Here is a 57,671-nt window from a genome sequence, read left to right as displayed (position 1 = left end):
GTCACCGAGTTGCTTGGTCAGCTTCGGATCCTTGACCTGGGCCATCACTTCCACTCGCCGGTCGAGGTTTCGGTGCATCATGTCGGCGCTGCCGATCCAGAATTCGTCCGCACCCTGGAAGTGCAGAACCCGTGAGTGTTCGAGGAATCGGCCGAGAATGGACCGAACTTCGATGTTCTCCGACAGGCCCGGTACGCCCGGCTTGAGTGCGCAGATCCCGCGAACGACCACCTTGACGGGGACCCCCGCGACCGATGCGCGGTACAGAGCGTCGATCACCTGCTCGTCGACAAGAGCGTTGGCCTTGAGGCGAATTCCGGCTGTGCGGCCCGCCTTGAGGTGCTCGACTTCCGCTTCGATGCGCTCGACGATGCCGCGTCGCACGCCGTACGGGGCGACGAGGAGATTGCGGTACTTGGACTTTCGCGAATATCCGGTGAGGGAGTTGAACAGGTCGGTGAGGTCGGCACCGATTTCGGGCGACGACGTGAGCAACCCGACGTCCTCGTAGATACGCGCCGTCTTGGGGTTGTAGTTGCCCGTGCCGATATGGCAGTACCGGCGGATGACCGAACCTTCTCGGCGGACGACGAGGCAGGTCTTGCAGTGAGTCTTCAACCCGACGAGGCCGTAGACCACGTGCACCCCGGCCTTTTCGAGCTTGCGTGCCCACTCGATGTTCGCCTGCTCGTCGAATCGTGCCTTGATCTCGACGAGGGCGACCACCTGCTTGCCGGCCCCGGCCGCGTCGACGAGTGCGTTGACGATCGGCGAGTCACCCGAGGTGCGGTACAGAGTTTGCTTGATCGCGAGGACTTGCGGATCGGCTGCGGCTTGTTCGATGAATCGCTGCACGCTGGTGGAGAACGAATCGTACGGGTGATGCACCAGAACGTCGCCGTCGCGAAGCGTCGAGAACACGCTCTTCGGGGTTTCGCGCTCACCGAACGCGGGGTGTGTTGCCGGGACGAAGGGAGCGTCCTTGAGATTGGGGCGGTCGACACTGTAGACCTGCCACAGGCAGGACAGATCGAGCAGACCGGGAACCTGAATGACGTCGCCCGGATCGACGTCGAGTTCGCGCAGCAACAATTCGAGCATGTGCTCGGTCATGTCGTCGGCGATCTCGAGGCGGACGGGAGAACCGAAACGCCTACGGGCCAGCTCACGTTCGAGTGCCTGCAGGAGATCCTCGTCGCGGTCCTCTTCGACCTCGAAATCGGCGTTGCGAGTAATGCGGAACGCGTGGCTCTCGACCACCTCCATGCCGGGGAACAGCACGTCGAGGTGCGCCGAGATCAATTCCTCCATCGACAGGAAGGCGTCGATGCGATGGCTTCCCTCGCCGCGCTTGACGCGCACGAATCGGTCGACGTTGTCGGGTACCTTCACGCGGGCGAAGTGCTCGCCGGTTGTGGAGTAATCCTTCACCGTCACAGCGAGATTCAGGCTCAGGCCGCTGATGTACGGGAAGGGGTGCGCCGGGTCGACGGCCAGCGGGGTGAGGACCGGGAAGACCTGTTCGGTGAAATAGTCGGACAGACGCGCACGCTCGTCGCTGTCGAGATCGGACCACCGGATGATCGCGATGCCCTCGGCCGTGAGCTCGGGCAGGATCGCATCGAGCAGTACTCGGGCGTGTTTGAGTGCGAGCTCCTGAGTGCGCTGTCCGATGACCGCGAGCTGCTCACGCGGGGTCATGCCATCGGCGGATCGAACCGACAGGCCGGTCTCGTCGCGGCGTTTGAGCCCTGCGACGCGAACCATGTAGAACTCGTCCAGATTGGACGCGTAGATGGCCAGGAACTTGGCGCGCTCGAGCAGCGGCAGAGACGAGTCCTCTGCGAGCGCGAGAACGCGGGAGTTGAAATCGAGCCAGCTCAATTCCCGGTTCAGGTAGCGATTTTCGGGAAGCACCATGGTGGCATCCACCGATTCCGGAGTGGCGGCAGGAAGGGCGGAGGGAATGCTCGGCATCGTTGCGGTCACCGGGGCGCTCCACACCGGCTCCGCACCGTTGCTGTCGGCACCGTTGCTCTCCGCGGTCTCGATCGCCGGATCTTCGGTCGCTGGCTGTGCGTCGTCTGTGCTCACAGCACGATCATCCCCCATACCCGCCGCCGGTGAAACTCCGATGACCGAACTTGTTCGCACGTTCACCGAATCACGCGGTGGTTGCAGATTCCTCGTCGCTCCAACCGAGTGAGCGAAGAACGGCTGTCGTCTCCGGTCCGACCCCGAGTCGATGAGCCCGACGTACGTCGTCGACGGTGTCGACGTCCAGTCGCAGTCCCGGCCACATGCCGTCCAGCGGTCGCGCTCCCGACAAGGTGTGGCGGCGTGCGGAATCCGACCCGAACAGCGGTGCGAGCTCGTCGGCTGAATTTTTCAGGATCAGCGCCGCGGTTCCGGTGCCGTGATGGTCGACCACGACCGACCTGCCGCCGGAGACCGCCGTTGCATACGCCTGCGCGAGTTCGGCAGGACGCAGCGCAGGCAGATCCGCTTGCAGCGCAACGATGTCGACCCGATCGGACGGGACGGCGCCGGGGTTCTCGTGACGATCGCGTGGTGCGTGATCGACTCGTAGCGCGGCCGCAGCAGCGGAGAATGCGGCATTGAGGCGAGCCTCGGGATCTCGAGCGCCGGAAGCCGGTGGTTCGTCCAGCACCCGGGCACCGATTCTTCGAGCGGTGTCGGCGACGACCGGGTCGGGTGTGACGACGGTGACGGAGTCGACCATCGACACCGACCCGGCCGCGGTGACCGTGTCGACGAACATGGCGAGCACCAATCGGGTCCGGTCGGCACCGGAGAACTCGGACGCCAGACGGGACTTCGCTGCTGTCAGGTCCTTGACCGCGATGACGACTCCCACCACGCGGCGCAGCGCATCGGACGGCCGACCCTCACGGTCGTCGTCGCTGCTTCGAATTGCGCCCATGGTGTTCGATCCTGCCAGCGTCACCGATGTCTGCCGACTCCGACCGCCCGGGCCCGTCTGCGCGTTAGGGTGATGCGCGCGTAGGCAGGGCATCGGCGAGCAGGTGAGAGGTTGGCGGCATGAGCAGAGCAGCGGTACTGGGGTCAGGGTCGTGGGGTACCGCATTCGCCAAGGTGTTGGCCGATGCCGGAACCGATGTCACCATGTGGGCGCGCCGAGAGGAACTCGCTGCCTCGATCAGCGAACGGCACGAGAACGCGGACTACCTCCCCGGAATCGAACTGCCGTCGTCGATCCGCGCCACGAGCGATCCGGCGAGCGCCCTCGACGGTGCGGACATCGTGGTGCTCGCGGTACCGTCGCAGAGTCTGCGCGCGAACCTGGGGGAGTGGACGGATGCGATCGCACCGCACGCGACACTGCTGTCTCTGGCAAAGGGAATAGAGACCGGAACGCTCATGCGCATGAGCCAGGTGATTTCACAGGTGACCGGGGCCGATCCCAGCCGGGTGGCCTGCCTGTCCGGGCCGAATCTGGCGCGCCCGATCGCCGAGGGGCAGCCGGCCGCGACCGTCATCGCGTGTTCCGACTCGCAGCGAGCACTTGAAGTCCAAAAAGCTTGCGCGACAGGTTATTTCAGGCCGTACACCAATTCCGACGTCATCGGTGCCGAGATCGGTGGCGCATGCAAGAACGTCATCGCCCTCGCCTGTGGAATGGCCAGCGGTGTCGGCTACGGCGAGAACACCCTCGCGTCGATCATGACACGAGGCCTGGCCGAGATCATCCGGCTCGGTGTCGCACTCGGAGCCACACCGTCGACGCTCTCCGGGCTCGCGGGCGTGGGGGATCTGGTCGCCACCTGCTCGTCGCCGCTCTCGCGCAACCGTACGTTCGGTGAGCGTCTCGGTTCGGGAGGCTCCCTCGAGAGCGCTCAGGAAGCAGCGCACGGGCAGGTTGCCGAGGGCGTGAAGTCCTGTACGTCGGTACGCGCGCTCGCCGAGAGCTACGACGTCGAGATGCCGTTGACCGATGCGGTGCACCGTGTGTGTCACGGGGGAATGTCGGTTCCGGATGCGGTGGGTCACCTGCTGGGGCGTCGAATCAAGCCAGAGTGAGGTCACGTTCTCGACGTGTTCACGAACAGGGCGAATCCGCGTTCGCGGGGAGACGGCGGTACGGTTTGTCACCGTGAGTACTCCCCGAATCAAAGTTGCTGTCGTCTTCGGTGGCCGCAGCAGTGAGCACGCGGTGTCCTGTGTCTCGGCGGGTAGCGTGCTCGCAAATCTGGACCCCGATACCTACGAGGTCGTCCCGGTGGGGATCACCCCCGACGGTGCCTGGGTGCTCGGCTCCAGCGATCCGGATGCGCTGACGATTCGCGATCGAGTACTACCGACGGTGGACAAGTCCGGGGCCGCAGTCTCGTTGAGCACCGATCCGGGACGCGCGGGCGCGCTGATCGCTCTGGGCGAGGGTGACGCCGGTCAGGTCCTGGCTGCTGTCGACGTGGTGTTTCCGGTGCTGCACGGGCCTTACGGCGAGGACGGGACCCTGCAGGGAATGCTCGAACTCGCCGGTGTCCCGTACGTGGGTCCTGGAGTGTTGGCCAGTGCCGCAGGCATGGACAAGGAGTTCACCAAGAAGCTTCTGGGAGCCGACGGACTACCGATCGGCAGGCAGGTCGTGCTGCGACGCGGCACCGATGACCTGACCGAAGCCGAACGCGACCATATCGGGCTACCTGCCTTCGTCAAGCCTGCGCGAGGCGGATCGTCGATCGGAATTTCGCGCATCACCTCGTGGGATCACCTGCATTCGGCGATCGGCGTTGCCCGCGAGCACGACCCCAAGGTGATCGTCGAAGGAATGATCCACGGCCGCGAGGTCGAATGCGGCGTCCTCGAATTCCCCGACGGCAGCGTGCGCGCCAGCGCGATCGCCGAGATTCGGCTCCCCGACGCGGACAGCGACGATCACGCTTTCTACGACTTCGACACCAAATACCTCGACGATGTCAGCGAATTCGACATCCCGGCCGCACTCGACGACGACATCAGCGATCGTATTCGCGAACTCGCAGTCGCAGCCTTCCGCGCACTGGACTGCCAAGGTCTGGCGCGGGTCGACTTCTTCGTCACCGAGGAAGGCCCGGTGATCAACGAGATCAACACGATGCCAGGTTTCACCTCGATCTCGATGTACCCCAAGATGTGGGCCGAGAGCGGAGTCGACTACCCGACACTGATCAGCACCCTGATCGACACCGCTCTCGCTCGCGGCACCGGCCTGCGCTAGAGCTCGGCGCTACTGCAGCGGTGCCGGGTCGAGGGGCTGCTGGGGTAGTGCTGCCGACACTGCCGACGAGGCATCCTGCAGAGGAGTCGGGCCGGAGTCGCCGGGAATGGTGAGAGCGATGTACGTGCCGCGATCGACGACGAACCATGTGCTGGCGTCGATGCGGTCGTTCTCGCCGGACACCTCGAACCACTGGACGTCGTCGATCACCTGAAGTGGTGCGGCCACATCGAAACCGATCGGTCGAGGCAGTCCGCAGCGAAGCACGACCGGCTCGGCGTTCTCCTCGGCCGATACCCAGGCACGGACTCCGACAGGTGCCGGGCCGGCCAAGTCGGCGCGGCTGTAATCGCCCAACTCGTCCGGCAGCGCATCGAGGAGGGTCGAGCACTGTGCGCTCGCGGCATCGGGTGCGTCGACCGGTCCCAGCGCTACCGGATCGTGGGCGGGGGAGCTGTTCACCGCTATCGCGGCCACGAGAACTCCCACCACCAACGCGACCGGCAGAGCGATCGCAGTGGCTATGACCGCAGGGTGGCGCTGCTCGCCGGTCTCGTCGGCTGCTGGCGCATTTTCGGACCGAGTGCCGGCGTCTTCGCCGATGTTGTTGTCGTTGTCGTTGTCGGCAGAATTCATGCGGTACCGACCGCCGAGGTCGACTGCGGGGCGACGGGACAGGTGAGGGTGCGCGTGATGGCATCGACCTTCTGAATTCGGGAGACGATGTCCGCGATCTCGGTGTCGGATGCGCCGTCGGCCCTGGCGATGACGTCGTAGGGTCCGACCACAGCTTCTGCGGATACGACGCCGTCGACCGACTCGATCTGCCGCGCAACGGTCGTGGCACGACCGACCTCGGTCTGAACGAGAACGAAGGCTTGCACCATCGGTGGTCCCTTTCCTTGCTGGGACGATCGACTGTAAGTTGAGTCGACTGTACGTTGAGTCGGTTGCGTACTCACAGCACGAAACCGGCTGCGCCGGACCGGGCCCGGGCACCGCTAAAGGTACCGCAGGCGTGGTGCCGGTTTCGCGGGAGACCGACGTCCGAATTGCGCTCTCAGGGAGGAACATCATCGACGACACCGGCCCCTCGGGGACCACCGCCGCCGAACCGACGGTGGCCCAGATCGGCGAGTTCGAAGTCATCGCCCGGGCCGTCGCCGATCGAGTGCAACCGATGTCGACCATCGTCGGCCCCGGCGACGACGCTGCCGTCGTCAGTGCATCCGACGGCAGGGTGGCCGCCACGACCGATATGTTGGTGCACGGCAGGCACTTTCGGCTCGATTGGTCGACTCCGGTGGAGATCGGTCGGAAGGCGATCGCGCAGAACGGGGCAGACATCGCCGCGATGGGTGGGCAGTGCTCGGCATTCCTGGTGGCTCTCGGCTGCCCGGCAGACACACCGGTGAGCGTGACGGACGGTCTGAACGAGGGCATGTGGCGCGAGGCGTCGGCTGCCGGTTCGGCGATCGTGGGCGGCGATGTGGTGCAATCGGCTCAACTGGTGATCTCGATCACCGCGCTCGGTGACCTCGAGGGCAGGGCGCCCGTACTGCGATCGGGTGCGCAGGTCGGTGATGTGATCGCGTTCGCGGGCCGGCTCGGGTGGTCCGCGGCCGGACTCGCTCTGTTGCTCGCGGGCGTCGATCGCTCCGGGCACGACGCGGTTCTCGATGCGCACCGCGTGCCCGCCCCGCCGTACCGTGCCGGAATCGAGGCCGCCGAAGCGGGCGCGACGTCACTGACCGATGTGTCCGACGGATTGTCGGCCGACCTGGGGCATATCGCCGACGCATCCGGCGTATCGATGGTTCTGGAACCCGAGCGTCTTCCGATCGCCGACGAAGTCCGTTCGGCCGCACAGCTGTTGGGGGCAGATCCGCTCGAGTGGGTACTCACCGGCGGCGAGGACCATGCTCTCGTCGGCACGTTCCCCGGTCTCGATACCGTTCCGACGGGGTGGATCGTGATCGGCCGCGTCGAGCCGGCGTCGAGCGCGACCGACGGTGGCGTCACCGTCGCCGGGCACCACCGCGTGGGCAGATCCGGTTGGTCGAGCTTCGACGGAGAGTGAGCTCCGACCGCGTCGATGGAGTCGGCTAAGTTGCAAGGATGGCTATCTACGCGCTCGGCGACCGCGAACCCGATATTCACCCGGACGCCTATGTCCATCCCGATGCTGTCGTCATCGGAGCGGTGACCCTGGCGGCCGGCTCGTCGGTGTGGCCGACGGCCGTGCTCCGAGCCGATTACGGCACGATCTCCGTCGGTGCGGGCACCAACATCCAGGACGGGACCGTCATCCACTGCACCCCCATCGACGCGACCGTGATCGGTGCCGGATGCGTTCTCGGTCACAACGCACATGTCGAGGGTGCGACCATCGGAGACAACTGCCTCATTGCATCGGGTTCCGTGGTGCTCAACGGCTCGAAGATCGGGGCCGGCTCCATCGTGGGTGCGGGTGCGGTGGTGCCGTTCAAGTTCGTCGTTCCCGAACGCAGCATGGCGCTCGGTGTTCCCGCGAAAATCCGTGAGGGCTTCGAGGTTCCGGAGGGGCACGTCGACATCAACGTGCAGATGTACTCCGCGAACGCCGCGTACTACCGCGACGCGCTGCGCCGGATCGACCGGTGACGGCCCGCTCGCTCGCCGAGAGCGTAGATCCGGGTTGGGCCCGTGCCTTGGCTCCGGTCGAGACGAATGTTGCTGCGATGGGCGACTTTCTGCGAGCCGAGCTCGCCGCCGGAAAGCACTACCTCCCGGCCGGTGAGAACGTTCTGCGTGCTTTTCGGTACCCGTTCGACCGGGTTCGGGTGCTGATCGTCGGCCAGGACCCGTACCCGACCCCGGGTCATGCAGTGGGGCTGAGCTTCTCGGTCGCCCCCGACGTGCGTCCCGTTCCACGCAGTCTGGCCAACATCTTCAAGGAATACTCGGACGATCTCGGTCTGCCGACACCCAGCAACGGTGATCTCACGCCGTGGGCGGAGCAGGGTGTGATGCTGCTCAACCGAGTGCTCACGGTCGAACCGTCCGCAGCGGCGTCGCACCGCAAAAAAGGCTGGGAAGCGGTGACGGAGCAGGCAATTCGTGCTCTTGTCGCCAGAGCCGAGGATCCCCGGGCTCCTGGCCTGGTGGCGATTCTCTGGGGCCGTGACGCGGCGACGCTTGAACCCATGCTGGGATCGGTGCCGTACATCGAGTCGGCCCATCCGTCACCGCTGTCCGCGTCACGGGGATTCTTCGGATCCAAGCCCTTCAGTCGCGCCAACGAATTGCTGGTCGAGGGCGGGGACGAACCGATCGACTGGACGTTGCCGTGACCGGCTCAGGAAAAATCGGGACGACGCTTCTCGACGAATGCGTCGACGCCTTCTACTCCTGCAGGTGAGACTGCGGCCGCCGAGATCGAGGCGGCCTCGGCATCCAATTGCTCTGCCAGAGTAGCGGTGTCGGACGCCGCGAGTAGCTTCTTGATTCCCTGATACGCCGAGGTGGGTCCGACGGCGAGGGTTCGGGCCAATCGTTCGGCCTCGCTGTCGACGAAGTCGTCGCCCACGAGGCGGCTGAGTATTCCGAGGCGCACCGCATCCTCGCCGTTGAGAATCGAATCGTTCAACAGGATGTCCATTGCGTGGCCGGACCCGACGATGCGGGGCAGGGTCCAGGACATGCCACCGTCCGGCGTGAAGCCGATGGCGGGGTAGGCCGGTCGAAGCTTGGTCGACGGGCCACCGATCGCGATGTCGGTGAGGCAGACCAGGCTCATGCCGGCACCGGCCGCCCAGCCGTGTACCCCGGCGACGATCGGAACCGTCACTGCTGCCAGTTCGCGAACGAAGGCGTGGAACGCATCGGCAACCGACCCGACGAAGGCACCGCGATCGTCGGCACCGGCGAAGTCCCGTACGTTGCCGCCGGCGCAGAAGTTCGGCCCCCGGCCGATGAGCAGGACGCTTCCGATAGACGTGGCACCGGTGTTCACCTCGTGCAGCGCCTGCGTTCCCGAGGTGATGCCGTCCAGGTCGAGCGAGGAACCGCCCGCCTCGGTGGCGACGACGATGCGGAGCACCCCGTCCTCGATGCTGACCTTGCTCGAGCTTTCGCTGTCCGAATGAGTCACGTTCGGCACTCTATCGGACGTCCAACTGTTTGCCCGAATGCGCTGCCGGATGGACAGACAACTGTGCCCCGCATCCGAGTGGATGCGGGGCACAGTTCTCGCACGCGGTCGAGGCCGTGGAGGAAATCGAAGAGCGGGGCCGAAATCAGCCCCGAACCACCTTGCCTGCCTTCAAGCAGGAGGTGCACACGTTCATGCGCTTGGAGTTGCCAGGCGCAACCTGAGCGTGAACGGTCTGAATGTTCGGGTTCCAACGACGGTTGGTCCGTCGGTGCGAGTGCGAGACCGACTTACCGAAGCCGGGCCCCTTGGCGCATACGTCGCAGACGGCAGCCATAGTCGCGAACTCCTTGTTAGATGTTGAGCGTTACATGTGGTCGAAGACATCGAAACGAACTACGAGCAGATGCAAGGATTGCAATGCGTGAAGATCGCCTCGAGGCAACCCTGCAAGAATAGCGGCGTCCCACCCAATCACCAAACCGCCACCGCAGACGAGGTGTACCGGCTCACGCGCGCCGCGCTGACGATTCTGCCCGACTAAGCTTCGGGCACTGTCCGCGGCCGGCATCATCGGGCCCGGGCGCAGGTACGGACGGAACGCAGGGGAGGCGCTCGAGGTGGTCGACGTACTCGAATCCATCGATGCCTCGGGCCTGCGCCGGTGGGCCTATCGCTGCGTGGATTCCCTCACTGCTCGATGTGACGAGATCGACGCACTGAACGTCTTTCCCATTCCGGACTCCGATACCGGCACCAACCTGATGTTCACGTTCCGGGCTGCGGTCGAGTCCATGCGCAGTGCCGGGCCGGCCGCAGGCGCGGGCGCGATCGGACGGGCTCTGGCGGTGGGAGCCGTATCGGGTGCGCGAGGAAATTCCGGGGTCATCGTCTCTCAGCTCCTGCGCGCGGTGGGTGAGGCCGCAGCCGACGGTCCGCTCGACACCGTGTCGATCCAGGCCATGTTGCGGCGTGCACGAGTTCTGGTGGCGGGCGCGGTCAGTGTCCCCGCCGAAGGAACCATGCTCACGGTGCTCGAAGCCGCTGCCCACGAGGCCGCTGCCCACGACGCGAACGTCGATCTGGCCACGCTGGTGGTCGATATCGCCGAGGCCACCGCTCGCGCTCTCGATCGCACGACGGACCAACTCGCACCGTTGCGAGAGGCGGGCGTCGTGGATGCGGGGGCGCTGGGGTTGTCGGTGATCTTCGACGCGTTGGTCGAGGTCGTGACCGGTCGCACCCCGCCGAGGCGGCGCTATCGCCGTCCTCAGGACCACGAACGGGTGATCGAGGACGGTGTATCGAACGCACCCGGAGCCTCCGACGGGGCGACGACTCACTCGCAGTCCCGGCCGCTCGGCTACGAGGTTCTCTACGTCGTCCCCGGCATCGACGACACCCGCGCGGCGGCGCTGAGTGCAGCGCTGTCGGACCTCGGCGATTCGGTCGTGGTCGCCGGAGACGGCTCCGGGGCGTACTCCGCTCATGTGCACACCACCGACCCCGGCGGTGCCGTCGAGTGCGGGATCGCGGCGGGAAGTATTCGAGGAGTGCGCATCTCGTGTTTCGGACTGGCCGAGTACGCCGTCGACGCCAACGTCGGTGAGCACGAGCCCGAGGCGATGTCGGTGGGTCGCGATATTTTGGCCCTGGTCGCCGGTGACGGTGCCGCGGCCCTCTACGTACAGGAAGGTGCGACGGTGGTGCGATGCGACGAGCCCATCGATTCGTCGGTGTTGCATCGCGCCATCGTGGGCATGAAGCATCGTGAGGTTCTTGTGCTGCCGAACGGGGCGCTGTCCGCTCAGGAGCTCGTTGCCGTCGGTGCCGCGGCCAGGGCAGACGGCAAGGACGTGTCCATGTTGCCGTGCTCGGCGATGGTGCAGGGGTTGGCTGCGCTCGCGGTGCACGACGCCGCCAGAGCCGCCGTCGACGACGCGTTCGCGATGTCCGAGGCTGCGGCGGGGACGAGGTGGGGTTCGCTGCGCATCGCCGAGCAACGCTCGCTTACCTGGGTTGGCATGTGCGAGCCGGGTGACTGTCTCGGTCTGGCCGGGCAGGAAGTGGTGATCGTTGCCGAGTATTCGCTCGATGCCGGGTGCCGATTGCTGGACCAGCTGTTGGCCACCGGCGGGGAGATGGTGACGGCGCTGCTCGGGGCGCTGGCTCCCGCGGATCTCGGAGTTCGGCTCGCCGACTATGTGGCGGGAGCGCATCCCGGTGTCGAGGTGGTGGTCTACCCGGGCGGACAGCCCGGGGATCTCGTGCAATTCGGAGTGGAATAGGGAATCTCGGAACTATGGCAACGCTGGTGGATCGACTCGACGATGTGCTCGGAGCGGCGGCTGCGGCACCGCTGGCCGACGTGTTCGGCATCCATACCGTCGAAGACCTGCTGCGGCACTACCCGCATCGCTACATGACACACGGTTCCGAGCTCGGTGAGAAGGAACCCCCCGAGGGGGAACACATCACCATCGTCGCCACCGTGGAATCGGCCACCCTGCGTTCGATGAAGAACCGCAACGGCCAGTTCCTTGCCGTCACCCTTGCGGCCGACGGGCAGCGGATCGAAGCCACGTTCTTCAGCCCGCACAAGCTCAAACACGTGGTCGTGCCCGGGCGGCGGGGCATGTTCTCGGGCAAGGTCAAGTATTTCGGTCGGCGGTGGAACCTCACACACCCCAGCTACGTGATCCTCGGGGGCGACGACAACGACGGGGCGATCGTCCCCGCGGGTCGCATCGTCGGCGGTGGCACGCTGGCCGGTCTGGCGCGCGGCTCGGTCGATTCGTCGGGAGCCGTCGACATGTCGGTGTTCGACCGCGCCTTCGTACCTATCTATCCCGCGGCGAAGGATGTCGAGAGCTGGACATTCATGCGCTGCGTTCGGCAGGTACTCGACCAGCTGGACGACGTGGTCGATCCGCTGCCGGAATCGGTGCGCCGCGAGCGTGGCCTCATCGACATCGACGCCGCGCTGCGTTCGGTCCACTTTCCCGATACTGCGGCGGACAAGGACGCTGCCCGGGAACGATTGAAGTTCGACGAGGCATTGGCTGTCCAATTGGTACTCGCGGACCGACGACGCGACGCGTCCGACCGGGTAGCCGCACGGTGCCCACCGATCACCGACGGCATCGCGGCGGAGTTCGATCGCCGGCTGCCGTTCGAGTTGACAGCCGGTCAGCACCAGGTTGCTGCAGAGATCGCCAACGACCTGTCGGGTCCGCATCCGATGTCGCGACTGTTGCAGGGCGAGGTCGGCTCGGGTAAGACCATCGTCGCGTTGCGGGCCATGCTGCAGGTGATCGACGCCGGACACCAGTGCGCACTGTTGGCACCGACGGAAGTGCTTGCCTCCCAACACGCCCGATCGATTCGATCGATGCTCGGCACGCTGGCCGCCGGTGGCGAGCTGGGATCGCACGAGCTGGCCACCAAGGTGGCTCTACTGACGGGTTCGATGTCCACTGCGGCCAAGCGATCTGCCCTGCTCGATGCCGTGACAGGTGATGCCGGGATCGTCATCGGCACCCATGCTCTCATCGAGGATCGGGTCGAGTTCCTCGACCTCGCCATGGTTGTCGTGGACGAGCAGCACAGATTCGGTGTGGAGCAGCGAGATGCCCTGCGCGCGAAGGCTCGTGGAAACACCAGTCCGCACCTCCTGGTCATGACGGCGACACCGATTCCGCGCACGATCGCGATGTCGACACTGGGAGACCTGGAAACGTCCGTACTGACGGAGCTTCCGCGCGGCAGGTCGCCGATCGTCAGCAACGTCGTTCCGGCCAGAACCAAACCGGGATGGGTGGATCGAGCCTGGCAGCGGATACGCGAGGAGGTCGCAGCGGGCCGGCAGGCTTACGTGGTCTGCTCTCGTATCGGTGACGGCGAGGATGCGGACACGGGCAAGAAGGGCGGAGCGGCGAAGAAGGCTGCGCCGAAAGTGGAGGACGGGCCGGAGACCACGGCCGCAGTGGATCTCTACGAGACGCTCTCCTCCGGAGCGATGGCAGATCTGCGGGTGGGGCTGCTGCACGGTCGACTGTCCGGTGACGACAAAGACATCACCATGTCGGAATTCAACGCGGGTGAGATCGACGTGCTCGTCTGCACGACGGTGGTCGAGGTGGGCGTGGATGTACCCAACGCCACGGTGATGGTGATCATGGATGCAGACCGCTTCGGCGTCAGCCAGCTCCACCAGCTGCGTGGGCGAATCGGCCGTGGCGGGCATCAGGGGCTGTGCATCATGATCAGCTGGCTCAGCCCGGGCGGCGGGTCGTTCGCTCGGCTCGAGGCTGTGGCCGCCACCAACGACGGGTTCGAGCTCGCCAAACTGGACCTGGCGACCCGCCGAGAAGGTGACGTGTTGGGAGCCGCACAGTCGGGCACCGTGACCGGACTGCGGTTGCTCTCGTTCATCGACGACGAGGACATCATTTCCGACGCCCAGGATTGTGCGCGGTCGTTGTTCGCGCTGGACCCGTCTCTGGCCGACAATCCCGGCATCGCGTCGATGATGCGTTCGGCGTGGCGATCCGACAGAATCGACTACCTCGACAAGTCCTGACACCGTCGCAGTGCGCACTGCACCGTTTCAGTAGCCGAAATTGAACAAAAGTTCCCGCATCGTGAGATCAGTACACCTCCGGGGCTCCCGCTGCCGGGTAAGTTGAGCCAATGTTCTCCAAAGTTTTGGTTGCCAACCGCGGCGAGATCGCTATCCGTGCCTTCCGTGCGTCCTACGAACTCGGTGCCTCGACGGTGGCGGTGTTCCCGTTCGAGGATCGAAACTCGGTGCACCGAACGAAGGCCGACGAGGCTTACCAGATCGGGGAGAAGGGTCATCCCGTTCGGGCGTATCTCTCGGTCGACGAGATCGTCGCCGCCGCCAAGCGCAGCGGTGCCGATGCTGTGTACCCCGGCTACGGATTCCTTTCCGAGAACCCGGATCTCGCCGCTGCGTGTGTGGAGGCGGGCATCACGTTCGTCGGCCCCTCCGCCGATGTCCTCGAGCTGACCGGCAACAAGGCGCGTGCGATCGCCGCTGCCAAGGCCGCGGGGCTACCGGTTCTGGCGTCCTCTGAGCCCTCCGCCGATATCGACGAATTGGTCGCGGCATCCGAATCCATGACATTCCCGCTGTTCGTCAAGGCCGTTGCAGGTGGCGGTGGTCGCGGAATGCGTCGCGTGGCCGAGCCTGCGCAACTACGCGAGTCCATCGAAGCTGCTGCGCGCGAAGCGGAGTCGGCCTTCGGCGATGCGACAGTGTTCCTCGAGCAGGCAGTGATCGATCCCCGTCATATCGAGGTACAGATCCTTGCGGACGGCCAAGGCAACGTCGTCCATCTCTTCGAGCGCGATTGCAGTGTGCAGCGTCGACACCAGAAGGTGATCGAGTTGGCACCGGCGCCCAACCTGCCGCAGGAACTGCGCGAGAAGATCTGCGCCGACGCCGTGGCGTTCGCCAAGCAGATCGGCTATTCCTGCGCCGGTACCGTCGAGTTCCTGCTCGATACCCGTGGCAATCACGTCTTCATCGAGATGAATCCGCGAATTCAGGTGGAGCACACGGTCACCGAAGAGGTGACCGATGTGGACCTGGTGCAGTCGCAGTTGCGCATCGCCTCCGGCGAGACGTTGGCGGACCTGGGATTGCAGCAGGAGAACATCGTGTTGCGCGGCGCGGCGTTGCAGTGCCGCATCACCACCGAGGATCCCGCCAACGGATTCCGGCCCGACGTCGGCCGCATCACTGCCTACCGCACCCCGGGCGGTGCCGGAGTACGCCTCGACGGTGGCACGACGTTGGGTGCCGAGGTCGGTGCCTACTTCGACTCGATGCTCGTCAAGCTCACCTGTCGTGGCCGCGACTTCGACACTGCCGTGGCGCGAGCCCGACGTGCGGTGGCGGAGTTCAGAATTCGCGGTGTCGCGACGAACATCCCGTTCCTGCAAGCGGTTCTGGTCGACCCCGATTTCACCGCAGGACGCGTCACCACCTCCTTCATCGAGGAACGTCCGGAACTGCTGACGTCGCGTTCCTCGGGTGACCGTGGCACCAAGATCCTCACTTACCTGGCCGACGTGACGGTCAACAAGCCGCACGGGGAACGTCCCTCGCCGGTGTACCCGCACGACAAGCTGCCCGACATAGACTTCTCGGCTCCCATTCCCGACGGCTCCCGGCAACGGCTGCTGGCGCTCGGGCCGGAGGGGTTCGCCCGCGATCTGCGCAATCAGAAGGCGCTCGGTGTCACCGACACCACGTTCCGTGATGCCCATCAGTCGTTGTTGGCAACGCGCGTGCGCACCAGTGGTCTGCTCGGCGTTGCGCCGTACGTGGCGCGAACGACGCCGCAGTTGCTCTCGATCGAGGCCTGGGGTGGGGCGACGTACGATGTGGCGTTGCGCTTCCTGCACGAGGATCCGTGGGAGCGGTTGGCGAGCCTGCGAGAAGCCGTGCCCAACATCGCGATTCAGATGTTGCTGCGTGGTAGGAACACCGTCGGATACACCCCGTACCCGGAGAAGGTCACTCGTAGCTTCGTTGCCGAGGCCACCGACACCGGAATCGACATCTTCCGTATCTTCGATGCGCTCAACAACGTCGATCAGATGCGTCCGGCGATCGATGCAGTGCGCGAAACCGGTACGGCCATCGCCGAAGTGGCCTTGAGTTACACCGGCGATCTGTCGAATCCGAACGAGAACCTGTACACGCTCGACTACTACCTGAAGTTGGCCGAGCAGATCGTCGAGGCCGGCGCGCACGTGCTGGCCATCAAGGACATGGCAGGTCTGCTGCGTGCCCCCGCGGCCAAGACCTTGGTGACGGCGTTGCGGTCCAACTTCGACCTGCCGGTACACGTGCACACCCACGACACTCCCGGCGGACAGCTCGCGACGTATCTCGCAGCCTGGGAAGCCGGAGCCGACGCGGTCGACGGTGCCTGTGCTGCGATGGCGGGAACCACCAGTCAGCCCGCGCTGTCGGCGATCGTCGCTGCGGCGGCGCACACCGAGCGTGACACCGGTCTCGATCTGCAGGCCGTCTGCGACCTGGAGCCGTACTGGGAGGCCGTACGAAAGGTGTACGCGCCCTTCGAGTCCGGACTGCCGGCACCGACGGGTCGCGTGTACACCCACGAAATTCCGGGCGGTCAATTGTCGAACCTACGGCAACAGGCTATTTCGCTCGGTCTCGGTGATCGCTTCGAGACGGTCGAAGCCAATTACGCTGCGGCCGATCGTATGTTGGGTCGGTTGACCAAGGTGACGCCGAGCTCGAAGGTCGTCGGCGATCTGGCTCTTGCGCTCGTGGGTGCGAATGCGTCCGCCGAGGAATTCGCCGAGGACCCCAGCCGGTACGACATCCCCGATTCCGTTGTCGGGTTCCTACGCGGCGATCTGGGAACACCCGCCGGTGGCTGGCCCGAGCCGTTGCGCACCAAGGCGCTCGAAGGCCGAGGTGCGGGCAAGCCGGTGACGCCGCTGACCGACGAGGACGAAAAGAACCTCGACGGGACGTCGGCGCAACGCCGTACCACTCTCAATCGATTGCTCTTTCCTGGCCCGACAGCAGAACTCGAAGCTCATCGCGAAAAGTACGGCGACACGACCCGACTGTCAGCCAACCAGTTCTTCTACGGCCTGCGTCAGGGCGAGGAGCATCGAGTCACGCTCGAGAAGGGCGTCGAACTGCTCATCGGACTCGAAGCGATCTCCGACCCGGACGAACGCGGTATGCGCACCGTCATGTGCATTCTCAACGGGCAGCTACGTCCGGTGTCGGTGCGCGATCGGTCCATCGCGAGCGAAGCACCCACGGTCGAGAAAGCAGACCGCTCCAACTCCGGACACATTCCGGCTCCGTTCGCCGGCGTGGTCACCCTGGCGGTCGAGGAGGGCCAGAAGATCTCGGCCGGCGACACCATTGCCACGATCGAAGCGATGAAGATGGAGGCAGCGATCACCGCACCGCGGGGCGGCTCGGTCACTCGTCTGGCGATCTCGGGCGTTCAGCAGGTGGAGGGCGGCGATCTGCTCGTCGTCATCGGTGGGGGGTCGACGGGCGAAGAGGCCGGGAGCGAATGACCCGGATCGTCGCGGGCGTTGCCGGTGGTCGCCGACTGGCGGTCCCCGGCCAAGGCACCCGGCCCACGTCGGAGCGGGTTCGAGAGGCACTGTTCAGTGCGCTCGAAAGTCGGATGGAGCTCGACGGGGCCGTGGTGTTGGATCTGTTCGCAGGGTCGGGTGCGCTCGGACTCGAAGCACTCTCACGTGGGGCCGCGTCGGCGGTGCTGGTCGAATCCGACGCACGGGCGGCCGCGGTGGTGCGCAAGAACATCGAGTCGGTCGGCCTGACCGGAGCTTCGGTCAAGTGCGCGCCGGTGGCCTCGGTCCTGGCCGGTGCCGCCGACGCGGCCTACGACCTGGTGTTGGCAGATCCTCCGTACGCCGTCACGGACACCGCCGTGGCCGGCCTCCTGGAGCGGCTCGTGAGCGGGGGATGGCTCTCGGTCGATGCGGTGGTGGTGCTGGAACGGTCGTCGCGTTCGCCGGAGACCGTGTGGCCGACCGGGCTCGTGCCGGAGAAGTCGAAGAAGTACGGCGAGAGCCGAATCGAGATCGCAATCCGGTCAGGAGTGGAGCCTGCGGAATGGCCGAAGTGGTCAGGAGTGGAGCCTGCGGAATGGCCTGGCTGAGCTGATAGGTTCGCGGGCATGACTGGCGCACTGTGTCCTGGATCCTTCGACCCGGTGACCGTCGGCCACCTGGATATTTTCGAGCGCGCGGCGGCCGCCTTCGACGAGGTGGTGGTGACGGTGATGGTGAACAAGAGCAAGAAGGGCATGTTCAGCGTCGAGGAGCGGATAGAGATGCTCGAGGTCGCGACGGAGCATCTGCCCAATGTTCGGGTCGGTTCGTGGTACGGCCTGCTGGTCGATTACGCACGGCAAGAGGGCTTTTCGGCGATCGTGAAAGGTCTTCGTAGTGCTGTCGACTTCGATTACGAGTTGCAGATGGCGCAGATGAACCGGACGCTGACCGGAGTGGACACGGTGTTCCTGCCTGCGAATCCGGCGCACAGTTTTCTGTCGAGCTCGTTGGTCAAGGAGGTGGCCACGTTCGGGGGAGACGTCACCGGTATGTTGCCGCCGTTCGTGCAGGACCGGTTGATGTCGCGTATCGCCGAGCGTGCCGCCCAGTAGTTCGATGGCGCAGTGGTTCGAAAGGGCGACACACCGGGTGGGTATAGCGCAGACCGGCGTTTCGGCAGGCAGACTGAGCAGCGAAGAGCTGTGGGTGTCGTCTGCGGAGCAGATGCGTTCACGGTGGCAGATTCGACGATTGGGGTAACCGGTGTACCGCGTATTCGAGGCGCTCGACGAGCTCGTCGCCATTGTCGAGGAGGCGCGCGGCGTTCCGATGACTGCCGGGTGCGTCGTCCCTCGCGGCGATGTCCTGGAACTGCTCGACGACGTCCGAGACGCCATCCCCGGCGAGCTCGACGACGCGCAGGACGTTCTGGACCATCGCGACAAGCTGGTGGGTGATGCGCGGGCGACGGCGGAGAAGACCGTCACCAGTGCGAACGCCGAAGCCCAGGACACGGTGGAGAACGCACGCGACTCGGCGGACCGAATTCTTGCCGACGCCAAAGCTCAGGCCGATCGCATGGTGTCCGAAGCGTCGGCGCACGCCGATCAGCTGGTGGCCGATGCCGAAGCGGAGGCCGAGCGAACCGTTCTCGAGGGTCAGCGTGAGTACGAGGCACTGACCGTTCGCGCTCGCACCGAGGCCGATCGGATGATCGAGTCCGGTACGGCATCGTACGAGCGGTCGGTCGCAGACGGCACCGCCGAACAGAACCGGCTCGTCTCGGAGACCGAGGTCGTTCAGGCGGCCCGCGCCGAGTCGGCTCGGGTGATCGACAGCGCGCATGCCGAATCCGATCGGATGCGGAGCGAATGCGACGTCTACGTCGACACCAAGCTTGCAGAGTTCGAGGAGTTCCTCAGCGGCACCATTCGGTCGGTGGGTCGCGGTCGGCAGCAGCTGCGCACCGGCTCGGGCGTCCCGGACTACGGCAACGAGCCGTATGGCGACGCCGCGTACGGAAGTGCAGACCAGGGACGGCGTAGCAGGCACTGACCCGTCAGGATTTGCTCACATATGCGCAGATGCGTATCGTTGTGTGGTTGCTTACCGACAGTAGGCACACCGACAGTAAGGAAGATCAGCCGTGCCCCCGCCCAAGAGAACGACGCGTCCTGAGCTGGACGCAGGATTCGTTCTGGACATTCTCAACCTCGGTCGTCGACCCGGGTCGACGAAGACCATCGAGCGGACGGTTCCGGCTCCTTCCCGAATCGGCCTCGATGCCATAGCCATCGAAGCCGGTGTCCCGGTCTCGCTCGATCTGCAGTTGCAGGCGGTCTCGGAGGGCGTACTCGTCACCGGTTCCGTGCGAGCTGCCACGGCCGGTGAGTGCACGCGCTGCCTCGATCCGGTCACTGGCAATGTCGACGTCTACCTGACCGAGCTGTTCGCGTACCCGAACAGCATCACCGAGGAGACGACGGATGCGGACGAGATTCACCGCATCGTCGACGACCTGATAGATCTCGAACCCGTCATCGTCGACGCGGTCGGTTTGGAGCTTCCACTCCACCCCGTCTGCAGTGACGAGTGCGAGGGATTGTGCCCAGAATGCGGCGTTCGCCTGGCGATTGCTGAATCCGGCCACAGTCACGATACAATTGATCCTCGCTGGGCTGGACTTGCAGCCAAATTTGGCGTGGATCCAGAACCGAGCACAGAACTTGTGAACAACGAAGCCGAGGAGAAGTAAGTGGCTGTCCCGAAGCGCAAAATGTCGCGTTCCAACACGAGGTCGCGTCGTGCACAGTGGAAAACCACTGCGCCCACCCTCGTGACGTGCCCCAACCGTGGTTGCGGCGAGAAGACGCTGCCCCACATCGCGTGCCCTTCGTGCGGTACCTACAAGGGCCGCCAGGTCGTCGCAGCGGTCTGATTCCCGCTCAGGTGACAAACGAAGTAGTGGACCGACACAACGGCGGGCCACAGAACAATAGCTCCACTGCCGTCAGCGGCGGGGACGACCGAGAGTCGCTCCTCGCCGCTATCGGTGTTTCTCTGTCCGAACCCTTGTTGACGCTCGCTCTGACGCACCGGTCGTTCGCCTACGAGCACGGTGGTCTGCCGACCAACGAGCGGCTCGAGTTCCTGGGCGACTCCGTGCTCGGCTTGGCGGTCACCGAGCACCTCTACGCGGTGCACCCCACCAAGTCCGAAGGTCAGCTGGCCAAGATCAGGGCCAGCGTGGTCAACATGCATGCGCTCGCCGAGGTGGCTCGCGATCTCGGTGACGGCGGCCTCGGTCGTCATCTGTTGCTGGGTAAGGGCGAAGAGCAGACCGGCGGGCGCGACAAGCCCAGCATTCTGGCCGACGGCATGGAGTCCTTGCTGGGTGCCATCCACCTGCAACACGGAATCGACGTTGCCCGCACCGTGGTTCTGACGCTGTTCGCCGGTCTGCTCGACCGGGCTCCCAAGCTCGGTGCGGGTCTGGATTGGAAGACCAGCCTGCAGGAGTTGACCGCGGAACGTGCGCTGGGTGTCCCCGCGTACGAGATCTCGTCCACCGGACCCGACCACGACAAAGAATTCACGGCCACTGTGCTCGTCGGCGGATTCCCGCGCGGCGTCGGGGTGGGCCGGTCGAAGAAGGAAGCCGAGCAGAAGGCTGCCAGCACGGCATGGAACTCGTTGTCGAACAACGAGAATCCTGTCGTTGCCGACTCCGCATCCGACTCTTCCTGATGCCCGAACTGCCTGAGGTCGAGGTGGTCAGGCTCGGCCTGGAATCCCACGTGGTCGGCAAGACGGTGCGCTCGGTGGAGGTACTGCATCCTCGCGCCGTACGGCGACACGACCTCGGCGGCCTCGATCTGATCGGCCAATTGCAGGGTCAGCGCATCGCCTCGGCCCAGCGGCGTGGCAAGTACTTGTGGCTGGTGATGGAACCCGGCGATTTCGCGACCGTCGTGCATCTCGGTATGAGTGGGCAGATGCTCGTGCAACCTCCCACTGCTCCGGACGAGAAGCACCTGAGAATTCGAGCGCGCCTGGACGACGGAAGCGACCTCCGCTTCGTCGACCAACGGACCTTCGGCGGTTGGGCACTCGCTCCGATCGTGACGGTGAACGGAACCCAGGTACCCGAACCGGTTGCGCATATCGCCCGGGACCCTATCGACCCACTGTTCGATGCCGAATCGGTGGTGAACGTGTTGCGCGGCAAGCACACCGAGATCAAGCGGGCACTGCTCGACCAGACCGTGCTGTCCGGTGTCGGCAACATCTACGCAGACGAAGCGTTGTGGCGCGCGAAGATTCACGGTAATCGAATCGCAGAAACACTGACGCGTCCCGCGCTTCGGCGTCTGCTGACCGGAGTCCACGCGGTGATGGGGGAGGCCCTCGCTCAAGGCGGAACCTCGTTCGATGCGCTGTACGTCAACGTCAACGGGCAGTCCGGCTACTTCGACAGGTCGCTCGATGCCTACGGGCAGGAAGGACTGCCCTGTTCGAGGTGCGGCGCACCGATCCGTCGCGAAAAATTCATGAACCGCTCCTCGTTCAGCTGCCCCACCTGCCAGCCGCGGCCGCGACACCTCCGGACCTGACCTCACAAGTCCATTCCGCAGGCTCCACTCCTGCCGAAATGGTCATTCCGCAGGCTCCACTCCTGCCGGCCGCCTGTATCTTCTGGTCATGGCAGAACAGAGCACGCCGACCGACCTCTGGGTCGAGCGCACAGGCACACGTCGATACACCGGTCGCAGTTCGCGGGGAGCCGAGGTGCTCATCGGGTCCGAATCGGTCGAGGGTGTTTTCACTCCGGGAGAGCTGCTCAAGATCGCCCTCGCGGCATGCACGGGCATGAGCTCCGACGTCCCGCTCTCTCGTCGACTCGGTGATGATTACTCCGCCACCGTCGAGGTGTCGGGGACCGCCGACCGCGAGAACGAGCTGTACCCGGAATTGAACGAAATCCTTCGAGTCGATCTCAGTGCGATGGATCCCGAGGCGCAGCAGCGTCTGCTGACCGTCGTCGAGCGTGCCATCGACAAGGTGTGCACGGTCGGGCGAACCTTGAAGGCCGGAACCGCGATCAACCTGGACATCGACGTGGACGCCTGATGAAGTCTCGGGCGATCCTCACCGCTGTGTTGCTCTGCGGCGCGTCGATCGCCGCGGCCCCGGCTGCACATGCGTCGAGTGCGTGCACTCCGTGGTCTGTCCGGACAGTGGCGTCGGGGCTCGGGATGCTCGAAAATCTCGAGTTCGACGGCCGCGGCTCGCTGATCGTTTCCGAGACCTCGCCGATCGGACCGGGTGCTCTACGTAGCGTCGCGCCGAACGGAGACCGGGGCACTCTGGTGTCGGGCGTCGAGTCACCCGGCGGCTTGGTGCGGGACGGAGACACCCTGTACTTCACCACCGGAAACAGTGCGGCCGCAGGACTTTTCGATTCCTCGACCGGAACGATCGCCGCGCTCGATCTCGATACCGGCGATCGCTCGACGTACGCGTCGGGCCTGACGATGCCCAACGGACTGGCCGAATCGGCCGACGGTACTTTCTTCGTCACTCGCAATCTGGGCGCTGCTCCCGGACTGTCGTCCGTGGCACCCGCTGGTACGGTCTCGAAAATTCGTACCGATCTGGGGTCCGCGAACGGGATTGCCATTGCACGCGGGAAGATGTACGTGGCCAACACATTCGATGTGGAGCCCGTCGTGAACGTCCTCGACGAGCAGGATCCGTCAGGTCCGGTCTCACACATTCGCCTCGACGGATTCGGACCCTTCACCATGTCGGACGACCTGACCGTGGGTATCGACGGAATGGTCTATCTCGCACAGAATCTCGCGGGACGAGTTCTTCGCATCGATCCGACGTCGGGGGCGTCGTGTGTCGTGGCGACAGGTGTGCCGCTGATATCCGCGGTCGCGTTCGGCGGGGAGGGATTCGACCCGACGTCGTTGTACGCAACGAGTTTCGACGGATCCGTCCGAGAGTTGAGCCCGGCATGAACGACGAGCGTCTGACGGCGTGGGTGCACGGCCTGGTGCAGGGCGTCGGATTTCGGTGGTGGACTCGATCGCGTGCTCTCGAACTCGGTCTCGTCGGTCATGCGACCAATCACGCCGACGGACGGGTACTGGTGGTCGCCGAGGGACCGCGCGATCGTCTCGACGTGCTTCTCGAACTGTTACGTGGCGGGGGAACCCCCGGCACGGTGACGCTCGTCGTCGAGAGTTGGGGGTCGGCCCGCGGTGATCTGAGCGGTTTCGTCGAGCGCTGACCTGCACTACCGGAGGCTGGGCGCGCGGGTGGGCACCCGGCCGGTAAAGTACGGACGCTATGTATCTGAAGAGTCTGACGCTCAAGGGCTTCAAGTCCTTCGCTTCGGCGACGACTCTTCGATTCGAGCCGGGTATCACCTGTGTGGTCGGACCGAACGGCTCCGGTAAATCCAATGTCGTGGATGCTCTGACCTGGGTGATGGGCGAGCAGGGAGCCAAAGCCCTGCGTGGCGGCAAGATGGAAGACGTCATCTTCGCGGGAACCTCGGGTCGAGCGCCGCTGGGTCGAGCCGAGGTGACGCTGACGATCGACAACTCCGACGGCGCGCTGCCGATCGACTACTCCGAGGTGTCGATCACCCGCCGCATGTTTCGCGATGGTGCGGGCGAATACGAGATCAACGGAAGCTCCTGCCGTTTGATGGACGTGCAGGAGCTGCTGAGCGATTCCGGTATCGGGCGCGAGATGCACGTGATCGTCGGGCAGGGCCGATTGGCGGCGATTCTCGAATCCCGTCCGGAAGACCGGCGAGCATTCATCGAGGAAGCTGCCGGCGTTCTCAAGCACCGCAAACGCAAGGAAAAGGCGGTCCGCAAACTCGACGCGATGCAGGCCAACCTCGCGCGGCTGACCGATCTGACGACCGAACTGCGTCGGCAACTCAAGCCGTTGGGTCGGCAGGCCGAGGTCGCACGTCGAGCGCAGACGGTGCAGGCAGACCTGCGCGACGCTCGCCTTCGGCTGGCAGCAGACGATTTGGTGGCCAGGCGAGAGGAATTCGCCAACCAGACGCAGGACGAGGAAGCGGCTCGCGAGCAGTATGCGATGGTGCAGGACGCCCTCGAGGCGGGGACCGTCGCCCTCGCCGAACACGAGCAAGCCGTGGCTCGCCTGACGCCCAGCGCCGAAGCAGCCGGGCAGACGTGGTTTCGCCTTTCCGCGCTGGCCGAACGAGTCAACGCGACTGTTCGCATCGCGCACGAGAGGGCCCGGCACCTCGACTCCGTGCAGAGCGCCGGTCGAGGGCAGGACCCAGACGAGCTCGAGGCACAGGCCGAGCGGGTTGCCGAAGAAGAGATGGAACTCGTCGAAGCCGTGGAGATGGCGCGGGAAACCCTCGAGGCGGCCCGCGAACAGTTGGCCGAACGAGAGTCGGCGGCTGCGGCTGCCGAACGGGCGCACCTGGCGGCCGTGCGTGCGGTGGCCGATCGCAGGGAGGGCTTTGCACGCTTGTCCGGGCGGGTCGATACTTTCCGGACCAAGGTCGAATCGATCGACGCCGAGGTGGCACGCCTGTCGGTGGCCATCGACGAGGCCCGCGAACGGGGCGAGGCGGCCCAGCGCGAATTCGAGAGCGTGCAGGACCAGATCGGCACCCTCGACGCCAGCGAACTGAGCTTGGACACCCATTACGAGCGCGCAGTGGCTGCGCTACGTCATGCCGATGCGCGTGTCTCGGAATTGCAGGCCGAAGAACGGACTGCGGGTAAGCGGGTGGCGTCCTTCGAAGCGAGGATCGAGGCGCTGACGATGGGCCTCGAACGAAAAGACGGTGCCGGTTGGTTGGTGGAGAACGAACAGAACGGATTGTCGGGACTGCTGGCCGGGCACCTGACGGTCGAGCCGGGATACGAGATCGCGGTCGCAGTCGCTATGGGACCGGCGGCCGACGCTGCGCACGCCGAGTCGTTCGCCGCTGCCCGCGACGCAGTCCTGGCGCTACGCGCTGCGGACGGAGGTCGCGCTGCCATCGTGCACGGCAGTTCTGTTGCAGTGCAACCACTCTCGCGCCCCGAACTTCCTGATGGCGCGCGATGGGTGCTCGATCTCATCGACTACCCGGACCGCCTGGCCGGTGCCATGACGGCATTGCTCGACGGCGTGGTCGCCGTCGACTCGCTCGACACCGCGCACCGACTCGTCTCCGGCAACGGCCGACTGCGCGCGGTCACCAGGGACGGCGACGTCGTCGAACCCGGGTGGGTGACCGGCGGATCGGATAGACGGCCCAGCACGCTCGAAGTGCAATCCGCCATCGACACCTCGACCGTCGAGCTGGCCGCGGCCGTGCGCCGGGCCGAGGAACTCGATGCAGCGCTCTCCGGTGCGCTCGCGGAACAGCGCGACCGACGTGAATCGGCGGAGCAGGCCCTGGCTGCCCTCAACGAATCCGATGCCGCTATGGCAGCTGTGTACGAGCAGCTGGGCAGGCTCGGTCAACTGGCCCGGTCGGCTCACGCGGAGTCGGCACGGTTGACGACGCAGCGTGATTCGGCCGAGACGAGTCGCGAGGAAGCAGTCGCTCGGCTGGCCGAGCTCGAGGACAGCCTGCGATCTGCCGAGGACGAACAATCCGGGTTCGTGGGAGACGGTGAGAGCGGTGACGCGGCCACCACGATGGAACGCGAAATGGCGGCGGCCGCGCTCACCGAGGTTCGCGCCGTGGAAGTCGAAGCGCGGCTGAACGTGCGCACCGCGGAGGAGCGTGCGCAGTCGGTCCGGGGACGGGCAGATTCGCTGCGCCGGGCGGCGCGAGCCGAGCGGGAGGCCAGAGCCAGGGCCGAGAGGGAGAGCGCGGCTCGGCGTCATGCGGCCGCGGTCGCTGCCGCAGTGGCGGAGTCGGGTGAGGAGCTCGCGTCTTGTCTCGGGGCGGTCGTCGCTGCTGCCGCACGACGGCGCGACGAGCTTTCGGCCGAACGCACTACGCGCACAGCCGAACTCGACACGGTGAAGGAGCAGGTACGGGCACTGCAGGGACAGCTGGCCTCGATCACCGACGCGGTGCACCGCGACGAGGTGGCGCGCGCACAGGCCGCCCTGCGCATCGAGCAACTCGAGACGACCATTCTCGAACAGCACGGTATCGGTCTCGACGACTTGGTAGCGGAATACGGCCCCGACGTCCCGCTGCCTCCGACCGAACTCGAAATGGCCGAGTACGAGGCGGCCAAGGAACGCGGTGAGCAGGTGGTGGCGCCCGCTCCGATGCCGTTCGACCGCGCCACTCAGCAGGCGCGTGTCAAACGCGCCGAACGGGATCTGGCCACGCTCGGCAAGGTGAACCCGCTTGCTCTGGAAGAGTTCGCGGCATTGGAAGAGCGATACAACTTTCTGTCCACCCAGCTCGAGGACGTCAAGTCCGCGCGTAAGGACCTGCTCGGGGTCGTCGCAGACGTGGACGACCGCATCCTGCAGGTGTTCACCGAGGCCTGGCTGGACGTCGAGCGTGAATTCACCGGTGTCTTCGCCAAACTGTTCCCCGGTGGCGAGGGCCGGCTGATTCTGACCGACCCGTCGGACATGCTCACCACCGGAATCGAAGTGGAAGCACGGCCGCCCGGCAAGAAGGTCAAGCGTCTGTCGCTGCTGTCCGGCGGCGAGAAGTCGCTGACGGCCGTTGCGATGCTCGTGGCGATCTTCCGTGCTCGACCGTCGCCGTTCTACGTGATGGACGAGGTCGAAGCAGCGCTGGACGACACCAACCTGCGGCGACTCATCGGTTTGTTCGAGCAACTCCGTGAGAAGTCGCAACTGATCGTCATCACGCACCAGAAGCCGACGATGGAGGTGGCCGACGCCCTCTACGGCGTCAGTATGCGCGGCGACGGCATCACCACCGTGATCTCGCAGCGGCTCAATCGCGAGCGCGTCGCCGTCGATGCAGTCGAACCCGCCGTCGAGGCCGCCGAACCCGACGTGTCGGTGCCCATCGACACCGATTCCGCGACGTGAGTTTGCGCTACTTCTCGGGGTAGAGCTGCTCGGCGTAGGAGGGCCCGTAGTACTCTCGGAGTTCTTCCACCGTTTCGGGTGCCTGCGGAATCAACGCTTTCGTCAAGGACGCGACATCGGGAATGGAGTCCGCATCCCACGTGTCCGGCTGCCACAACTTGGACCGCATGAATGCCTTGGCGCAGTGGTGGAACACCTGCTCGATGTCGACGACGAGGCACATGATGGGTCGGTGGCCCTTGACCTGTAGTTCGTCGAAGAACGGTGCGTCGGTCACCAGCGACGCGCGACCGTTGATCCGCAGGGTGTCGCCGCGACCGGGCACGAAGAAGTTCAGGCCGACGAACGGGTTCTCGAGAATGTTGCGGTAGCCGTCCATCCGACGATTACCGGGACGTTCGGCCAGCGCGATCGTGGACTCGTCGATGACGTGGACCAAGCTGCCGGGCGGGTCACCCTTGGGGGAGACGTCGCACCGTCCGCTTGCGTCCGAGGTACCCATCAAACAGAAAGGCGAGGACGCGAGCCAGTGCACGTCGAGTGGATGCAGTGTCCGGCGATCCTTGTTGGCCGCTCGGAAGCTGGGTTCGCCGAACATGGCGGTCAGTTGGTCGGCGTCGCGCACCGTGGTCCACGTCATGGCGACGATGCTATCGACACGACCCGAACGGCGGACAGCGCTTTTCGCCGACGCACCACCGATGCGTCCGGTCGTGACCACCTGAGAGGATGGTCACGTGAGTAATCAAGCGTGGATCATCGTCGCGGCGATCGCTGCCGTCCTCCTCGTCGTCCTCGTCGCCGGGTTCGTACTGTCCCGTCGCCGAAGGGTGAGCCTCAAGTCGGACGAGGCCGCCCGAATCGAGGACGCGGCCACCAAGGACAGATCCGGTGGCTACACCGCGGGCAGCGGTTTCTCGTTCAGTCAGGGCACTACCACCGCCGAGCCCGTCCCGCCTGCCCCGAAGCCCGTCCCGCCTGCCCCGAAGCCTGTCGAGACCTTCCCGGCAGAGCCGCCGCCGGTGCCACCCACCCACACTCGGGACGAGCCGGAGGTCCTCGACCCCGAGGTTCCGGTCGTCGAGCCTCAGGTGCCGGTTGTCGAGCCCGTCGAGCCTGACGAGCCCACCGCGCCTGCGGTGCCGGAACCCGCCCCGGACGCCGAGGCACCTGCTCCTCGACTGGACACCATCGATCCGACCGAAGGTCGGTTGGACCGTCTTCGTGGACGGCTGGCTCGTTCCCAGTCCGCGGTGGGCAAGTCCCTGCTCGGATTGCTCGGCGGCGGAGACCTGGACGAGGACTCCTGGGAAGAGGTCGAGGACACGTTGCTGATCGCCGACATCGGCTCGGCCACGACGACGGAGATCATGCGCACGCTGCGCGAGCAGATGGCAGCTCGCAGTATTCGTACCGAAGCCGATGCGCGAGCACTGCTGCGCGAGATTCTCGTTGCGCAATTGCATCCGGAGTTCGATCGGTCGATTCGAGCGCTTCCACACGATGGCGCGCCTGCGGTGTTGTTGGTCGTCGGAGTCAACGGCACCGGCAAGACCACCACTACCGGAAAGCTCGCCCGTGTCCTGGTCGCGGATGGCCGGCGGGTACTCCTCGGTGCGGCCGACACGTTCCGTGCCGCTGCCGCAGATCAGCTGCAGACCTGGGCGGAGCGAGTCGGTGCCGAGGTGGTGCGCGGCAAGGAGGCCGCTGATCCTGCCGCCGTTGCCTTCGACGCGGTGAGCAAGGGAATCGAGAACGGAGTCGACGTGGTCCTGGTCGACACCGCAGGTCGCCTGCACACGAAGTCCGGTCTGATGGACGAGTTGAGCAAGGTCAAGCGTGTGATCGAGAAGCGCGCCCACGTCGACGACGTGCTGCTCGTTCTGGACGCGACGGTCGGCCAGAACGGACTGACTCAGGCACGCGTCTTCGCCGAGATCGTCGACATCACCGGTGTCGTGCTGACCAAGCTCGACGGAACCGCGAAGGGCGGCATCGTCTTTCAGGTACAGCGGGAACTCGGGGTACCCGTCAAGCTCGTCGGTCTCGGCGAAGGTGCCGACGATTTGGCTCCGTTCGAGCCAGGCGCGTTCGTCGACGCACTGCTCGGTTGATCGAACTCGCCGGGCTCCCGCGAACCGGGTAAAAAGCACAAACGCCAGCACGAAACCTTTTAGCAACAGAATTCGGTCATGCGTTCACATGCCCGAAACACCCGAGTGTCACGGATGAAACTTCGTGAAACCACTCTTCTTGCGTAACGGCGCGCCAACCGGTGTGCAGGAGAATGGAGGGTGTACGTGAGTCCCGAGGATATGTTGGCCAACTCCGGCAACGCCGCGTGGATGCTGATGGCAGCATCGCTGGTACTGCTGATGACGCCGGGCTTGGCGTTCTTCTACGGCGGTATGTCGCAGTCGAAGTCCGTGTTGAACATGATGATGATGTCGTTCGGAGCCATGGCCGTCGTCTCGATCATCTACTTCCTGTGGGGATGGTCGATGTCCTACGGCACCCAGGACATCGGCGGTGTCTTCGCCAACCCGTTCGAGTTCTTCGGACTCAAGGATTCGATCACCGACGCGGACGGCAACTACATCGCCGGCGCGTGGGGTTACGCCAACGTCATCGACGTAGCGTTCCAGGTCACGTTCGCCATCATCACGGTCGCCCTGATCAGCGGCTCGATCGCCGGCCGAGTCAAGTACGGCACCTGGCTCGCCTTCGCAGGAATCTGGGTCACCCTCGCGTACTTCCCGCTGGCACACATGGTCTGGGGTGGTGGACTGCTGTCGGGCTCCGAGAAGGGCTTGGCCGCAAAGATTTTCGGGACGATGGTCAACGACGACGGTGACACCGTCGCCAACGTCGCACCGATCGACTTCGCCGGTGGAACCGTCGTGCACATCAACGCCGGCATCGCGGGCCTGATCCTGGCGATCATCATCGGCAAGCGAGCCGGATTCGGCAAGGTCGCCTACCGTCCGCACAACCTCCCGTTCGTCATGCTCGGCGCAGCGCTGCTGTGGTTCGGCTGGTTCGGATTCAATGCCGGTTCGGCCTTCGCCGCCGACGGTATCGCCGGCGTGGCCTGGGTCAACACCACCGCGGCCACCGCAGCGGCCATCGCAGGCTGGCTGATCACCGAGCGCATCCGCGACGGACACGCAACCAGCCTCGGTGCCGCATCGGGCATCGTCGCAGGACTGGTCGCCATCACCCCGGCCGCCGGCGCGCTCACCCCGGTCGGAGCCATGATCCTCGGCGTCATCGCGGGCGTGCTGTCCGCTCTCGCCGTCGGCCTGAAGTTCAAGTTCGGCTACGACGACTCGCTCGACGTCGTCGGCGTCCACCTGGTCGCAGGCCTGTGGGGCACCATCGGAATCGGCTTCCTCGGATCCGAGACCGGCCTGTTCTACGGTGGTGACTACAAGCAGCTCGTGGTGCAGATCGTCATCGCACTGTTCGCGTTGATCTTCACCGCCATCGTGACCGCGGTCATCGCCTTCGCGCTCAAGCCGCTGGGCTGGCGCGTGACGGACGAGGAAGAGGCGAACGGCATCGACGAGGCCGAGCACGCCGAGACTGCATATGATTTCGCCTGACAAGGTAGAGATAGAGATGAACGCTGCACCGTACGACAACGGGCACTCGAGGTCTTGTGAAGGGAAGCAAAAATGAAGCTGATCACGGCAATCGTCAAACCGTTCACCCTGGAGGACGTCAAGACGGGGCTGGAACAGGCCGGCGTGCTCGGAATGACCGTCAGTGAAGTTCAGGGCTACGGCCGCCAGAAGGGCCACACCGAGGTCTACCGAGGTGCGGAGTACTCGGTCGATTTCGTTCCGAAGGTGCGTGTCGAGGTAGTCGTCGACGACGCCGCAGTGGAAAAGGTCGTCGAGGTCATCGTGGAAGCCGCCCGCACCGGCAAGATCGGTGACGGCAAAGTGTGGGTTTCCCCGGTGGATTCGGTCATCCGAGTCCGAACCGGAGAACGTGGCGCCGATGCGCTCTGACCCCACAGGGTCTCGGTCCGGGGGCCCCGGTTCTGGCGCACGCGCGCCAGAACCGGGGCCTTCGGTCTCTACGGGCTCCGCATCGAAGGGCGCGAGCGATGCAGCTGCGGATCTCGCTCGGGCCAGAAAGCAACTTCTCGACGGCGGCACCCGCAACCGCCGACTCGATGCGCCCTCGCTCAGGCAGGCGCTCGTCGATCTTCACGAGTTCTGGCTGACCACCAAGGGCGCAGAACTGGGCGTGAAACCGGATTCCGGTTTCGCGATAGTGGCAGTCGGAGGTCTGGCGCGTCGCGAACTGCTGCCGTACTCCGACCTGGATTTGATTCTGTTGCACGACGATCTCGACCCCCGCATCGTGGCCGACGTCGCCGACAAACTCTGGTACCCGTTGTGGGACGCCCACATCAAGCTCGATCACAGTGTGCGGACGGTGCCGCAGGCCCTGCAAGTTGCCGCGGCGGACATGACCGCAGCACTCGGCATGCTCGAAGCACGCCACATTGCCGGGGACGTGGAATTGAGCAACCTGTTGATCGGCGGCATCCGTCGGCAGTGGCGCACCGGAATTCGCGGTCGCTTCGACGAGCTGATCGGCCAGACTCAGGGGCGCTGGGCACGAAGCGGCGAAATCGCTCACCGTGCCGAACCCGACCTCAAGAGCGGCCGCGGAGGGCTGCGCGACGTGCAACTGCTCGACGCCCTCTCGATCGCTCAGTTGACCGATGGTATGCCCGGGTTGGGGCCCGAATCACCCGGTGGCGGTTTGGCATTCGCACACGGGCGACTTCTCGACGTGCGGACCGAACTGCACCGGGTGGCCGGTCGTGCCCGAGATCAGCTGCGGGCGCAGGATGCCGACGAGATCGGTGCTGCGCTTCGCATCGGCGATCGGTTCGATCTCGCTCGTGTGCTCAGCGATTCGGCACGCACCATCAGCTACTCCGTCGATGTGGGTTTGCGTACCGCCGGCAATTCGCTTCCACGACGCGGTCTTTCGCGTCTACGCCGCGTACCCGTTCGCCGTCCGCTGGACGAGGGAGTCGTCGAGCACGCCGGCGAGGTGGTGCTGGCACGCGACGCACGACCGAACAAGGATCCGGGTCTGATCATGCGGGTTGCGGCCGCGTCTGCTCAGACCGGCATGCCGATGTCTGCCTCCACGCTCAACCGATTGTCCGACAGCGCCCCCGAACTCCGTGAACCGTGGCCCAAGGAGGCACTCAACGATCTGTTGGTGCTGCTGGGATCCGGCCGCAAGGCCATCGCGGCCATCGAGGCGCTCGATCGAACCGGGTTGTGGGGCAGGCTGATTCCGGAATGGGGTGCGGTTCGAGATCTGCCGCCTCGAGATGCGGTGCACACCTGGACCGTCGATCGACACCTGGTCGAAACTGCCGCGTACGCAAGTGCATTGACCACACGCGTTGCTCGTCCCGATCTGCTGGTGCTCGGCGCGCTCGTCCACGACATAGGAAAGGGGCGTGGCGGCGATCACAGCGTCGTCGGTGCCGATCTCGCCGTTCAGATCGGTAACCGGCTCGGCTTGTGGCCCTCCGACGTGGCTCTGCTGACGGCAATGGTCCGCTATCACCTCCTGCTGCCGGAGACTGCCACCCGTCGCGATCTGGACGACCCGGCAACCGTGCAGACCGTCGTGGATGCGCTCGGCGCGGACACCGTGCTGCTGGAGCTTCTGCACGCACTCGCCGAGGCGGACTCTCTCGCGACCGGACCCGGAGTGTGGGGGGACTGGAAGGCGTCGCTGATCCGTGAACTCGTTCGTCGTTGTCGGCTGGTGATGGCGGGAGAGACTCTGCCGTCGCCGGATCCGCTCGACCCAGCGCACATCGAATTGGCCTCGCGCGGGGGAGTGCACGTCGACATCACGCCCACCGACGGTCTGCACACCTTCGTCGTGACCGTGGTCGCGCCCGATACTCCAGGACTGCTGTCCGACGCGGCCGGAGTGCTGGCACTGCATTCCTTGCGGGTGCTGTCGGCCTCGCTCGGCAGTCACGACGGTTCGGCGATCAACTCGTTCGATGTCGCGCCCCTGTTCGGCGCTCCGCCGCAGGCGGGGTTGATCCGGCAGGAGATCATCCGTGCGCAGGCGGGCGAGCTGGACCTCGTCGCTGTGCTCGATGCCAAGGAACGAGACGCCCGCGTCGAGACCACGGACCAGGACGGCGAGGATTCGGCAGTGCCGGTCCTGTACGCCCAGGCTCCGCCTCGGGTGCTGTGGTTCGACGACAACGAACCGGGTCAGGTCGTGCTCGAACTGCGAGCCGAGGACCGCCTCGGCCTGCTGTGTCGATTGGCGAGCGCAATCGAGCAGCAGGGATTCGACATCCGCTGGGCGCGGGTATCGACGCTGGGTAGTTCTGTGGTCGATTCCTTCTGCATCGACTTGGCCGGCGCGGACAGTCGGGCGGTGCGCGAGGATCTCGAACGCGCGCTCCTCGCCGTCGTGCCATCGCCGGAACCGCCCAAACCCCCGGAAAAGCCCGAGGGCACTTGACCGTTGGTCGGAAGTTCGTCGGAAACCGACATGCCGTGGTGACATTTCACGAACTTCCGGCCGATGGGTTTACCCCCGAGACCGATTTGTTATGTTCGTCACCTGACGCAACGGGCCCTCCGGCCCGAACTGCCGGCTCCGCTGCTGGAACGTCTCGTCGTTCCTGCAGGCTCCAATTCTGACATTTCGAGAGGCACGCACTGTGGGATCACACCGACGGTCGAACATCTACGTACCGGCCGAGACGGCATCGGGTGCGTCGGGTGGCAAACATCGCGCCGCAGAGGAAGTTCAGGAGACCGGCAGGCGTGCGGCCACCATCGTCGCCGCCACCGGCGCCATCGTCGTCGGCGCGACGACCATGGGCGCGGGTGCCGCAGGCGCGGCACCCGCCCCGGAACCGCCCGCGGCCGGATTCCCCTTCGCCGTCCCGGAGGGTGTGCTGCCTGCCGGATTCGAGCTGCCCCAGTTCGTCCCACCGCAGTTCGTGCCACCGCAGTTCGAGCTGCCGCAGTTGGCACCACCTTTCGGTGCGCCGCCGCAGGCCGCACCGGACGTCGCTCCGGCCCCACAGACCGATCTTTCGGCAATCCCGTCGGACGCCTCCACACAGGTACCGACTCCGGGACCGCTCGCTGCTCTCGGCCCCGAGGTGGACGCCGCGGCTCAGCAGTGGCTCGACGACGTCGGACTCGGCGGAACGGGTGCCGGGCCGGCGTCGCCGCTCGAGAGCCTGCGTTCGTTGAAGAAGGCGACGGTCCAGCCTGTTGCCGGAGTGTTGACGTCGAACTTCGGTTCGCGGTGGGGCACGCAGCACAGCGGGCTGGACATCGCCGCCCCGATCGGCACGCCCATCTACGCTGCAGCCGACGGCACGGTGTCCGATGCGGGACCGGCGTCCGGGTTCGGACTCTGGGTCAAGGTCCTGCACGACGACGGCACCGAGACCATCTACGGACACGTCGACGACTTCTCGGTGCAGCCCGGTCAGCGGGTCACAGCGGGAGAACAGATCGCAACAGTGGGCAATCGCGGTCAGTCGACCGGCCCGCACCTGCATTTCGAGGTTCACGATCCCGCCGGCGTCAAAGTCGATCCCGCACAGTGGCTCTCCACCCGCGGCGTCGCTGTGACGTGGAGCGATTCCGCGAGCAAGGCCTGACCGGTCGTACCGCACCGAGCGGACTCACCGCCCGACGCCCTGAGCGAGGATAAGGTGGGCTGGCGTTAGTCTGGTGACAACGCCGGACTCGGTCTGGTGACAGTGCCGGACTCGGCTCGTTTTCGGTGATCGGCTAGCTCAGGAGTGCAATCGGTGTTCGAATCCCTTTCCGACAGGTTGACCGGGACTCTCAAGGACCTGCGTGGCAAAGGTCGACTGTCCGGTGCGGATATCGACGCCACCGCCCGCGAGATCCGACTGGCCTTGCTCGAGGCGGACGTGGCGTTGCCCGTCGTGCGGGAATTCATCAACCGCATCAAGGTCCGCGCCAAGGGTGCCGAAGTATCGGGCGCACTCAACCCGGCCCAGCAGGTCGTCAAGATCGTCAACGAGGAACTGGTCGGCATCCTCGGCGGCGAGACACGCAGACTGGTGTTCGCCAAGAACCCACCCACCGTCATCATGTTGGCCGGCCTGCAGGGTTCCGGTAAGACGACCTTGGCGGGCAAGCTCGCCAAGTGGCTCAAGGGCCAGGGACACACCCCGCTTCTCGTCGCCTGCGACCTACAACGTCCCGGTGCCGTCAGCCAGCTCCAGATCGTCGGCGAACGGGCAGGCGCGGCAGTGTTCGCCCCTCACCCGGGCACGTCCATCGGCGGTGGCGAGAATGCGCTCGGTGTGTCGGCCGCGGACCCGGTCGAGGTGGCCCGCGCCGGAGTCGCCGAGGCGCGCAGCAAGCAGTACGACGTGGTCATCGTCGATACCGCAGGCCGTCTCGGTATCGACACCGAGCTGATGCGCCAGGCCGCCGGGATTCGCGACGCGGTGGAGCCCGACGAAACCTTGTTCGTTCTCGACGCCATGGTCGGCCAGGACGCCGTCAGCACCGCCGAGGCGTTCCGCGACGGAGTCGGCTTCACCGGTGTCGTGCTCACCAAGCTCGACGGCGATGCCCGTGGCGGCGCAGCACTGAGCGTGCGTGAGGTGACCGGGCAGCCCATCATGTTCGCGTCGACCGGCGAGAAGCTCGAAGATTTCGACGTCTTCCACCCCGACCGCATGGCCAGTCGCATCCTCGGGATGGGCGACGTACTCAGCCTCATCGAGCAGGCCGAGCAACACTTCGACGCCGAGCAGGCCGAGGCCACAGCCAACAAGATCGGCTCCGGCCAGCTCACGCTCGACGACTTCCTCGAGCAGATGATGGCCGTTCGCAAGATGGGTCCCATCGGAAATCTGTTGGGAATGCTGCCCGGCGCGGGCCAGATGAAAGAACTGGCCAATGTCGACGAGAAGCAACTGGACCGGGTGCAGGCGATCATTCGCGGTATGACACCGCAGGAGCGCACCGATCCGAAGATCATCAATGCCTCCCGACGACTGCGGATCGCGAACGGCTCGGGCGTGAAGGTCTCCGACGTCAATCAACTTGTCGATCGGTTCTTCGAGGCACGCAAGATGATGTCGGCGATGGCCGGTCGGATGGGCATGCCGGGTGCGCGGAAGCAGGTGCGCAACAACAAGAAGGGCAAGAAGGGCAAGAAGGGTGCTCGCGGACCCACACAGCCGAAGATCCGTGGCGGGTTCCCCGGAATGCCGGGTGGAATGCCTGCCGGAATGCCCGACCTGTCGTCGATGCCCAAGGGCCTCGATCAATTGCCGCCGGGGCTCGAGGGTATCGATCTCTCGCAACTGAAGTTGCCGAAGAAGTAAGCGGGCCTGCGGTGTCGGCGTTGCGGGTGCGGGGACGCGGGCTGCCGGACGAGTCCCCGGTCGACCTGTGGATCGACGGCGGCGTCCTGTCCACGGAGCCCATCGCCGACGCCGACCTCATCCACGACGGCGGCTGGATTCTGCCCGGACTCGTCGACGCGCACTGTCACGTCGGCATCGAGTACGGCGGAGGACACACCGACCTGGCGGGGTCGATTGCGCAGGCCGAGATCGAACGAGGCGTCGGGGCTCTGCTGCTGCGTGACGCGGGATCTCCGGTCGACACGCGGGCGTTGGACGACTACGACGACCTCCCGCGCATCATCAGGGCCGGGCGCCACATCGCCTCCCCGAAGCGGTACATCCCCGGCCTGGCGATCGATATCGAGGACGGATCACAACTTCCAGAGGCGGTCGCCCGACAAGCGCGGTTCGGCGACGGGTGGGTCAAGCTCGTCGGTGACTGGATCGACCGCTCGGTGGGAGACCTCCGGCCGCTCTGGGACGACGCGATCCTCGTCGACGCCATTGCCGCAGCCCATACGGAAGGGGCACGCGTCACCGCTCACGTCTTCGGGGAAGACGCGCTCCCCGGACTGATCGCGGCAGGTATCGACTGCATCGAACACGGCACCGGCCTGACCGACGAGACCATCGAGATGATGGTCCAGCACGGGACAGCGTTGGTGCCGACGTTGATCAACATCGACACCTTTCCCGGCATCGCGGACTCGGCCATCCGCTACCCGGTTTACGCGCGGCACATGCGCGCGTTGCATGCGCGAGTCGGCGATACCGTCGGCCGAGCCCACGACGCAGGTATCCCGATCTTCGCCGGAACCGATGCCGGCGGATCCATCGCGCACGGCCGCATCGCCGACGAAGTGGACGCTCTGGGACGCGTCGGACTGTCACCGACCGATGCCCTCGGTGCAGCCTGCTGGGATGCTCGGACATGGCTGGGGCGAGGCGGGCTCGAGCACGGCGCGCCCGCAGATCTCGTCGTCTACTCCGACGACCCGCGCGGGGGAGCGGACGTGTTGTCCAACCCCGAGTTGGTGATTCTGCGCGGCCGCGTGACCGATCGTCGCGGACGCGCCGCGAGTGGATCGGGATACGGCGATGGTTGATTCGCGGCAGGGCCCGGACCGATTCGGTGCCGACCAGGTCGGCCGCACACCAGGAGGCGCGGGGGAATTCGACGTGAACCGGCCCAGCTGGGCGGGGATGGCACCGATGAATCACGTGCAACAGCAGGGCTCGGGACTGTCCGAGACCTACTGGCGTGCCGAAGCAGCGGCCGCGGAGCGCAGACCCGGCCAGCGGTGGGGACTGCCGGCGGCCGCCCTCGTACTCGGCCTCAATCTTGCCGGGTTCCTGCTCCTCGGCCTGGTCGTGTCCTCGGAGTCCTCGCCGCTGTTCGTCGTGGGCATCATGATCCCGAGCCTGCTCGCCGCAGGACTGGCGGTGGCGTTCACGATGTCGAGGGGCAACGGCCCCGTCGTCGACTTCGGGCTCCCGAGATCCGTTCACGAACTCGTCGGCCACATCCGATCGGGTCTGGCCTGGGGTGGAGTTGCCCTCGTCGGTGGAGTGCTGCTCGCGCTCGTGCTGCTCTCGCGTATCGATGTCCAGGACCAGGCACCGCTGGGCGGTATGGCAGACATCGCCGTGGGGTGGAAAGTCGTTTTCGCCGTGTGGATTTGGATCGGCGCACCGATCTGCGAAGAAACGATGTTCCGCGGCATGTTGTGGGGAGCTCTGGAAAAACGCACTCGACCCATGCCGATGGCGTGGCTGGGCAACCGCTGGGTGGTACTGGTGATCACGGCGGTGATGTTCGCGATCTGGCACAGAGAATGGTGGCGCTTCGTCGTCCTGCTGTGGGGAGGACTCGCCATCGGCATCGCGAGAATGAGAAGTGGCTCGATCGTCGCGTCGACCACGGCTCATGCCGTCAACAACACCTTTCCGGCTTTGGTGATCCTGCTGGCCTGACCGGGCGATTGAGGGTATCGGGTGGTCGTCTGGCAGAATGGACCGCTGTTCGCCCGTCTCCGGTTACGTACCGCGCGGCGGTCACGACAACTCCAACGCAAAACCGGGTTCGCATGCCGTGCGAACCGCTGAATTGCGCAGTGACCACTCCTCGAAAGGCTTCACCAGAACATGGCCGTCAAGATCAAGCTCATGCGTATCGGCAAGATCCGCACCCCGCATTACCGCGTCGTCATTTCCGACGCCCGCACCCGCCGTAACGGCCGTGCAATCGAGACCATCGGGACGTACGAGCCCAAGCAGGACCCCAGCGTCATCGAGATCAACTCCGAGCGTGCGCAGTACTGGCTGGGTGTCGGCGCGCAGCCGACCGAGCCCGTCGAGGCATTGCTCAAGATCACCGGCGACTGGCAGAAGTTCAAGGGCCTGCCCGGCACCGAGGGCACCCTCCGCGTCGCCGAGCCCAAGCCGTCGAAGCTCGACCTCTTCAACGCTGCGCTGGCGCAGGCAGATTCCGAGCCCCAGGGCGAGGCCACCACCGCCAAGAAGAAGAAGGCACCGAAGTCGGACGATTCCGCTGCCGCGGAGACCACGGACGCTGCAGCAACCGAGACGGCAGACGCGCCGGCCGCCGAGGCTGCTGAGAAGTGAGTGCCGTTGTCGCCGATGCCGTCGAACATCTCGTTCGCGGCATCGTCGCCAATCCCGATGACGTTCGCGTCGAGATGATCACCGGCCGTCGTGGTCGCACCGTGGAAGTTCACGTGCACCCCGACGACTTGGGCAAGGTCATCGGACGCGGTGGTCGCACCGCTACGGCGCTGCGCACTCTCGTCTCCGGAATCGGTGGTCGCGGCATCCGCGTCGACGTCGTCGACACGGACCAATAGGTCACGTAACCCATCATGGAGCTGGTCATCGGTCGTGTCGCCAAGTCGCACGGCATCAAAGGCGAAGTGGTTGTCGAGGTTCGCACCGACGACCCCGACGACAGATTCGCCGTCGGCACGGTTCTGCGTGGCCGCAAGCCACGATCGAATGCACAGCCCGTGACACACACGGTGGACGCCGTCCGGGAACACTCCGGGCGGCTTCTGCTGCGTCTGAACGGTATCGACGACAAGACCGCAGCGGACGAACTGCGCGGGATTCTCTTCGTCGTCGAATCCACCGATCTCCCGCCGTCCGACGATCCGGACGAGTTCTACGATCACGAACTCGAAGGCCTCACCGTCGTACTGACCGACGGTTCCGTCGTCGGTACCGTCCGCGAGGTCCTGCACTCGGCAGCAGGCGAACTACTGTCCATCACGCCGAGTGCTGACGAGGAATCCGGTCGTTCCGAGATCCTCGTCCCCTTCGTCTCGGCCATCGTGACCTCTGTGTCGTTGGCAGACAAGACAATCGAGATCGATCCGCCCGAGGGCTTGCTGGATCCGGAGTAGTTCGTGCGCCTCGACGTCGTCACCATCTTCCCGGAATACCTCACCCCACTGCGTACAGCTTTGCTCGGCAAGGCAATCGATCGCGGGCTGGTGTCGGTGGGGGTTCACGACCTGCGCTCCTGGACCCACGATGTCCACAAGGCCGTCGACGATTCCCCGTACGGCGGCGGACCGGGAATGGTCATGAAGCCGACCGTCTGGGGTGACGCACTCGACCACGTGCTGACCGACGAGTCACTCCTCGTCGTCCCCACCCCCGCAGGAGTGCCGTTCACGCAACGTACGGCCGAAAGATGGTCCACCGAACAGCATCTCGTGTTCGCGTGCGGTCGCTACGAAGGCATCGATCAACGCGTGTTCGACGACGCCGCACGCCGCGTTCGGGTCGAGGAAGTCAGCATCGGAGACTACGTTCTCATCGGCGGCGAGGCGGCAGTACTGGTCATGGCCGAGGCCGTCGTCAGATTGATGCCGGGCGTACTCGGAAATCAGCAGTCGCACCAAGAGGATTCGTTCTCCGATGGTCTGCTGGAAGGTCCGAGTTACACGCGGCCGGCCCGATGGCGAGAACTCGACGTCCCCGAGATTCTGTTGTCCGGCGACCACGCAAAGATCGCCGCCTGGCGTCGAGAACAATCTCTGAGCAGAACAGCGGACCGACGCCCGGATCTACTGGCGGACTGAAGTTTTCAGCTGATTCTGCCGTCGGGGAACAACATCGACACGAAGCCGGTCAGAGTGTCTCGCGCGTGCAGTGCGCTGGCGTCGTCGCTCACGTCGACGACGGCTGTGTCCGGGTAACTTTCCATGTCGTCGGCGTAGAAGATGTCTTCACGGGACGACAGGGCCAGTACGTATCGATTGTCTGCGCCGATGGTTCCCGTCGACAGATGGACCCACCGATCGGACACGCAGCACATCCAGCCCTGTTTGACTGCATGCACGGTCTCGCCCGGTAAGCCGTCGACGATCCCGAAGTGTTGCTTGTAGCCGTCGGCAGCTACGGGGGCCGAGCGTCGCAGCATTCCGACGATGACGTCGGTCGACGCGGTGGTCAGGCCGCCGCTGCCGTTCAGCAGCCCGGCGTAGTAGCCGACAAGGTCGCTGGGAGTCGTTTCCGTGTTGTACCACTGGTCGTCACCGGGAGCATCGGTGTTCCTCAGAGCATATCGCGCTGCGACTGCGCGGACGATCTCGGACGAACCGTATCGATACCAGAGCGTGTAGGCGGCATTGTCGTCGGAGAACTCGAGCATGCTGGTCATCGTGGCCAGCTCGTCGGCGGAGACGGGGCGGTTCTGCGACTGCGCCTCGAACATCACCTCGTCGGCAATGAAGAGCTTGGAGACCGAGGCGGTTTCGATCGGCTCGTCGGCATCGCTGCTGTAGTAGGAACCGGTCTCTCGATCCAGCAACGCGAAATTCACATCTGCACCTCGGGCTCGCGCCGATTCCACCGCCATCGGAATACGAGCTTCCAAGGCCACGCCGTCGACCTTCTGGATATCCGGGAACGGTGATGCCGATGTCTCGGCCGACCCTCTGCTACCGGGATCGCCGGCCTGATCGTCCGGCGGTGCGGAGCAACCGCTCAGGACCAACAGTGCGGCGCAGGTGGCGGTCAGTAACCGGGCCCCCCTGACCATCTACAGATCTCTCCCGCACATAGAACCGCTGACCGACCTGTCCCACACTAGCGGTAGGGTCCATCGCCGTGACCACTGCTCTGAAATCTGTGAACAAGCGCATAGCCGAAGAACTCGATGTTCGCGAAGAACAGGTTCGTGCCGCTGTAGAACTCCTCGACGGCGGGTCCACGGTCCCGTTCATCGCGCGCTACCGCAAGGAGGTCACCGGCACACTCGACGACGCGCAATTGCGCCAACTCGACGAGCGACTTCGATACCTGCGGGAACTCGACGAGCGGCGAGATGCCGTCATCGAATCGATTCGTTCGCAGGGCAAACTCGACGACGCACTGGAACAGTCGCTGATGCTGGCGGAGACCAAGGCCCGCGTCGAGGACATCTATCTGCCGTTCAAGCCCAAGCGTCGGACGAAGGCACAGATCGCGCGCGAAGCAGGCCACGAGCCCGTCGCCGATGCGCTGTTCAACGACCCCACGACGGATCCTGCGCAGTTCGATCAGGAGCAGCTCGACGGGGCACGAGCCATACTCGTCGAGCGTTTCGCCGAGGACGCCGACCTGGTGGGTGAGCTGCGTGAACTGATGTGGACCTCCGGCAAGCTGGTCGCCACCGTGCGCAAGGGCAAAGAGGAGGAAGGCGCGAAGTTCGCGGACTACTTCGAGTTCTCCGAACCGTTCACGAGCCTGCCCTCGCATCGCATCCTCGCGACGCTGCGCGGCGAGAAGGAAGAGATTCTGTCCCTCGGGTTCGAACCCGAGCGGGACGAGCCGACTCCCGGTGTGCCCAGTGTCTACGAGGGGCGTATCGCCACCAAGTTCGGAATCGCAGATCGCGGCCGTCCGGCCGACAAGTGGCTGCTCGATACCGTTCGATGGGCATGGCGCACCAAGATGCTGGTCACCGTCTCGCTCGACACGCGCATGAGACTGCGCCAGTCGGCCGAGAAAGACGCCGTGGACGTGTTCGCGAGCAACCTCAAAGACCTCCTGTTGGCTGCACCAGCAGGAAACCGCACCACGATGGGACTCGACCCCGGCTTTCGCACCGGAACCAAGGTGGCGATCGTCGACGCCACCGGCAAGGTCGTCGACTACGACACGATCTATCCCCACAAGCCGCAGGGCAAGTGGGACCAGGCGGTGGCCACGCTCGCCGGGCTCGCGGCCAAGCACAAGGTGGAACTCATCGCCATCGGAAACGGTACGGCCTCACGCGAAACCGATTCTCTGGCAGCAGAATTGATTGCAAAATTCCCGGCGGCGAACTTGACCAAGGTGGTGGTGTCCGAGGCGGGTGCCTCGGTCTACTCGGCGTCGGCGTACGCCTCGAGTGAGCTGCCCGAACTCGACGTCTCCATCCGCGGCGCGGTCTCGATCGCTCGCAGGCTGCAGGATCCGTTGGCCGAGCTGGTCAAGATCGATCCCAAGTCCATCGGCGTCGGCCAGTATCAGCACGACATCTCCGAGACACTGCTCGCCCGTTCTCTCGGCGCCGTGGTCGAGGATGCGGTGAACGCGGTGGGTGTCGACGTCAACACAGCGTCGGTGCCCTTGCTGTCGAGGGTCTCCGGTATTGCCGGTTCGCTCGCCGAGAGCATCGTGGCGCACCGCGACCAGAACGGTCCGTTCGCCAGCCGCAGCACCCTCAAGGACGTACCGCGCCTGGGGCCCAAGGCTTTCGAGCAGTGCGCCGGGTTCCTGCGCATCTCCGGGGGAGAGGATCCACTCGACCGCTCCAGCGTGCACCCGGAGGCCTATCCCGTCGTGCGCCGCATCGTCGGCAAGGCGGGCGTGGGCGTGCGTGAGGTGGTGGGCAACACCGCACTCCTGCGCCGCCTCGATCCCGCCGAATTCGTCGACGAACGATTCGGGTTGCCCACAGTCACCGACATCATCTCCGAGCTGGAGAAGCCTGGACGCGACCCGCGTCCGGAGTTCAAGACCGCTACTTTCGCAGCCGGTATCGAGAAGGTCGCCGACCTGAAGCCGGGGATGACGCTCGAAGGTGTCGTGACCAACGTGGCGGCGTTCGGTGCTTTCGTCGACGTCGGCGTGCATCAGGACGGACTCGTTCACGTCTCTGCGATGTCGTACAACTTCGTCAAGGACCCGCGTGAGGTCGTCAAATCCGGCGATGTGGTGAGGGTCAAGGTAATGGAGGTCGACATCCCACGTCAGCGCATCGGTCTGAGTCTGCGGTTGGACGACGAGCCCGGCGCGAGCGGCGGCAAGGATGCACCTCGCGGGCAGCAGGGTGACCGCTCTCGCGGTACGTCCTCGAACAAGGGCAACGGCGGCCAGGGCAACCGGCCGCAGCGCGATCGACGTGGAGGTGGCCCCGCGGGGACGCCTGCGGCAGGTTCCATGGCCGACGCGTTGCGCAAAGCGGGCTTCGGGAAGTAACGGACTTTGCCGGTCGATGCCGACCCTGGCAGCGTCGAACGAGAATAGGCTGATTCGGCGATAGCCGTTGTTTCGGGCGTGCGGTGGGAAGGACGTGGAGCGCGTGAGGTGGTTGGAGCACGGTGTCGTCGAACACGGCCGCCTTCCGCTGCTCTGCTTCCTGCTCGGCCTACTCGTCGGCTTTCTGCTGATTCGCCTCAGCGTGAGAATGATTCGCGCAGATGTGAAGTGGTGGCCGGGCAACATCACCCCTGGCGGCCAGCACATCCACCATGTCGTGTTCGGAATCGTGCTGATGCTGTTGGCGGGGATCGGCCTCATCGCGGTGTATGTGGACGGGTCGCAAACCATCGGTGCCGTGCTGGCGGCGATCTTCGGCAGCGGTGCTGCCCTCGTGCTCGACGAATTCGCGCTCATCTTCTACCTCCGCGACGTCTACTGGTCGGAACAGGGTCGAACGTCCGTCGATGCGGTGTTTGCAGCCGTCGCCTTCACCGGGTTCCTGTTATTGGGACTTCACCCGTTGGAGTTGCTCAGCCCCGCCGATTTTCGGGCCGATCCCGATCCCTGGGTTCGCGGAACACTCGGTGTGCTGGCACTGCTCAACTTGGGTCTGTGCGTCGTCGTGCTGCTCAAGGGCAAGATCTGGACGGGGCTGATCGGGCTGTTCGTTCTGCCCATCCTCATTCTGGCCGCGGTCCGACTCAGCAGGCCGAGTGCGCCCTGGGCGAGGTGGCGCTACACGAGCAGACCGAAGAAGATGGAGCGTGCGCTGCGGCGAGAGAAGAAGTGGCGCAGGCCGCTGATACGGGCCAAGATCTACCTGCAGGATGCGATCGCGGGCAAGCCCAGCATCGTTCATGCGGTCGAGGCCACCGAGGACGAGCTCGCGCGGACCGTCGTGCCCGCACCCCAGGCCGGAACCGTGGCCCAGTCCTCGGTCGGGGCGATTTCCTCGAACGCCTGACGGTCTGGCACAATAGGCGGGTTGCCTCTCGCGAGGCACACACCTCACTCGGAGTACGAACCAGTTGTGCCGCCCCGGTGGCGAGCCGCTCGGTTCCTCTGCTCAAGCGCAGAACGCAAGGATGGCACAACCGATGAACACCCTGGACTTTCTCGACAATCAGTCGCTGCGTAGCGACATCCCCGATTTCCGCCCCGGCGACACGCTGAACGTGCACGTCAAGGTTATCGAAGGCTCGAAAGAGCGTATTCAGATCTTCAAGGGCGTCGTGATTCGACGTCAGGGCGGTGGCGTCCGCGAGACGTTCACCGTTCGTAAGGTGTCGTTCGGCGTCGGCGTGGAGCGCACTTTCCCGGTGCACAGCCCCAACATCGCGCAGTTCGAGGTACTCACCCGCGGTGACGTTCGTCGCGCGAAGCTGTACTACCTCCGCGATCTGCGTGGCAAGGCCGCAAAGATCAAAGAAAAGCGCTGACCCGGTCGTATCGACCGCTTCGAGCAGCAACCATGCCGCGTCACCGATATTCGGTGACGCGGCATGGTGCGTTGGAGCCACCGCCCTGACATTTCGGACGTACCGGTACGAGAGATGCTCGGTGAAAACGCCGCCTGCGCGGACCGACCGGCCCGCGGGCGACGGTTCCGGCTAACCTGTCCAGGTGACGCAGTCCCCACAGGATCCGACCCCACAGGGTTCGACGAACGAGCCCGACGACGAGTCTCCCCGGAACAAGCGTGCGGATCGCAAGCAGCGGTCCTTCTGGCGCGAACTTCCCATCCTCATTCTGGTAGCTCTCGTGCTGAGTTTTCTGCTTCAGACGTTCGTCGCCCGGGTCTATCTGATCCCATCCGAATCGATGGAACCGACACTGCACGGCTGCGCCGGCTGCACCGGGGACCGCATCGTCGTGGAGAAGATCGGCTATCGATTCGGCGATCCGAAGCCCGGCGATATCGTCGTGTTCCGCGGCCCCGATTCCTGGAACGACGAATTCGTTTCGCAGCGCTCCGACAATTCGGTCATCCGTGGGGCCCAGGAAGTGGGCTCTTTGATCGGAGTCGTCGCTCCGGACGAGAACGATCTGGTCAAACGCGTCATTGCTACCGGCGGTCAGACGGTCGAGTGCTGTGACGCTCAGGGACGGGTGCTCGTGGACGGAAAGCCGTTGGACGAGCCGTACATACAGATGGATTTCCCGTTCGTTCCGGACACGATGACGTGCGAGACCGAATTGAAATCGGGCCGGTGCTTCGACCCTGTCACGGTGCCCGAGGGCAACATCTGGGTCATGGGCGACAATCGCAGCAATTCGCGAGACTCGCGGTATCACGTCACCGACGAGTTCACCGGCACCGTTCCGCTGGACAACGTGATAGGTAAGGCCGTGGCCATCGCGTTGCCGCCATCGCGAACCGGCCTCCTGGACTCGCCGGACATTCAGGGTCGATGACGGCACGTCCTCGTCCCGCGCCTCGAGCGCGCGCATCTCTGAGCCGATCGTCGTGGCCGCCTCGTCCCATCATCAGGAGGGCGGCGGGGCTGCGGACCATGGAATCGGCACTCGAACGCAACGGGCTCGGTCCGGTTGCGGGTGTCGACGAAGCAGGCAGGGGAGCCTGTGCGGGGCCGTTGACGGTCGCGGCGTGCATTCTGGGATCCCGAGCGCACACGGCCCTTGCGGACCTCGACGATTCCAAGAAGCTGACCGAGCGTCGCCGGGAGGAGCTCTTTCCCCGGATCAAGAAACTGGCACTGGCATGGAGTGTGGTGTTCGTCGACGCGGCCGAGGTCGATCGAATCGGGGTGCACGTGGCGAACATCGAGGGAATGCGCCGTGCGGTGGCGGGCCTGAGCCTCACTCCCGGGTATGTCCTCACCGACGGTTTTCGGGTTCCAGGACTTCCGGTGCCTTCTCTACCCGTCATCGGAGGGGACGCCACAGCTGCCTGCATCGCTGCGGCCAGTGTCCTGGCCAAGGTGTCCAGAGACCGGTTGATGGTGCAGATGGACACCGAAATTCCCGGTTACGGATTCGCGGTGCACAAGGGTTACAGCACACGTGCTCATTCGACCGCGATGACCACGCTCGGCCCGAGCCGGGAGCATCGAATGTCGTATGCCAACGTGGCTGCCGCGGCAGCCGGTCGCTCGCGTAGCGAGGTCGACGCACTGGGGCGAATGGACTGCACCGACGATGGTGGGTCATGATTGAATTTCACGCCCGACTGGAGGATGAAAGAGACCGATGAGTGCCGAAGATCTCGAAAAGTACGAAACCGAGATGGAGCTCTCGCTGTACCGCGAGTATCGGGACATCGTCGGACAGTTCAACTATGTCGTCGAAACCGAGCGTCGGTTCTACCTCGCGAACTCCGTCGAACTCATTCCGCACAATGCCGACGGTGAGATCTACTTCGAATTGCGGATGTCGGACTCGTGGGTATGGGACATGTACCGACCGGCTCGTTTCGTCAAGCACGTGCGGGTGATCACGTTCAAGGACGTCAACATCGAAGAGCTGGACAAACCGGATCTGCGTCTTCCTGAATAGACGGACCGGGACCGGGAGCGGATCGGTAGGTGTACTCGGTTGCTCCCTGGGGGTGCTTTCGCGTCGATCCACGAAAAGCTGGGCATTCGTCCGAATAGTTCCGCGTGTTCTGTTTCGAGCCGAGACCTGTTGACGGGGCGTGCCGAGCTCGGAGTAATCCGCTCAATGTGAGCTCGAACGTTATTGTCCAACAATAGTTTTGACTTTAGTTTCGTGAATAGTCGGCGATATTTGTCGCTTTTCGAACCGGGTGTTTTCTTCCCATCCCAGCGGTGGACACCGTTTGACCTTTGCTTCGGTCGGATAATCGGTGGTAGAACTTGAAATACCACATTCCCCCAGACGCGTAAGAGGTACGAGATGGCACGCAAGACGCTTGTCCAGATGATCGACGATGTCGACGGTTCGGTAATCAAAGAAGGCCAGGGGGAGTCGATCGAATTCGGTATCGGTGGAAACCAGTACCGGATCGATTTGAATCTCAAGCACGCGAACGAACTGCACGAGCAGTTGGCATTCTGGATCGAGCATGCCGAGAAGATTTCCGGTCGCCGCCCCCGCAAGAGCGGTGCCGCTGCAGCCCCGGTTCGAGGAAAGGTCGATCTGCAGGACATCAGAGCGTGGGCTCGCGAGAACGGTCACGAGGTCAGCGCGCGAGGTCGGATCAGCCAGGAAGTTCAGGCCGCCTACGAGGCTGCGCACTGACCGCGTCCCAGTCTTGATATGCCCGCTGTCTTCGGACAGCAGGAGGGTCACCGAATTCGATAATCGGTTCCGTGCTTCAGCTCCGTCCGTGCAGTAATCCGGACGGAGCTTTCGCATGTTCGAATCGAGTGTCGGGCAATCGACAGGGCACGAACGCAGGTAGGCACACAGGTACGACAAAGCAGGTAGTTCGGCCCTGCGCTTCTGCGGTTCTCTCCACAGGATTGCGATTGTCCACAGGGCAATGAGGCACCTGCGCTTTCTCGGAATCACCTCTTTTCGGTCGTGTCACCGTCATGACGACCGGATCCGGCCGTGCTGTGCGGCCGCAGAGTGGAGGAATTCGACATGCCGACCAATCAAGAACTCGGGGCGCGCGGTGAGGACCTTGCGGCGCGCCATCTCGAGCACATCGGCCTGGAGGTGATCGAGCGCAATTGGCGGCATCGTTCGGGGGAGCTGGACATCATTGCGCGCGAGGGCGAGACGGTGGTGTTCGTCGAAGTGAAGACGCGTTCGGGAATCGGCTACGGAACGCCGGCCGAAGCGGTGACCTACACCAAGCAGACTCGGATCAGAGGACTGGCGTTGCAGTGGCTTTCGCTTCGCGGAGGGCCGTGGGTCCAGATCAGATTCGACGTGATCGCCATCGTGATCGGCCGCGACGACGACCCTGTTCTCACTCACGTCAGGGCGGCATTCTGATGCCACTGGGTCGAGCACATTCGGTGGCGGTCAACGGCGTCGACGGAGTGTTGGTGGAGATCGAAGCCGATATCGGTCAGGGTCTTCCGGGAACCCATCTGGTGGGACTGCCCGATACCGCGCTCAACGAATCACGAGATCGTGTGAAAGCGGCCGTGAAGAACTCGGGTGGCACCTGGCCGGACAGCCGAGTGATTCTCGCGTTGTCCCCGGCGACGTTGCCCAAAGGTGGCTCGGTGTACGACCTCGCGCTGGCATTGTCGGTCCTCGACGCCGCCAAGGCCATTCCGCGGGGAAGTCTTTCGGAGACGGTGTTTCTGGGGGAGTTGGCTCTGGACGGCAGGTTGCGTGCGGTCCGCGGGGTTCTACCCGGAGTGCTCGCGGTGAAGGCGGCGGGGTGGCGGCGGGTGGTGGTGCCGTGCCGGTGTCTGCCCGAGGCCGGTCTGGTGGACGGTATCGAGGTCTTGGGTGCCGATTGCCTGGCGGATGTCGTTGCGTGGCTTCGTGGTGAGCAGGCGCTGGAATCGCCCACCCCGACCGACTGGCACCAGGAGAGCTATCCGGATCTCAGTGACGTTGCCGGTCAGGCGGATGCCCGATGGGCGTTGGAGGTCGCTGCGGCCGGTGCACATCACATCATGTTGACCGGGCCACCGGGGATCGGTAAAACGATGCTGGCGCAACGTCTTCCGGGAATACTCCCGCCGCTCACCGAGTCCGAGGCGCTGGAGGTGACCGCGATCCATTCGGTGGCGGGGCTGCTGACGAGCGCGCGGCCACTGATCACATCGCCGCCGTTCATCGCGCCACACCATTCGACGTCGGTGAGTGCGTTGGTCGGCGGAGGTACCGGTATGGCCAAGCCCGGCGCAGTCAGTCGCGCGCATCGCGGAGTCCTGTTTCTCGACGAATGCGCCGAGATGAGTATCCGGGTGCTCGAAGCTCTACGAACCCCACTCGAGGACGGTGAAATTCGGATTGCGCGTCGAGACGGGGTGGCCCGGTACCCGGCGAGGTTCCAACTCGTCCTGGCGGCCAATCCGTGTCCGTGCGCACCGGCGCGGCAGGCCGACTGCGTGTGTGCGCCCACTGCTCGCCGCAAGTACTTGGGGAAGCTGTCCGGACCGCTCCTCGACCGGGTCGATCTCCGTATTCAGATGATGGGCGTCGCAACCGGGGCGTTGGTCGACGACGTCGGAGAAGGAACGGCCGATATCCGCGCACGGGTGACGGGAGCGCGAGATGCCGCCGCTCAACGTTGGCTGGAGTTCGGTTGGAGGACCAACGCGGAAGTCCCCGGACCAGCACTGCGCCAACGGTTCCGGCTCGCTCGAACGACGCTCGCACCGATCGAGCGAGCATTGCGCAACGGATCTCTGACCGCGCGAGGTGCCGATCGTGCGATACGGGTGGCGTGGACTCTGAACGACCTCGCCGGCGGCATCGTGCCCGGTGCAGACGAGGTCGGTGCTGCACTCGATTTTCGAGACAGGGGAGTGGCATGACACACGACGCACGTCGGCTGGCGTGGGCGTATCTGTCTCGTGTGGCCCAGGGGCCGCACCGCACCGTGACGGACCACGCCGCTGCCCACGGCCCTGAGGCCACCGCCGCGGCCGTACGCGCCGGACAGTTGGGTGAGCGACTGGCAGCACGGGCTCACATCGACACCGCAGCAGCAGATCTGGATCACATGGCCGCTCTCGGTGGACGGCTGATCACCCCTGACGACGACGAGTGGCCTGCGTGGCGTTTTCTCGGCTTCGATGGGTCCGGCCTCACCACGGGTGTCGACACATCGCCGCCGATCGCGTTGTGGGCGTTGGGAAACCGGTCTGTCGGAGCAGACACCGAACGGTCGGTGTCGATCGTCGGAACCCGAGCGTCGAGTCCGTACGGCGACCACGTCACTGCGGAGATCTCTGCCGATCTGGCGTTGGACGGTTGGACCGTCGTGTCGGGTGCTGCCTTCGGTATCGATGCGGCAGCGCATCGCGCGGCACTCGGAGTCGAGGGGACGACAATGGCGGTGCTCGCCTGCGGCGTCGACCGGGCATACCCGGCGGGCCACTCCCGCCTGTTGCGTCAGATCGCCTCGAGCGGCGTGGTTCTCAGTGAGTACGCACCCGGAACAACTCCGGCCAAGCACCGGTTCCTGGCGCGCAACCGACTGGTGGCGGCTCTCGGATCGGCGGTGGTGGTCGTCGAGGCAGGATGGCGAAGCGGGGCGCGCAACACCGCGGCGTGGGCGGCGAAACTGGGACGCCCCGTTCTTGCGGTGCCGGGGCCGGTCACTTCTCCGACGTCGAAGGGATGCCATCGCATGATTCGTGAGGGTGAGGCCGTTCTGGTGTCGAGCTCGCACGATGTGGTGGCCGAGGCCGGGGCGCTCGGCTCGCCGGAGGAACCACGACCCGCTCTGTTTCGGGAAATCGATGCGCTGTCCGAGACCGCACTGCTGATCTACGACGCGCTGCCGGCTACGGGAGCGTTGTCGACCCGTGAACTGTCTGAGAGTTCCGGTGTTCCGTTGTCGAAGGTCCGCGCCGCGCTACCGGTCATGGAGATGGACGGGTTCGTGAGCAACGACGAGACCGGGTGGGCCCGGGTGGTGCGTGGCTGACGGGACAGCCCCTGCCGAACCCCGGTGAAGGTAGGGTGTTAGGCAATGCTTAGTCGGTGCAGTGAGTATCGGCGTCGTTCGTTCGAGGAGGGGTCCGTAGTGCCGCGTAAGAAAACCACGTTGACCGTAGTGCGCACGGAAGCGCTGACCCCGCACATGCACCGGGTGTATCTGGGTGGTCCCGGCTTCGACGAGTTCGACGCCATCGACCGGACCGATGCGTACGTCAAGCTGTTCTTCGGAACCGAGGACGAACCGATCATGCGGACCTACACGGTTCGATCCGTCGACACCGTCGCGCGGGAAATCGCCATCGACTTCGTGGTGCACGGCGACGAGGGCGTCGCCGGACCGTGGGCCACACGGGCGAAGCCGGGCGACGAAATGTCGTTCTTCGGGCCGTCGGGGGCATACGCGCCTCGCCCCGATGCCGATTGGCACCTGTTCGCAGGCGACGAATCGGCTATTCCGGCCATCTCGGCTGCAGTCGAGGCCCTCCCGGAAGACGCCATCGCCAAGGTGTTCATCGAGGTCGGCGATCGTCACGACGAGATCTACATGGAGACTCTCGCAGTCGTCGACGTCACCTGGGTGCACCGGGGCGCGTCGTCGAACGAGATCGGCGACGACCGAGCCGGAGACAATGCACCGCTGATCGAGGCCGTCAAGAACACCGAATGGCTACCCGGGCAGGCGCAGGTGTTCGTCCACGGCGAGGCGCAAGCCGTCATGCACAACCTCCGTCCGTACATCCGAAAGGAACGTGGGGTGGGTGCCGAGTGGGCGTCTATCTCGGGTTACTGGCGTCGGGGGCGGACCGAGGAAACCTTCCGAGCCTGGAAGCGTGAGCTGGCACAGGCGGAGGCGGGAGTCGACGCCTGATCGCACACCGACGTCCGCTCGACGGCGTGTCCGGTTGTCGCGCGAGACGTCGACGCCCAAGCTGAGCCGATGACCGATTCGCTGCCGCCGCACCTGGAGGTGCACGTCGAGGAGTTCGCCGAACACCTGCGCCTCGGCCGGGAACGGTCGGAGCACACCATCCGGGCCTACGTGGCCGATGCGCGCTCGTTACTGGCGCACCTGGCCGCGTCCTCGCCGGACGCAACGATCGCCGATCTGGATCTGCGTGTCGTGCGCTCCTGGTTGGCCGGGTACTCGGCGGCCGGCGCGGCTCGGACATCGATGGCCAGGCGCACCTCGTCGGTGCGAACGTTCGGGGCGTGGCTCGAACGGGTAGGGGCAGTGAAGGTCGGTCCCGCGCAACGTCTCGCGTCCCCGTCGGGTCACCGCACCCTGCCCGGAGTGCTGCGTCACGATCAAGCGACGCGAGCGTTGGACGCTGCCGAGTCGGGTGCCGCCGAACTCGATCCGATAGCGCTGCGCGACCGCCTCGTCGTCGAACTGTTGTATGCGACCGGGGTCCGCGTGGGGGAGCTGTGCGGTCTCGATGTCGACGACGTGGACACCGATCGGCGAGTCGTTCGGGTGGTGGGCAAGGGCAACAAGGAACGTTCGGCACCGTACGGTCTCCCGGCCGCCCAGGCACTCGACGCCTGGCTCACCAGCGGCAGGCCCGCCCTGGCCGTCGATCGATCCGGACCGGCCCTGTTGCTCGGGCGTCGGGGTGGACGACTCGATCAGCGGCAGGCCAGGTCTGCGGTGCATGCTGTGCTCGAGACGGTCCCCGGTGGCCCCAGCCTGGGACCGCACGGCCTGCGTCATACGGCAGCCACTCATCTGCTGGAAGGAGGTGCCGATCTCCGAGTGGTGCAAGAACTGCTCGGACACGCATCCCTTGCTACGACACAGATCTACACTCACGTATCCGTCGAACGGTTGCGTGCGGTACACGATCAGGCGCATCCCAGAGCGTGAGTGTCGAGCTGGGCAGCACATCGTTTGGTAGCGTCTGCCCAGGATCGACTACACCGAATACGGGGGACCGTGGACCGCGACCGACCGCAAGGTATTTCGGAGCCGTGGTCGACGCATGGCCACAGTGCGCCCGTGAACGGGGCACGCCCCGGCAGTGCAGTCGACGGCAGTGCAGTCGTCGGCCGGGGTGACGATGCCGACGGACCCGTACCGTCGGAACCGATGTCCACTCCACGCTCCACGCCCCGGCAGCCCCCGCCGTGGCAGACGCCCGAATCTGCGCAGCGACCTCCCGTGCCCCCGCGGTACAACCCGCCCGTGCCGCTTCGACCCGGCCCGCCGGCCGCCTATCCGGAGGCGCAGATGCCGCCCGTTCCGCCCGTCGGGGACGATCGGTCGCAGGCCCAGCCGGCACCCTGGTCGCCACAGCCGTGGGCCGGTGCCCCGAATCCGTACCGTCCGAGCAGTCAGGACCTGGGTGCCGAATCGCTGCTGAAAAGACCCAAACGCACCTCGTCGTCAGGGTGGCGTCGCGGTGTGCACCGGTTGACCGGTGGCGTCATCAACCCCGGCGAGTCGACGGCCGAGGAGCGCTACCGCAACCAGGTCGATCGCATACGGCAGCCGGTGCTGGGGGACTATCGCATCGCGTTCCTGTCGCTCAAGGGCGGGGTCGGCAAGACGACGACCACTCTGGGTCTGGGGTCGACGTTCGCGTCGCTGCGCGGAGATTGCGTCATCGCCGTGGACGCGAACCCCGATTTCGGGACACTCGGAGAGCGGGTGCCGCGTCAGACCGCGTCCACGGTTCGCGACCTGTTGGCGGCGGCTCCGAACATCCGCCGGTATTCCGATATTCGCGCCCATACCTCGCAGGCACCGAGCCGACTGGAAGTGTTGGCCGGTGAGCGCGACCCGTCGGCATCGGAGATGTTCGGCGAAGCGGACTATCGCGCTGTCATCGACATGCTGCAGGTCTATTACAACCTGATCCTGACCGACTGCGGAACCGGCATCATGCACTCGGCGATGAACGGTGTGCTGCAGCTGGCCAATGCGCTGGTTCTGGTCAGTTCGCCTGCCGTCGACGGGGCCCGCAGTGCAGCTGCCACTCTGGACTGGCTGGAACTGCACGGATACGGCCATCTGGTCGAGCGCACGGTCGTGGTGATCAGCTCGGTCCGACCGGGTTCGTCCGCGGTCGACATGAACTTGCTGCAGCAGCACTTCCTGGAACGCTGCCGCGCGGTGTTGGTGGTTCCGTTCGACGAGCACCTCGCCGAAGGGGCCGTCGTCGATCTCGAGAAGCTGCGCCCACAGACCAGGAGTGCCTTCGTCGAACTCGCGGCCATGGTCGCGGACGACTTTCCTGCCGCGTCCGGCCGACATTCCGGCCCTCCTCGCTGAACGTCAACGAACCGGCTCCTGCACGGGTTTCAAGCTGATCGGACGGGTACGCACCAGGGCCGTCGGGTCGAGGTATTCGCGACCCCGCTTGATGCCCCAATGCAGACACGTCGCCGGGCAGCTGTCGTGTCCCGGCGTCAGCGAACCCAGGATGTCGCCGCGGCGAACTCGTGCTCCGGCCCGGACCGCCGCCGTCACGGGTTCGTAGGTCGATCGAAGTCCGCCCGGATGGTCCACCGACACCACCGGCTTACCGGCCACGGTGCCTGCGAACACGACCGTGCCGTCGGCGACGGCCAGAACCGAGGTGCCGTCGGCAGCGGCGAGGTCCACCCCGCGATGGCCGGGGAGCCAGTCGTGTTCCGGGCGGTCGAACGGTGTCACGACGCGAGGCTGCGGCCGAATCGGCCACGTGAACGACTCCGATTCGGCCGCCGCGGCGGGCGTGGTCAGCACGATTGCGGCGAGAACGGAGGCAACGAACCCGGCACGAAGAGTGTTCACCCGTCGACGATGGCCTGTGAACGTGCTGGGGAACGAGACCCGGCACGAATTGTGGACAACCGAAATGTTCGTCCACAGGCACCGGAATCTCTTGACAGTCGGGCCTGGTTATGACGGGGGCCGCCGCAGGTCTACACTCCTTGTTGCGGCCTGTGCGTGCACGGGTCGACTTCGCGCGTCCGCGTCATCGTATCGACTGCCTCGGCAGAGTTCACGATACGAGAACCGGTTGTCGGCGGTCCTGGTCCCCCTGTGGTTCAGGTCCGACAACTTCGGCGGTCGCCAGGGCAGAGGTCACCGACACTCTGCGTCAACCGAACCATGAAAGAGAGTTATTCAGCCATGGCTGTAGTAACAATGAAGCAGCTGCTCGACAGCGGCACACATTTCGGACACCAGACCCGTCGCTGGAACCCGAAGATGAAGCGATTCATCTTCACCGACCGCAACGGCATCTACATCATCGACTTGCAGCAGACTCTGACGTTCATCGACAGGGCTTACGAGTTCGTCAAGGAGACCGTCGCCCACGGTGGCACGGTTCTGTTCGTCGGCACCAAGAAGCAGGCGCAGGAGTCCATCGCCGCTGAGGCAACTCGCGTGGGCATGCCCTACGTGAACCAGCGCTGGCTCGGTGGCATGCTCACCAACTTCCAGACGGTGCACAAGCGCCTCGTCCGCCTCAAGGAGCTCGAGGCGATGGAGCAGACCGGTGGCTTCGAGGGACGCACCAAGAAGGAAATCCTCATGCTCACGCGTGAGATGACCAAGCTCGACCGCACCCTCGGTGGCATCCGGGACATGGCCAAGGTTCCGTCGGCCATCTGGATCGTCGACACCAACAAGGAGCACCTCGCGGTTGCAGAGGCTCGCAAGTTGAACATCCCGGTCATCGCGATCCTCGACACCAACTGCGATCCCGACGTGGTCGACTACCCGATCCCGGGTAACGACGACGCGATCCGTTCCGCTGCGTTGCTGACCAAGGTCGTCGCATCCGCAGTCGCCGAGGGCGTGCAGGCGCGAGCAGGTCAGAACACTGCATCCGACGCCAAGCCCGAGGTCGGCGCAGGCGAGCCCCTCGCCGAGTGGGAGCTCGAGCAGCTCCAGCAGGCGTCGCCCGCAGCAGACGCACCGGCAACCGAGGCTGCGGCCGCAGAGGAAGCTCCGGCAACCGACGCTCCCGCAGCAGAGGCACCGGCAGCAGAGGAAGCTCCGGCCGCTCAGGCTTGATCGAATTCGGTCCCGGTTCACCTGTGTGGTGGGCCGGGGCCGCTTCGGTATGTCAGGGTGGTCGTCGCGGTTGCTCGGTAGCGAGTCGTCGGTCACACCCTGAGAACAGCATTTTTCGTCAACGCCCGTACCCAGACTTTTGAGGAGGCTCGCCCACGATGGCGAACTACACTGCCGCCGACGTCAAGCGGCTCCGTGAGCTCACCGGCTCCGGAATGATGGACTGCAAGAACGCTCTCGCCGAGAACGACGGTGACTACGACAAGGCCGTCGAGTACCTGCGTATCAAGGGTGCCAAGGACGTCGGCAAGCGCGCCGAGCGCAACACCGCCGAAGGCCTCGTCGTCGCCGAGGGTGGAGTGCTCGTGGAGATCAACTCCGAGACCGACTTCGTGGCCAAGAACGACGAGTTCCAGACGTTCGCCGCGTCCGTCGCGGCGACGGCAGCGGCCGGCAAGCCTGCAGACGTCGATGCCCTCAAGGCACTCGACCTGAACGGCAAGACCGTCGAAACGGCCCTGAACGAGTTGTCGGCCAAGATCGGCGAGAAGCTGGAAATTCGCCGCGTCGTGTCCTACGACGGCAACACCGCCACGTACCTGCACAAGCGCAGCGCTGACCTGCCGCCTGCCGTCGGCGTGCTGGTCGAATACACCGGTGACGGCGACGC

At 65.2% G+C, this 57,671-nt stretch carries 55 protein-coding genes (2 of these 55 running past the window's edge); 46 read left to right on the top strand and 9 right to left on the bottom strand.

Annotated elements, in window-relative coordinates:
- On the bottom strand, nucleotides 1–1,977 hold the 5' portion of the coding sequence (locus QM588_RS13200) for an RNA degradosome polyphosphate kinase (protein ID WP_283314150.1). The gene continues 144 nt to the left of window position 1, outside the view; 1,977 of the gene's 2,121 nt are visible here — the first part of the coding sequence; the start codon lies at nucleotides 1,975–1,977; its stop codon lies beyond the left edge, outside the window.
- 187 nt (nucleotides 1,978–2,164) lie between these two features.
- A complete protein-coding gene (gene cofC / locus QM588_RS13195) occupies nucleotides 2,165–2,962 on the bottom strand; it encodes a 2-phospho-L-lactate guanylyltransferase (RefSeq protein ID WP_283314149.1) in 798 nt (265 codons plus the stop codon).
- 101 nt (nucleotides 2,963–3,063) lie between these two features.
- Between cofC and QM588_RS13190 the strand changes: the two genes are divergently transcribed.
- Both QM588_RS13190 and QM588_RS13185 read left to right on the top strand, forming a co-directional pair.
- On the top strand, nucleotides 3,064–4,062 hold the full coding sequence (locus QM588_RS13190; protein ID WP_283313896.1) for an NAD(P)H-dependent glycerol-3-phosphate dehydrogenase: 999 nt from the start codon (nucleotides 3,064–3,066) through the stop codon (nucleotides 4,060–4,062).
- Between the two features lie 73 nt (nucleotides 4,063–4,135).
- Nucleotides 4,136–5,242, top strand: a complete 1,107-nt coding sequence (locus QM588_RS13185; protein WP_283313894.1) for a D-alanine--D-alanine ligase family protein — start codon at nucleotides 4,136–4,138, stop codon at nucleotides 5,240–5,242.
- Nucleotides 5,243–5,251: 9 nt separating this feature from the next.
- Here the strand turns inward: QM588_RS13185 and QM588_RS13180 are convergent, their stop codons facing one another.
- Together QM588_RS13180 and QM588_RS13175 are read right to left on the bottom strand one after the other, a co-directional pair.
- On the bottom strand, nucleotides 5,252–5,878 hold the full coding sequence (locus QM588_RS13180) for a DUF3515 domain-containing protein (RefSeq protein WP_283313892.1): 627 nt from the start codon (nucleotides 5,876–5,878) through the stop codon (nucleotides 5,252–5,254).
- Entirely contained in the window at nucleotides 5,875–6,129 is a 255-nt protein-coding gene (locus tag QM588_RS13175; RefSeq protein ID WP_283313890.1) for an Lrp/AsnC ligand binding domain-containing protein, read from the bottom strand. The genes QM588_RS13180 and QM588_RS13175 overlap by 4 nt, the downstream gene beginning before the upstream one ends.
- A 131-nt stretch (nucleotides 6,130–6,260) precedes the next feature.
- Here QM588_RS13175 and QM588_RS13170 point away from each other — a divergent pair, with 131 nt between their 5' ends.
- From QM588_RS13170 to QM588_RS13160, 3 genes are read left to right on the top strand one after another with little or no spacing between them, the layout of a single operon-like run.
- A complete protein-coding gene (locus tag QM588_RS13170; protein ID WP_442972914.1) occupies nucleotides 6,261–7,322 on the top strand; it encodes a thiamine-phosphate kinase in 1,062 nt (353 codons plus the stop codon).
- A gap of 38 nt (nucleotides 7,323–7,360) precedes the next feature.
- Entirely contained in the window at nucleotides 7,361–7,885 is a 525-nt protein-coding gene (locus tag QM588_RS13165) for a gamma carbonic anhydrase family protein (RefSeq protein ID WP_094717607.1), read from the top strand.
- The gene (locus QM588_RS13160) at nucleotides 7,882–8,574 is read left to right on the top strand and encodes a uracil-DNA glycosylase (RefSeq protein WP_283313887.1); all 693 of its coding nucleotides are present in this window, start codon (nucleotides 7,882–7,884) and stop codon (nucleotides 8,572–8,574) included. Before QM588_RS13165 ends, QM588_RS13160 begins: the two co-directional genes overlap by 4 nt.
- Before the next feature lie 5 nt (nucleotides 8,575–8,579).
- Here the strand turns inward: QM588_RS13160 and QM588_RS13155 are convergent, their stop codons facing one another.
- Both QM588_RS13155 and rpmB read right to left on the bottom strand, forming a co-directional pair.
- On the bottom strand, nucleotides 8,580–9,374 hold the full coding sequence (locus tag QM588_RS13155; protein ID WP_283313886.1) for an enoyl-CoA hydratase/isomerase family protein: 795 nt from the start codon (nucleotides 9,372–9,374) through the stop codon (nucleotides 8,580–8,582).
- 145 nt (nucleotides 9,375–9,519) lie between these two features.
- A complete protein-coding gene (gene rpmB / locus QM588_RS13150; protein ID WP_008717389.1) occupies nucleotides 9,520–9,711 on the bottom strand; it encodes a 50S ribosomal protein L28 in 192 nt (63 codons plus the stop codon).
- Between the two features lie 283 nt (nucleotides 9,712–9,994).
- Between rpmB and QM588_RS13145 the strand changes: the two genes are divergently transcribed.
- From QM588_RS13145 to smc, 14 genes are all read left to right on the top strand, one after another.
- Nucleotides 9,995–11,662, top strand: a complete 1,668-nt coding sequence (locus QM588_RS13145; protein ID WP_283313885.1) for a DAK2 domain-containing protein — start codon at nucleotides 9,995–9,997, stop codon at nucleotides 11,660–11,662.
- A 14-nt stretch (nucleotides 11,663–11,676) separates the two neighbouring features.
- A complete protein-coding gene (gene recG / locus QM588_RS13140; protein ID WP_283313883.1) occupies nucleotides 11,677–13,956 on the top strand; it encodes an ATP-dependent DNA helicase RecG in 2,280 nt (759 codons plus the stop codon).
- 110 nt (nucleotides 13,957–14,066) lie between these two features.
- Nucleotides 14,067–17,483 carry a pyruvate carboxylase gene (locus tag QM588_RS13135; protein WP_048318255.1) on the top strand — a complete coding sequence of 1,139 codons (3,417 nt, stop codon included), beginning with the start codon at nucleotides 14,067–14,069 and terminating at the stop codon, nucleotides 17,481–17,483.
- Nucleotides 17,480–18,094, top strand: coding sequence for a 16S rRNA (guanine(966)-N(2))-methyltransferase RsmD (gene rsmD, locus QM588_RS13130; RefSeq protein WP_283313880.1), 615 nt, complete (start codon nucleotides 17,480–17,482; stop codon nucleotides 18,092–18,094). Before QM588_RS13135 ends, rsmD begins: the two co-directional genes overlap by 4 nt.
- A gap of 18 nt (nucleotides 18,095–18,112) precedes the next feature.
- The gene (gene coaD, locus QM588_RS13125) at nucleotides 18,113–18,601 is read left to right on the top strand and encodes a pantetheine-phosphate adenylyltransferase (RefSeq protein ID WP_048318257.1); all 489 of its coding nucleotides are present in this window, start codon (nucleotides 18,113–18,115) and stop codon (nucleotides 18,599–18,601) included.
- A 151-nt stretch (nucleotides 18,602–18,752) separates the two neighbouring features.
- Nucleotides 18,753–19,544, top strand: coding sequence for a DivIVA domain-containing protein (locus tag QM588_RS13120; protein ID WP_283313877.1), 792 nt, complete (start codon nucleotides 18,753–18,755; stop codon nucleotides 19,542–19,544).
- Nucleotides 19,545–19,635: 91 nt separating this feature from the next.
- Entirely contained in the window at nucleotides 19,636–20,244 is a 609-nt protein-coding gene (locus QM588_RS13115; protein WP_027496671.1) for a YceD family protein, read from the top strand.
- Nucleotides 20,245–20,427 (top strand): 50S ribosomal protein L32, encoded by a 183-nt coding sequence (gene rpmF, locus QM588_RS13110; protein WP_032397784.1) that lies wholly within the window; start codon nucleotides 20,245–20,247, stop codon nucleotides 20,425–20,427. It begins immediately after the preceding gene.
- A gap of 26 nt (nucleotides 20,428–20,453) precedes the next feature.
- Nucleotides 20,454–21,236, top strand: a complete 783-nt coding sequence (gene rnc / locus QM588_RS13105; protein ID WP_442972924.1) for a ribonuclease III — start codon at nucleotides 20,454–20,456, stop codon at nucleotides 21,234–21,236.
- The gene (gene mutM, locus QM588_RS13100) at nucleotides 21,236–22,102 is read left to right on the top strand and encodes a bifunctional DNA-formamidopyrimidine glycosylase/DNA-(apurinic or apyrimidinic site) lyase (RefSeq protein ID WP_027496673.1); all 867 of its coding nucleotides are present in this window, start codon (nucleotides 21,236–21,238) and stop codon (nucleotides 22,100–22,102) included. Before rnc ends, mutM begins: the two co-directional genes overlap by 1 nt.
- A gap of 88 nt (nucleotides 22,103–22,190) precedes the next feature.
- Nucleotides 22,191–22,619 carry an OsmC family protein gene (locus QM588_RS13095; protein WP_283313870.1) on the top strand — a complete coding sequence of 143 codons (429 nt, stop codon included), beginning with the start codon at nucleotides 22,191–22,193 and terminating at the stop codon, nucleotides 22,617–22,619.
- Nucleotides 22,619–23,515 (top strand): SMP-30/gluconolactonase/LRE family protein, encoded by an 897-nt coding sequence (locus tag QM588_RS13090; RefSeq protein ID WP_283313869.1) that lies wholly within the window; start codon nucleotides 22,619–22,621, stop codon nucleotides 23,513–23,515. Before QM588_RS13095 ends, QM588_RS13090 begins: the two co-directional genes overlap by 1 nt.
- Nucleotides 23,512–23,787: an acylphosphatase gene (locus tag QM588_RS13085; protein WP_283313868.1), complete on the top strand. Its 276-nt coding sequence runs from the start codon at nucleotides 23,512–23,514 to the stop codon at nucleotides 23,785–23,787. Before QM588_RS13090 ends, QM588_RS13085 begins: the two co-directional genes overlap by 4 nt.
- Before the next feature lie 59 nt (nucleotides 23,788–23,846).
- On the top strand, nucleotides 23,847–27,521 hold the full coding sequence (smc, locus tag QM588_RS13080; RefSeq protein ID WP_283313867.1) for a chromosome segregation protein SMC: 3,675 nt from the start codon (nucleotides 23,847–23,849) through the stop codon (nucleotides 27,519–27,521).
- Between the two features lie 7 nt (nucleotides 27,522–27,528).
- Here the strand turns inward: smc and QM588_RS13075 are convergent, their stop codons facing one another.
- Nucleotides 27,529–28,161, bottom strand: a complete 633-nt coding sequence (locus tag QM588_RS13075) for an MSMEG_1061 family FMN-dependent PPOX-type flavoprotein (RefSeq protein ID WP_283313866.1) — start codon at nucleotides 28,159–28,161, stop codon at nucleotides 27,529–27,531.
- Nucleotides 28,162–28,258: 97 nt separating this feature from the next.
- Between QM588_RS13075 and ftsY the strand changes: the two genes are divergently transcribed.
- The 12 genes from ftsY to trmD all read left to right on the top strand — a co-directional run bounded on the left by ftsY (nucleotide 28,259) and on the right by trmD (nucleotide 41,060).
- On the top strand, nucleotides 28,259–29,635 hold the full coding sequence (gene ftsY / locus QM588_RS13070; RefSeq protein WP_283313865.1) for a signal recognition particle-docking protein FtsY: 1,377 nt from the start codon (nucleotides 28,259–28,261) through the stop codon (nucleotides 29,633–29,635).
- 186 nt (nucleotides 29,636–29,821) lie between these two features.
- Nucleotides 29,822–31,126 (top strand): ammonium transporter, encoded by a 1,305-nt coding sequence (locus QM588_RS13065; RefSeq protein WP_373453891.1) that lies wholly within the window; start codon nucleotides 29,822–29,824, stop codon nucleotides 31,124–31,126.
- Nucleotides 31,127–31,198: 72 nt separating this feature from the next.
- Nucleotides 31,199–31,537, top strand: coding sequence for a P-II family nitrogen regulator (locus QM588_RS13060; protein ID WP_019664269.1), 339 nt, complete (start codon nucleotides 31,199–31,201; stop codon nucleotides 31,535–31,537).
- Entirely contained in the window at nucleotides 31,527–34,058 is a 2,532-nt protein-coding gene (locus QM588_RS13055) for a [protein-PII] uridylyltransferase (RefSeq protein ID WP_283313863.1), read from the top strand. The genes QM588_RS13060 and QM588_RS13055 overlap by 11 nt, the downstream gene beginning before the upstream one ends.
- 202 nt (nucleotides 34,059–34,260) lie before the next feature.
- Nucleotides 34,261–35,220, top strand: coding sequence for a M23 family metallopeptidase (locus QM588_RS13050; RefSeq protein WP_283313860.1), 960 nt, complete (start codon nucleotides 34,261–34,263; stop codon nucleotides 35,218–35,220).
- Nucleotides 35,221–35,373: 153 nt separating this feature from the next.
- Nucleotides 35,374–36,933: a signal recognition particle protein gene (ffh, locus tag QM588_RS13045; protein WP_135043941.1), complete on the top strand. Its 1,560-nt coding sequence runs from the start codon at nucleotides 35,374–35,376 to the stop codon at nucleotides 36,931–36,933.
- Between the two features lie 11 nt (nucleotides 36,934–36,944).
- Nucleotides 36,945–38,063 (top strand): amidohydrolase family protein, encoded by a 1,119-nt coding sequence (locus QM588_RS13040; protein WP_283313855.1) that lies wholly within the window; start codon nucleotides 36,945–36,947, stop codon nucleotides 38,061–38,063.
- Nucleotides 38,056–38,931 (top strand): CPBP family intramembrane glutamic endopeptidase, encoded by an 876-nt coding sequence (locus tag QM588_RS13035; RefSeq protein WP_283313854.1) that lies wholly within the window; start codon nucleotides 38,056–38,058, stop codon nucleotides 38,929–38,931. Before QM588_RS13040 ends, QM588_RS13035 begins: the two co-directional genes overlap by 8 nt.
- Nucleotides 38,932–39,102: 171 nt before the next feature.
- The gene (gene rpsP / locus QM588_RS13030) at nucleotides 39,103–39,582 is read left to right on the top strand and encodes a 30S ribosomal protein S16 (protein ID WP_032366399.1); all 480 of its coding nucleotides are present in this window, start codon (nucleotides 39,103–39,105) and stop codon (nucleotides 39,580–39,582) included.
- Nucleotides 39,579–39,821, top strand: coding sequence for an RNA-binding protein (locus QM588_RS13025; RefSeq protein ID WP_027496687.1), 243 nt, complete (start codon nucleotides 39,579–39,581; stop codon nucleotides 39,819–39,821). The genes rpsP and QM588_RS13025 overlap by 4 nt, the downstream gene beginning before the upstream one ends.
- 15 nt (nucleotides 39,822–39,836) lie before the next feature.
- Nucleotides 39,837–40,376 carry a ribosome maturation factor RimM gene (gene rimM / locus QM588_RS13020; protein WP_027496688.1) on the top strand — a complete coding sequence of 180 codons (540 nt, stop codon included), beginning with the start codon at nucleotides 39,837–39,839 and terminating at the stop codon, nucleotides 40,374–40,376.
- 3 nt (nucleotides 40,377–40,379) lie between these two features.
- Entirely contained in the window at nucleotides 40,380–41,060 is a 681-nt protein-coding gene (gene trmD / locus QM588_RS13015) for a tRNA (guanosine(37)-N1)-methyltransferase TrmD (RefSeq protein WP_283313850.1), read from the top strand.
- 5 nt (nucleotides 41,061–41,065) lie between these two features.
- On the opposite strand, the gene QM588_RS13010 is transcribed toward trmD, so the two are convergent.
- Nucleotides 41,066–42,022 (bottom strand): serine hydrolase, encoded by a 957-nt coding sequence (locus QM588_RS13010; protein WP_283313849.1) that lies wholly within the window; start codon nucleotides 42,020–42,022, stop codon nucleotides 41,066–41,068.
- Between the two features lie 68 nt (nucleotides 42,023–42,090).
- On the opposite strand from QM588_RS13010, the gene QM588_RS13005 reads away from it, so the two are divergent.
- The 13 genes from QM588_RS13005 to QM588_RS12945 all read left to right on the top strand — a co-directional run bounded on the left by QM588_RS13005 (nucleotide 42,091) and on the right by QM588_RS12945 (nucleotide 55,264).
- On the top strand, nucleotides 42,091–44,427 hold the full coding sequence (locus QM588_RS13005) for a Tex family protein (RefSeq protein WP_283313848.1): 2,337 nt from the start codon (nucleotides 42,091–42,093) through the stop codon (nucleotides 44,425–44,427).
- A 103-nt stretch (nucleotides 44,428–44,530) separates the two neighbouring features.
- Nucleotides 44,531–45,394 (top strand): hypothetical protein, encoded by an 864-nt coding sequence (locus tag QM588_RS13000; protein ID WP_442972913.1) that lies wholly within the window; start codon nucleotides 44,531–44,533, stop codon nucleotides 45,392–45,394.
- 133 nt (nucleotides 45,395–45,527) lie between these two features.
- Nucleotides 45,528–45,869, top strand: coding sequence for a 50S ribosomal protein L19 (gene rplS / locus QM588_RS12995; RefSeq protein WP_027496692.1), 342 nt, complete (start codon nucleotides 45,528–45,530; stop codon nucleotides 45,867–45,869).
- Nucleotides 45,870–46,053: 184 nt separating this feature from the next.
- Complete coding sequence (gene lepB / locus QM588_RS12990) at nucleotides 46,054–46,845, top strand: signal peptidase I (protein ID WP_094663035.1); 792 nt, start codon at nucleotides 46,054–46,056, stop codon at nucleotides 46,843–46,845.
- Nucleotides 46,842–47,603, top strand: coding sequence for a ribonuclease HII (locus QM588_RS12985; protein ID WP_283313846.1), 762 nt, complete (start codon nucleotides 46,842–46,844; stop codon nucleotides 47,601–47,603). Before lepB ends, QM588_RS12985 begins: the two co-directional genes overlap by 4 nt.
- Nucleotides 47,604–47,640: 37 nt before the next feature.
- Nucleotides 47,641–47,946, top strand: a complete 306-nt coding sequence (locus QM588_RS12980; RefSeq protein WP_008717288.1) for a DUF2469 domain-containing protein — start codon at nucleotides 47,641–47,643, stop codon at nucleotides 47,944–47,946.
- Nucleotides 47,947–48,306: 360 nt separating this feature from the next.
- A complete protein-coding gene (locus QM588_RS12975; RefSeq protein ID WP_283313844.1) occupies nucleotides 48,307–48,651 on the top strand; it encodes a histone-like nucleoid-structuring protein Lsr2 in 345 nt (114 codons plus the stop codon).
- A 348-nt stretch (nucleotides 48,652–48,999) separates the two neighbouring features.
- Nucleotides 49,000–49,356, top strand: coding sequence for a YraN family protein (locus QM588_RS12970; RefSeq protein WP_283313842.1), 357 nt, complete (start codon nucleotides 49,000–49,002; stop codon nucleotides 49,354–49,356).
- Nucleotides 49,356–50,861: a YifB family Mg chelatase-like AAA ATPase gene (locus tag QM588_RS12965; RefSeq protein ID WP_283313840.1), complete on the top strand. Its 1,506-nt coding sequence runs from the start codon at nucleotides 49,356–49,358 to the stop codon at nucleotides 50,859–50,861. Before QM588_RS12970 ends, QM588_RS12965 begins: the two co-directional genes overlap by 1 nt.
- Nucleotides 50,858–51,979: a DNA-processing protein DprA gene (gene dprA, locus QM588_RS12960; RefSeq protein ID WP_283313838.1), complete on the top strand. Its 1,122-nt coding sequence runs from the start codon at nucleotides 50,858–50,860 to the stop codon at nucleotides 51,977–51,979. The genes QM588_RS12965 and dprA overlap by 4 nt, the downstream gene beginning before the upstream one ends.
- Before the next feature lie 99 nt (nucleotides 51,980–52,078).
- Nucleotides 52,079–52,861, top strand: coding sequence for a siderophore-interacting protein (locus tag QM588_RS12955; protein WP_283313837.1), 783 nt, complete (start codon nucleotides 52,079–52,081; stop codon nucleotides 52,859–52,861).
- A 69-nt stretch (nucleotides 52,862–52,930) separates the two neighbouring features.
- Nucleotides 52,931–53,857 (top strand): tyrosine recombinase XerC, encoded by a 927-nt coding sequence (locus QM588_RS12950; protein ID WP_283313834.1) that lies wholly within the window; start codon nucleotides 52,931–52,933, stop codon nucleotides 53,855–53,857.
- A 69-nt stretch (nucleotides 53,858–53,926) separates the two neighbouring features.
- Entirely contained in the window at nucleotides 53,927–55,264 is a 1,338-nt protein-coding gene (locus QM588_RS12945; protein ID WP_442972912.1) for a nucleotide-binding protein, read from the top strand.
- 3 nt (nucleotides 55,265–55,267) lie between these two features.
- Here the strand turns inward: QM588_RS12945 and QM588_RS12940 are convergent, their stop codons facing one another.
- A complete protein-coding gene (locus QM588_RS12940; RefSeq protein WP_442972911.1) occupies nucleotides 55,268–55,768 on the bottom strand; it encodes a M23 family metallopeptidase in 501 nt (166 codons plus the stop codon).
- A gap of 342 nt (nucleotides 55,769–56,110) precedes the next feature.
- Here QM588_RS12940 and rpsB point away from each other — a divergent pair, with 342 nt between their 5' ends.
- Together rpsB and tsf are read left to right on the top strand one after the other, a co-directional pair.
- Nucleotides 56,111–57,001, top strand: coding sequence for a 30S ribosomal protein S2 (gene rpsB / locus QM588_RS12935; protein WP_283313831.1), 891 nt, complete (start codon nucleotides 56,111–56,113; stop codon nucleotides 56,999–57,001).
- Between the two features lie 158 nt (nucleotides 57,002–57,159).
- Nucleotides 57,160–57,671, top strand: the 5' portion of a protein-coding gene (tsf, locus tag QM588_RS12930; protein WP_222093164.1) for a translation elongation factor Ts. 313 nt of this gene lie beyond the right edge of the window; only the first 512 of its 825 coding nucleotides appear in the window; the start codon lies at nucleotides 57,160–57,162; its stop codon lies beyond the right edge, outside the window.

The sequence above is a fragment of the Rhodococcus sp. IEGM 1354 genome, assembly GCF_030056855.1.
Lineage (GTDB): Bacteria > Actinomycetota > Actinomycetes > Mycobacteriales > Mycobacteriaceae > Rhodococcoides.
Note: the sequence above shows the minus strand (reverse complement) of the source record. Positions and strands in the feature narration are given on the sequence as shown.

What these genes read in the sequence shown, in the direction of transcription:
- QM588_RS13190 (WP_283313896.1), top strand. Translation starts at nt 3,064, where the DNA reads ATGAGCAGAGCAGCGGTACTGGGGTCAGGGTCGTGGGGTACCGCATTC.
- QM588_RS13180 (WP_283313892.1), bottom strand. Translation starts at nt 5,878, where the DNA reads ATGAATTCTGCCGACAACGACAACGACAACAACATCGGCGAAGACGCC.
- QM588_RS13175 (WP_283313890.1), bottom strand. Translation starts at nt 6,129, where the DNA reads ATGGTGCAAGCCTTCGTTCTCGTTCAGACCGAGGTCGGTCGTGCCACG.
- QM588_RS13165 (WP_094717607.1), top strand. Translation starts at nt 7,361, where the DNA reads ATGGCTATCTACGCGCTCGGCGACCGCGAACCCGATATTCACCCGGAC.
- rpmB (WP_008717389.1), bottom strand. Translation starts at nt 9,711, where the DNA reads ATGGCTGCCGTCTGCGACGTATGCGCCAAGGGGCCCGGCTTCGGTAAG.
- recG (WP_283313883.1), top strand. Translation starts at nt 11,677, where the DNA reads ATGGCAACGCTGGTGGATCGACTCGACGATGTGCTCGGAGCGGCGGCT.
- QM588_RS13135 (WP_048318255.1), top strand. Translation starts at nt 14,067, where the DNA reads ATGTTCTCCAAAGTTTTGGTTGCCAACCGCGGCGAGATCGCTATCCGT.
- rsmD (WP_283313880.1), top strand. Translation starts at nt 17,480, where the DNA reads ATGACCCGGATCGTCGCGGGCGTTGCCGGTGGTCGCCGACTGGCGGTC.
- coaD (WP_048318257.1), top strand. Translation starts at nt 18,113, where the DNA reads ATGACTGGCGCACTGTGTCCTGGATCCTTCGACCCGGTGACCGTCGGC.
- mutM (WP_027496673.1), top strand. Translation starts at nt 21,236, where the DNA reads ATGCCCGAACTGCCTGAGGTCGAGGTGGTCAGGCTCGGCCTGGAATCC.
- QM588_RS13095 (WP_283313870.1), top strand. Translation starts at nt 22,191, where the DNA reads ATGGCAGAACAGAGCACGCCGACCGACCTCTGGGTCGAGCGCACAGGC.
- QM588_RS13090 (WP_283313869.1), top strand. Translation starts at nt 22,619, where the DNA reads ATGAAGTCTCGGGCGATCCTCACCGCTGTGTTGCTCTGCGGCGCGTCG.
- QM588_RS13085 (WP_283313868.1), top strand. Translation starts at nt 23,512, where the DNA reads ATGAACGACGAGCGTCTGACGGCGTGGGTGCACGGCCTGGTGCAGGGC.
- smc (WP_283313867.1), top strand. Translation starts at nt 23,847, where the DNA reads ATGTATCTGAAGAGTCTGACGCTCAAGGGCTTCAAGTCCTTCGCTTCG.
- QM588_RS13075 (WP_283313866.1), bottom strand. Translation starts at nt 28,161, where the DNA reads ATGACGTGGACCACGGTGCGCGACGCCGACCAACTGACCGCCATGTTC.
- QM588_RS13060 (WP_019664269.1), top strand. Translation starts at nt 31,199, where the DNA reads ATGAAGCTGATCACGGCAATCGTCAAACCGTTCACCCTGGAGGACGTC.
- QM588_RS13055 (WP_283313863.1), top strand. Translation starts at nt 31,527, where the DNA reads ATGCGCTCTGACCCCACAGGGTCTCGGTCCGGGGGCCCCGGTTCTGGC.
- QM588_RS13035 (WP_283313854.1), top strand. Translation starts at nt 38,056, where the DNA reads ATGGTTGATTCGCGGCAGGGCCCGGACCGATTCGGTGCCGACCAGGTC.
- rpsP (WP_032366399.1), top strand. Translation starts at nt 39,103, where the DNA reads ATGGCCGTCAAGATCAAGCTCATGCGTATCGGCAAGATCCGCACCCCG.
- rimM (WP_027496688.1), top strand. Translation starts at nt 39,837, where the DNA reads ATGGAGCTGGTCATCGGTCGTGTCGCCAAGTCGCACGGCATCAAAGGC.
- QM588_RS13010 (WP_283313849.1), bottom strand. Translation starts at nt 42,022, where the DNA reads ATGGTCAGGGGGGCCCGGTTACTGACCGCCACCTGCGCCGCACTGTTG.
- rplS (WP_027496692.1), top strand. Translation starts at nt 45,528, where the DNA reads ATGAACACCCTGGACTTTCTCGACAATCAGTCGCTGCGTAGCGACATC.
- QM588_RS12985 (WP_283313846.1), top strand. Translation starts at nt 46,842, where the DNA reads ATGACGGCACGTCCTCGTCCCGCGCCTCGAGCGCGCGCATCTCTGAGC.
- QM588_RS12980 (WP_008717288.1), top strand. Translation starts at nt 47,641, where the DNA reads ATGAGTGCCGAAGATCTCGAAAAGTACGAAACCGAGATGGAGCTCTCG.
- QM588_RS12975 (WP_283313844.1), top strand. Translation starts at nt 48,307, where the DNA reads ATGGCACGCAAGACGCTTGTCCAGATGATCGACGATGTCGACGGTTCG.
- QM588_RS12970 (WP_283313842.1), top strand. Translation starts at nt 49,000, where the DNA reads ATGCCGACCAATCAAGAACTCGGGGCGCGCGGTGAGGACCTTGCGGCG.
- QM588_RS12965 (WP_283313840.1), top strand. Translation starts at nt 49,356, where the DNA reads ATGCCACTGGGTCGAGCACATTCGGTGGCGGTCAACGGCGTCGACGGA.
- dprA (WP_283313838.1), top strand. Translation starts at nt 50,858, where the DNA reads ATGACACACGACGCACGTCGGCTGGCGTGGGCGTATCTGTCTCGTGTG.
- QM588_RS12950 (WP_283313834.1), top strand. Translation starts at nt 52,931, where the DNA reads ATGACCGATTCGCTGCCGCCGCACCTGGAGGTGCACGTCGAGGAGTTC.
- rpsB (WP_283313831.1), top strand. Translation starts at nt 56,111, where the DNA reads ATGGCTGTAGTAACAATGAAGCAGCTGCTCGACAGCGGCACACATTTC.